Origin of the sequence: Microbacterium sp. BG28 (genome assembly GCF_034044005.1) — a bacterium.
Taxonomy (GTDB): domain Bacteria; phylum Actinomycetota; class Actinomycetes; order Actinomycetales; family Microbacteriaceae; genus Microbacterium.
In genome coordinates this window covers 555,427-613,097 of sequence record NZ_JAXCHA010000002.1, presented here as the reverse complement: position 1 = coordinate 613,097, position 57,671 = coordinate 555,427, and the positions used below count along the sequence as shown (strand labels likewise).

At 68.4% G+C, this 57,671-nt stretch carries 53 protein-coding genes (2 of these 53 only partly in view); 16 read left to right on the top strand and 37 right to left on the bottom strand.

Annotated elements, in window-relative coordinates; all coding sequences use genetic code 11:
• Positions 1-304, bottom strand: the beginning of a protein-coding gene (gene sufD / locus SK224_RS08825) for a Fe-S cluster assembly protein SufD (protein ID WP_320434346.1). 875 nt of this gene lie to the left of the window's left edge; the window shows 304 of its 1,179 coding nt (coding positions 1-304); its start codon is at positions 302-304; its stop codon lies off the left edge, out of view.
• Positions 301-1,719: a Fe-S cluster assembly protein SufB gene (sufB, locus tag SK224_RS08820; protein ID WP_320434345.1), complete on the bottom strand. Its 1,419-nt coding sequence runs from the start codon at positions 1,717-1,719 to the stop codon at positions 301-303. The genes sufD and sufB overlap by 4 nt, the downstream gene beginning before the upstream one ends.
• A 229-nt stretch (positions 1,720-1,948) precedes the next feature.
• Here sufB and SK224_RS08815 point away from each other — a divergent pair, with 229 nt between their 5' ends.
• On the top strand, positions 1,949-3,064 hold the full coding sequence (locus SK224_RS08815) for a COX15/CtaA family protein (protein WP_320434344.1): 1,116 nt from the start codon (positions 1,949-1,951) through the stop codon (positions 3,062-3,064).
• 84 nt (positions 3,065-3,148) lie between these two features.
• Entirely contained in the window at positions 3,149-3,565 is a 417-nt protein-coding gene (locus SK224_RS08810) for a dinucleotide-utilizing enzyme (protein ID WP_320434343.1), read from the top strand.
• 24 nt (positions 3,566-3,589) lie between these two features.
• On the opposite strand, the gene SK224_RS08805 is transcribed toward SK224_RS08810, so the two are convergent.
• Complete coding sequence (locus tag SK224_RS08805; protein ID WP_320434342.1) at positions 3,590-4,510, bottom strand: heme o synthase; 921 nt, start codon at positions 4,508-4,510, stop codon at positions 3,590-3,592.
• A gap of 146 nt (positions 4,511-4,656) precedes the next feature.
• Between SK224_RS08805 and tkt the strand changes: the two genes are divergently transcribed.
• The 6 genes from tkt to pgl are packed head-to-tail and all read left to right on the top strand — an operon-like array spanning position 4,657 to position 12,785.
• A complete protein-coding gene (gene tkt, locus SK224_RS08800) occupies positions 4,657-6,756 on the top strand; it encodes a transketolase (protein WP_320434341.1) in 2,100 nt (699 codons plus the stop codon).
• Positions 6,757-6,776: 20 nt separating this feature from the next.
• Positions 6,777-7,883, top strand: a complete 1,107-nt coding sequence (gene tal, locus SK224_RS08795; protein WP_320434340.1) for a transaldolase — start codon at positions 6,777-6,779, stop codon at positions 7,881-7,883.
• Positions 7,880-9,505, top strand: coding sequence for a glucose-6-phosphate isomerase (locus SK224_RS08790; protein WP_320434339.1), 1,626 nt, complete (start codon positions 7,880-7,882; stop codon positions 9,503-9,505). The genes tal and SK224_RS08790 overlap by 4 nt, the downstream gene beginning before the upstream one ends.
• Positions 9,506-9,518: 13 nt before the next feature.
• Positions 9,519-11,069, top strand: coding sequence for a glucose-6-phosphate dehydrogenase (gene zwf, locus SK224_RS08785; RefSeq protein WP_309731473.1), 1,551 nt, complete (start codon positions 9,519-9,521; stop codon positions 11,067-11,069).
• On the top strand, positions 11,066-11,992 hold the full coding sequence (locus tag SK224_RS08780; protein WP_320434338.1) for a glucose-6-phosphate dehydrogenase assembly protein OpcA: 927 nt from the start codon (positions 11,066-11,068) through the stop codon (positions 11,990-11,992). Before zwf ends, SK224_RS08780 begins: the two co-directional genes overlap by 4 nt.
• A gap of 10 nt (positions 11,993-12,002) precedes the next feature.
• The gene (gene pgl / locus SK224_RS08775; protein ID WP_413816772.1) at positions 12,003-12,785 is read left to right on the top strand and encodes a 6-phosphogluconolactonase; all 783 of its coding nucleotides are present in this window, start codon (positions 12,003-12,005) and stop codon (positions 12,783-12,785) included.
• Positions 12,786-12,840: 55 nt separating this feature from the next.
• Here the strand turns inward: pgl and SK224_RS08770 are convergent, their stop codons facing one another.
• From SK224_RS08770 to SK224_RS08720, 11 genes are all read right to left on the bottom strand, one after another.
• Positions 12,841-13,197, bottom strand: coding sequence for an RNA polymerase-binding protein RbpA (locus SK224_RS08770; protein ID WP_320434336.1), 357 nt, complete (start codon positions 13,195-13,197; stop codon positions 12,841-12,843).
• A gap of 2 nt (positions 13,198-13,199) precedes the next feature.
• Complete coding sequence (secG, locus tag SK224_RS08765) at positions 13,200-13,451, bottom strand: preprotein translocase subunit SecG (RefSeq protein ID WP_137419120.1); 252 nt, start codon at positions 13,449-13,451, stop codon at positions 13,200-13,202.
• A 108-nt stretch (positions 13,452-13,559) separates the two neighbouring features.
• A complete protein-coding gene (gene tpiA, locus SK224_RS08760) occupies positions 13,560-14,348 on the bottom strand; it encodes a triose-phosphate isomerase (RefSeq protein WP_320434335.1) in 789 nt (262 codons plus the stop codon).
• The gene (locus SK224_RS08755) at positions 14,339-15,553 is read right to left on the bottom strand and encodes a phosphoglycerate kinase (protein ID WP_320434334.1); all 1,215 of its coding nucleotides are present in this window, start codon (positions 15,551-15,553) and stop codon (positions 14,339-14,341) included. The genes tpiA and SK224_RS08755 overlap by 10 nt, the downstream gene beginning before the upstream one ends.
• Positions 15,554-15,561: 8 nt before the next feature.
• Positions 15,562-16,566 carry a type I glyceraldehyde-3-phosphate dehydrogenase gene (gene gap / locus SK224_RS08750; protein WP_137417061.1) on the bottom strand — a complete coding sequence of 335 codons (1,005 nt, stop codon included), beginning with the start codon at positions 16,564-16,566 and terminating at the stop codon, positions 15,562-15,564.
• Positions 16,567-16,713: 147 nt separating this feature from the next.
• Entirely contained in the window at positions 16,714-17,340 is a 627-nt protein-coding gene (locus SK224_RS08745; protein ID WP_137417062.1) for a superoxide dismutase, read from the bottom strand.
• Positions 17,341-17,469: 129 nt separating this feature from the next.
• The gene (gene whiA, locus SK224_RS08740; RefSeq protein ID WP_234075379.1) at positions 17,470-18,447 is read right to left on the bottom strand and encodes a DNA-binding protein WhiA; all 978 of its coding nucleotides are present in this window, start codon (positions 18,445-18,447) and stop codon (positions 17,470-17,472) included.
• A 41-nt stretch (positions 18,448-18,488) separates the two neighbouring features.
• Positions 18,489-19,370 (bottom strand): RNase adapter RapZ, encoded by an 882-nt coding sequence (rapZ, locus tag SK224_RS08735; protein ID WP_320434333.1) that lies wholly within the window; start codon positions 19,368-19,370, stop codon positions 18,489-18,491.
• Positions 19,371-19,397: 27 nt separating this feature from the next.
• Complete coding sequence (uvrC, locus tag SK224_RS08730; protein WP_320434332.1) at positions 19,398-21,311, bottom strand: excinuclease ABC subunit UvrC; 1,914 nt, start codon at positions 21,309-21,311, stop codon at positions 19,398-19,400.
• A 2-nt stretch (positions 21,312-21,313) separates the two neighbouring features.
• Positions 21,314-24,211, bottom strand: coding sequence for an excinuclease ABC subunit UvrA (uvrA, locus tag SK224_RS08725; RefSeq protein ID WP_413816771.1), 2,898 nt, complete (start codon positions 24,209-24,211; stop codon positions 21,314-21,316).
• A gap of 76 nt (positions 24,212-24,287) precedes the next feature.
• Positions 24,288-24,722, bottom strand: coding sequence for a MarR family transcriptional regulator (locus SK224_RS08720; protein WP_320434330.1), 435 nt, complete (start codon positions 24,720-24,722; stop codon positions 24,288-24,290).
• A 37-nt stretch (positions 24,723-24,759) separates the two neighbouring features.
• Between SK224_RS08720 and SK224_RS08715 the strand changes: the two genes are divergently transcribed.
• The gene (locus SK224_RS08715) at positions 24,760-24,993 is read left to right on the top strand and encodes a hypothetical protein (protein ID WP_320434329.1); all 234 of its coding nucleotides are present in this window, start codon (positions 24,760-24,762) and stop codon (positions 24,991-24,993) included.
• 72 nt (positions 24,994-25,065) lie between these two features.
• Here SK224_RS08715 and uvrB read toward each other — a convergent pair whose 3' ends face one another.
• From uvrB to SK224_RS08665, 10 genes are all read right to left on the bottom strand, one after another.
• Positions 25,066-27,132, bottom strand: a complete 2,067-nt coding sequence (gene uvrB / locus SK224_RS08710) for an excinuclease ABC subunit UvrB (protein ID WP_320434328.1) — start codon at positions 27,130-27,132, stop codon at positions 25,066-25,068.
• Positions 27,133-27,169: 37 nt separating this feature from the next.
• On the bottom strand, positions 27,170-27,766 hold the full coding sequence (gene coaE, locus SK224_RS08705; protein ID WP_320434327.1) for a dephospho-CoA kinase: 597 nt from the start codon (positions 27,764-27,766) through the stop codon (positions 27,170-27,172).
• 20 nt (positions 27,767-27,786) lie between these two features.
• Positions 27,787-28,974: a diguanylate cyclase gene (locus SK224_RS08700; RefSeq protein ID WP_320434326.1), complete on the bottom strand. Its 1,188-nt coding sequence runs from the start codon at positions 28,972-28,974 to the stop codon at positions 27,787-27,789.
• Positions 28,971-30,689, bottom strand: coding sequence for an ATP-binding protein (locus SK224_RS08695; RefSeq protein WP_320434325.1), 1,719 nt, complete (start codon positions 30,687-30,689; stop codon positions 28,971-28,973). The genes SK224_RS08700 and SK224_RS08695 overlap by 4 nt, the downstream gene beginning before the upstream one ends.
• Positions 30,690-30,699: 10 nt before the next feature.
• Positions 30,700-31,911, bottom strand: coding sequence for a hypothetical protein (locus SK224_RS08690; protein ID WP_320434324.1), 1,212 nt, complete (start codon positions 31,909-31,911; stop codon positions 30,700-30,702).
• Positions 31,908-33,686, bottom strand: a complete 1,779-nt coding sequence (locus SK224_RS08685; protein WP_320434323.1) for a sensor histidine kinase — start codon at positions 33,684-33,686, stop codon at positions 31,908-31,910. The genes SK224_RS08690 and SK224_RS08685 overlap by 4 nt, the downstream gene beginning before the upstream one ends.
• A gap of 86 nt (positions 33,687-33,772) precedes the next feature.
• Positions 33,773-35,392 (bottom strand): MFS transporter, encoded by a 1,620-nt coding sequence (locus SK224_RS08680; RefSeq protein WP_320434322.1) that lies wholly within the window; start codon positions 35,390-35,392, stop codon positions 33,773-33,775.
• An 84-nt stretch (positions 35,393-35,476) separates the two neighbouring features.
• Positions 35,477-36,934, bottom strand: a complete 1,458-nt coding sequence (gene rpsA / locus SK224_RS08675) for a 30S ribosomal protein S1 (protein WP_234075368.1) — start codon at positions 36,932-36,934, stop codon at positions 35,477-35,479.
• A 215-nt stretch (positions 36,935-37,149) separates the two neighbouring features.
• Positions 37,150-37,812 carry a deoxyribose-phosphate aldolase gene (gene deoC / locus SK224_RS08670; protein WP_320434321.1) on the bottom strand — a complete coding sequence of 221 codons (663 nt, stop codon included), beginning with the start codon at positions 37,810-37,812 and terminating at the stop codon, positions 37,150-37,152.
• The gene (locus tag SK224_RS08665; protein ID WP_320434320.1) at positions 37,809-38,219 is read right to left on the bottom strand and encodes a DUF3054 domain-containing protein; all 411 of its coding nucleotides are present in this window, start codon (positions 38,217-38,219) and stop codon (positions 37,809-37,811) included. Before SK224_RS08665 ends, deoC begins: the two co-directional genes overlap by 4 nt.
• Positions 38,220-38,430: 211 nt before the next feature.
• Between SK224_RS08665 and SK224_RS08660 the strand changes: the two genes are divergently transcribed.
• A complete protein-coding gene (locus SK224_RS08660) occupies positions 38,431-38,922 on the top strand; it encodes an FBP domain-containing protein (protein WP_320434319.1) in 492 nt (163 codons plus the stop codon).
• 6 nt (positions 38,923-38,928) lie between these two features.
• Here SK224_RS08660 and SK224_RS08655 read toward each other — a convergent pair whose 3' ends face one another.
• From SK224_RS08655 to SK224_RS08645, 3 genes are read right to left on the bottom strand one after another with little or no spacing between them, the layout of a single operon-like run.
• The gene (locus SK224_RS08655) at positions 38,929-39,432 is read right to left on the bottom strand and encodes a GNAT family N-acetyltransferase (RefSeq protein ID WP_320434318.1); all 504 of its coding nucleotides are present in this window, start codon (positions 39,430-39,432) and stop codon (positions 38,929-38,931) included.
• Between the two features lie 17 nt (positions 39,433-39,449).
• Positions 39,450-40,148: a CoA pyrophosphatase gene (locus tag SK224_RS08650; protein WP_320434317.1), complete on the bottom strand. Its 699-nt coding sequence runs from the start codon at positions 40,146-40,148 to the stop codon at positions 39,450-39,452.
• A 19-nt stretch (positions 40,149-40,167) separates the two neighbouring features.
• The gene (locus tag SK224_RS08645; protein ID WP_320434316.1) at positions 40,168-40,962 is read right to left on the bottom strand and encodes an isocitrate lyase/phosphoenolpyruvate mutase family protein; all 795 of its coding nucleotides are present in this window, start codon (positions 40,960-40,962) and stop codon (positions 40,168-40,170) included.
• Positions 40,963-41,132: 170 nt separating this feature from the next.
• On the opposite strand from SK224_RS08645, the gene SK224_RS08640 reads away from it, so the two are divergent.
• Positions 41,133-42,620, top strand: a complete 1,488-nt coding sequence (locus SK224_RS08640; RefSeq protein WP_320434315.1) for an MATE family efflux transporter — start codon at positions 41,133-41,135, stop codon at positions 42,618-42,620.
• A gap of 144 nt (positions 42,621-42,764) precedes the next feature.
• On the top strand, positions 42,765-43,316 hold the full coding sequence (gene msrA, locus SK224_RS08635) for a peptide-methionine (S)-S-oxide reductase MsrA (protein ID WP_320434314.1): 552 nt from the start codon (positions 42,765-42,767) through the stop codon (positions 43,314-43,316).
• A gap of 103 nt (positions 43,317-43,419) precedes the next feature.
• On the opposite strand, the gene SK224_RS08630 is transcribed toward msrA, so the two are convergent.
• Positions 43,420-44,307, bottom strand: a complete 888-nt coding sequence (locus tag SK224_RS08630; protein ID WP_320434313.1) for an aldo/keto reductase — start codon at positions 44,305-44,307, stop codon at positions 43,420-43,422.
• A gap of 203 nt (positions 44,308-44,510) precedes the next feature.
• Between SK224_RS08630 and SK224_RS08625 the strand changes: the two genes are divergently transcribed.
• Positions 44,511-45,002 (top strand): hypothetical protein, encoded by a 492-nt coding sequence (locus tag SK224_RS08625; protein ID WP_320434312.1) that lies wholly within the window; start codon positions 44,511-44,513, stop codon positions 45,000-45,002.
• A 6-nt stretch (positions 45,003-45,008) separates the two neighbouring features.
• Here the strand turns inward: SK224_RS08625 and SK224_RS08620 are convergent, their stop codons facing one another.
• Positions 45,009-45,521 (bottom strand): glycine cleavage system protein R, encoded by a 513-nt coding sequence (locus tag SK224_RS08620; protein ID WP_320434311.1) that lies wholly within the window; start codon positions 45,519-45,521, stop codon positions 45,009-45,011.
• A gap of 148 nt (positions 45,522-45,669) precedes the next feature.
• Here SK224_RS08620 and SK224_RS08615 point away from each other — a divergent pair, with 148 nt between their 5' ends.
• On the top strand, positions 45,670-46,701 hold the full coding sequence (locus SK224_RS08615; RefSeq protein WP_320434310.1) for an LLM class flavin-dependent oxidoreductase: 1,032 nt from the start codon (positions 45,670-45,672) through the stop codon (positions 46,699-46,701).
• Positions 46,702-46,749: 48 nt separating this feature from the next.
• Here the strand turns inward: SK224_RS08615 and SK224_RS08610 are convergent, their stop codons facing one another.
• Positions 46,750-48,468, bottom strand: a complete 1,719-nt coding sequence (locus SK224_RS08610; protein WP_320434309.1) for a hypothetical protein — start codon at positions 48,466-48,468, stop codon at positions 46,750-46,752.
• Positions 48,469-48,612: 144 nt separating this feature from the next.
• On the opposite strand from SK224_RS08610, the gene SK224_RS08605 reads away from it, so the two are divergent.
• Positions 48,613-49,269, top strand: a complete 657-nt coding sequence (locus SK224_RS08605) for a dihydrofolate reductase family protein (protein WP_320434308.1) — start codon at positions 48,613-48,615, stop codon at positions 49,267-49,269.
• Between the two features lie 139 nt (positions 49,270-49,408).
• Here SK224_RS08605 and SK224_RS08600 read toward each other — a convergent pair whose 3' ends face one another.
• Entirely contained in the window at positions 49,409-53,029 is a 3,621-nt protein-coding gene (locus SK224_RS08600) for a family 43 glycosylhydrolase (protein WP_320434739.1), read from the bottom strand.
• 252 nt (positions 53,030-53,281) lie between these two features.
• On the opposite strand from SK224_RS08600, the gene SK224_RS08595 reads away from it, so the two are divergent.
• A complete protein-coding gene (locus SK224_RS08595; protein WP_320434307.1) occupies positions 53,282-53,722 on the top strand; it encodes a GNAT family N-acetyltransferase in 441 nt (146 codons plus the stop codon).
• An 18-nt stretch (positions 53,723-53,740) separates the two neighbouring features.
• Here SK224_RS08595 and SK224_RS08590 read toward each other — a convergent pair whose 3' ends face one another.
• The 6 genes from SK224_RS08590 to SK224_RS08565 all read right to left on the bottom strand — a co-directional run.
• Positions 53,741-54,304 carry an NYN domain-containing protein gene (locus SK224_RS08590; protein ID WP_320434738.1) on the bottom strand — a complete coding sequence of 188 codons (564 nt, stop codon included), beginning with the start codon at positions 54,302-54,304 and terminating at the stop codon, positions 53,741-53,743.
• A 62-nt stretch (positions 54,305-54,366) separates the two neighbouring features.
• Complete coding sequence (locus SK224_RS08585; RefSeq protein ID WP_320434306.1) at positions 54,367-55,416, bottom strand: zinc-dependent alcohol dehydrogenase family protein; 1,050 nt, start codon at positions 55,414-55,416, stop codon at positions 54,367-54,369.
• A 9-nt stretch (positions 55,417-55,425) separates the two neighbouring features.
• Positions 55,426-56,031, bottom strand: a complete 606-nt coding sequence (locus tag SK224_RS08580; protein WP_320434305.1) for a YdeI/OmpD-associated family protein — start codon at positions 56,029-56,031, stop codon at positions 55,426-55,428.
• A gap of 42 nt (positions 56,032-56,073) precedes the next feature.
• Positions 56,074-56,631 (bottom strand): ribonuclease H, encoded by a 558-nt coding sequence (locus SK224_RS08575; protein WP_320434304.1) that lies wholly within the window; start codon positions 56,629-56,631, stop codon positions 56,074-56,076.
• A gap of 25 nt (positions 56,632-56,656) precedes the next feature.
• Positions 56,657-57,562, bottom strand: a complete 906-nt coding sequence (locus tag SK224_RS08570; RefSeq protein WP_320434303.1) for a rhodanese-related sulfurtransferase — start codon at positions 57,560-57,562, stop codon at positions 56,657-56,659.
• 17 nt (positions 57,563-57,579) lie between these two features.
• Positions 57,580-57,671: the 3' end of an SCO4848 family membrane protein gene (locus SK224_RS08565; RefSeq protein ID WP_320434302.1), read on the bottom strand. Its footprint extends 127 nt past the window's final position; 92 of the gene's 219 nt are visible here — the last part of the coding sequence; its start codon lies off the right edge, out of view — the gene reads right to left on this strand; the stop codon is at positions 57,580-57,582.

Genomic DNA, 57,671 nt, shown 5'->3' with positions numbered 1-57,671 from the left:
GGTCCTCCGCGGTGAAGACCTCGCCGCGCGGCGCCTGGTCGGCGACCAGACCCCCCGCAGCCAGCGGCCCGCTCACCGAGACCGCCACAGCACCGGCATCTCCCGGGACATCCTCGAGGAGACCCTGGATGCGGTCGATCGGGGTGTGCTTCCAGTTGACCTCGCGGCCGGTCGGCGCCTCGAAGAACGAGACCTCGTTCGCGCGCGGGCGCTCCGAGCGGGTCTGCACCGGCACGAACGCGGCGGCAGGGTCGATGTGCCCCTTCGTGGTCTCCACCACGGGGGCTTCGGCCTGGGGGCTCATCCGACGCTGCCTTCCATGCCCATCTCGATGAGCTTGTTCAACTCCAGTGCGTACTCCATCGGGAGCTCGCGCGCGATGGGCTCGATGAACCCGCGCACGATCATGGCCATCGCCTCGTCTTCTGCGAGCCCTCGGCTCATCAGGTAGAACAGCTGCTCCTCGCTGACCTTCGAGACCGTCGCCTCGTGCCCCAGCTGGACGTCGTCGACGCGGATGTCGATGGCCGGGTATGTGTCGGAGCGCGAGATGGTGTCCACCAGGAGCGCGTCGCAACGTACCGTGTTGGCGGAGTGGTGGGCGTTGGCATCGACGCGGACCTCGCCGCGGTAGCCGGCCCGCCCGCCGCCGCGCGCGATCGACTTCGAAACGATCGACGACTGCGTGTAGGGCGCCATGTGGATCATCTTGGCGCCGGCGTCCTGGTGCTGACCGGGCCCCGCGAAGGCCACCGAGAGGGTCTCGCCCTTCGCGTGCTCCCCCATGAGATAGATCGAGGGGTACTTCATCGTGACCTTCGAGCCGATGTTGCCGTCGACCCATTCCATGGTGGCACCCTCGTGTGCGACGGCGCGCTTGGTCACGAGGTTGTAGACGTTGTTCGACCAGTTCTGGATCGTCGTGTAGCGCACCCGGGCGTTCTTCTTCACGATGATCTCGACGACGGCCGAATGCAGCGAGTCGCTCTTATAGATCGGAGCCGTGCAACCCTCGATGTAGTGGACGTACGAACCCTCGTCGGCGATGATGAGCGTCCGCTCGAACTGGCCCATGTTCTCCGTGTTGATACGGAAGTAGGCCTGCAGCGGGATCTCCACGTGCACACCCTTGGGCACATAGACGAACGATCCGCCCGACCACACAGCGGTGTTCAGAGCGGCGAACTTGTTGTCACCGGCGGGGATGACGGTGCCGAAGTACTCCTCGAAGAACTCCGGGTGCTCCTTCAACGCCGTGTCGGTGTCCATGAAGATGACGCCCTGCGCCTCCAGATCCTCCTGAATCTGGTGGTACACGACCTCGGACTCGTACTGGGCCGCGACACCGGCGACGAGCCGCGAGCGCTCCGCCTCGGGGATGCCGAGCTTCTCGTAGGTGTTACGGATGTCCTCCGGGAGATCCTCCCAGGACTGCGCCTGCTTCTCCGTGGAACGCACGAAGTACTTGATGTTCTCGAAGTCGATGTCGCTGAGGTCCGCGCCCCAGGTCGGCATCGGCTTACGGCCGAACAACTGGAGGCCCTTCAGACGGGTCTTCAGCATCCATTCGGGCTCGACCTTGAGGGCGGAGATATCGCGCACCACGGCTTCGGTGAGGCCGCGCTTCGCGCTCGCACCCGCGGCGTCGGGGTCATGCCATCCGAACTCGTACACCCCCAGACCTTCGAGTTCCGGGCGGTCGATCAGCACATCCGACATCACACTCTCCTTATTGGACCGCAACGGTGTCATCCGCCCCGGCATCCGCCGCCCCGTCGAGTCTGCGGGGACGAACGCCGCTCTCGGGCCCTCATCATGGGCGCTCACGTGGCGCCTAAACTGTTGTCGATGCACCCTGCACGAAGTGCGGCATCACAACAACCACGATTCTACAGGTTCCCCCTGACTTCCGGGCCGCGTCCGGGGTCTGCACGGGACCGGAGGACACATGCCCGCTCGCACCACTCTGCCCGCATCCGACCGCATCCGGGAGGGGTCCGGACTCGTGGTGCGACGACCGCTGCGCGTCCTCGCGTGGATCTCTTTCCTGACCGAGGTCATCATCATCGGGACCGGCGGCGCGGTGCGGCTGACGGGGTCGGGACTGGGGTGCTCGGACTGGCCGCTGTGTACGCCCGAATCCCTCGTCCCGCTGCCTGAGCAGGGCATCCACGGCGTCATCGAGTTCGGCAACCGCACCATGACCGGTGTCGTGGGGATCGTCGCGGTGGCCGTCGTCCTGCTGACGCTGCATGCGATCGCGGGCCGACCCGCCGTGATGCGCGCACTCGTGTTCGCCGGCGGTGGCATCCTCCTCGCCATCCCCGTCTACGCGCTGGCGGCCGCCCTCCATCTGCCTGCTTTCGGTTTCGCCTCGGGCGCCCTGTTGGCGGCCGTCGTCGCTGCGGCGGTCGATGCCGGCCGGCGAGTGCCTCGACGTCGAGACCTCTCGACACTCGCGTGGATCGTCCTGGCGGGAGTCATGGCGCAGGCCGTCGTCGGCGGATTCGCGGTGCTCACCGATCTGAACCCCTTCCTCGTGGGGTTCCACTACACGTGCTCATTGCTGCTGGTGTGCGTCGCGGCGGCGTACCTGGTGCGACTCGATGCGACCGAGGGCCCGCGCGAGCGGGCGGTTCCCCTGTGGTTCCAGATCGGGGCGCACGCCACCGGGTTGGTGCTCGCCGTGACGATCCTCTTCGGCGTCCTCACCACGGGCTCGGGACCTCACTCCGGTGACGCGAACGTCATCCGCGACGGATTCGACGCGACGATCCTCGCCCACATCCACGCCTGGCCCGGCTATGTGCTCGCGGCGCTCGTACTCGCGCTCACGATCAGCGCCTGGGCCCTGCGACTCCCCCCGCGGCGCTGGCTGCTCGTGCTCGTCGTCGCGATCGCCGTGCAGGTGACCGTCGGAGTGTGGCAGGCGCGCGAGGGGTTGCCCGAGCTCCTCGTGGGGATCCACATGGTCCTCGCGTCGCTCTCCGCTGCCGCCTACACCGTCGTCGTCCTTCACCTGAAGCGACCCGTCCGACTCGAGCATTCCTCAGCAGACGCATAGACGAGTCATCGGGCGCACCTCGATTCACCCGCGAGGGTGGCCAGGTCGCGGCAACCGTTGCCGCGCGTTCGAGGAGTGATCCACATGACGACCCGTCCCCGCCTGTCCCGCAGCATCCCGTTCTGGGGGCTCATCGCAGGCTCCGCCGCCGCCGTCGGCTTCGGTGCCTGGCTCACGATCGACAAGATCTCGATCATGACCTCCACCCTCACCGACGGCAGTGCGACCGGCGTCGAGGTGTACGCCGGCCAGGCGTGGGCCCTGTTCGGCGCCGTCATCGCCGGCGCGGGCCTCGTCGGCCTCGTCGCCGCCCTCGCGCTCAGCGCAGCACGCAGTCTCGTCACCCCGAAGGTCGACGTCGTCGAGACCATCACGTGGCAGGACGAGGCAGAGCCCCTGGCGGCCGAGACCGCATCCGACATCGCCGCGGTGCCCGCCGACACGGCTTCCGCGCCGCAGAACGACGTCGAGGAAACCATCGAGAAGCCGATCACCCGCTGATCCGGCGACGCTCACGCGAAGCGATCAGAAAGGCAGCAGCGGATCGATCGCGATGGCGACGAAGAGCAGCGTCAGATAGGTGATCGACGCGTGGAAGACCCGCATCGGGCGGGGCTCGGTGCCGCGCACCGCGCGCGCATAGAGACGGTGCGACTCGTAGAGGAACCAGCCGCCGAGCACGAGCGCGGACACCGAGTAGACGGGGCCCATGGATGCGACCGGGATCAGCAGCAGCGAACATGCCACGGTCGCCCAGGCGTAGAGGATCACCTGCAGCCCGACCTGGGAGCCGGAGCGAGTCGCCCCGAGCATCGGTACGTCGACGTTCTCGTACTGGTCCTTGTACTTCATCGACAGCGGCCAGTAGTGCGGCGGGGTCCACAGGAAGATCAGGACGAAGAGGATCAGCGGAGCCCACGAGAGAGAGCCCGTCACCGCGGACCAGCCGATGACGACCGGGAAGCAGCCCGCGATGCCTCCCCATACGATGTTCTGTTCGGTGCGTCGCTTGAGCAGGATCGTGTAGATGACCACGTAGAAGAAGATGGCGCCTGCCGACAGCGCGGCGGCGAGCCAGTTCGTGGTCAGAAGCAGCCAGACGGTCGACACGATCGCCAGGGTCCATGCGAAAACCAGCGCTCCGCGCGGTGAGACTTCGCCGGTCACGAGAGGTCGATTGACCGTGCGCTGCATATGCGCGTCGATGTCGCGGTCGAGGTACATGTTGAACGTGGCCGCGGAACCGGCGCTCAGCGATCCCCCGATGACCGTCGCCAGCACCAGCCAGAGATTCGGCAGACCGTCCTGCGCCAGGATCATCACCGGCACGGTCGTCACGAGCAGCAGCTCCAGCACCCGCGGCTTCGTCAGAGTGATGTAGGCGCGCACCGTCCGACCCATCGAAGGACGGACGGCGGATGCGGGCTCGCCCTGGCTCGTCGTCATGATGTCCATCTGCTGCGTTGTCGCCCCTCGTCAAGCTCCAGACCAGTCTATGCTGAAACAACACGCGCGCCTGCCGTGGTCGTGGCCCTCCGGGGCCCGACTCATCGGCCCTCTGTGGCGCACTCCTCTTTGTGAAAGGCGGTCCCGTGGCCGATTTGCGTTGGGATGAGATTGATGCACGCGCCGTGGACACGGCCCGCATCCTCGCGGCGGATGCAGTGGAGAAGGTGGGCAACGGTCATCCCGGCACCGCGATGAGCCTCGCCCCCGCCGCCTACCTGCTCTACCAGCGGGTGCTGCGCCACGACCCCGCCGACCCGCACTGGATCGGGCGCGACCGCTTCATCCTCTCCGTGGGGCACTCCTCGCTCACGCAGTACGTCCAGCTGTACCTCGGCGGATTCGGTCTCGAGCTGAACGACCTCGAGTCGCTGCGCACGTGGGGATCGCTGACTCCGGGGCACCCGGAGTACGGACACACCAAGGGCGTCGAGATCACCACCGGTCCGCTGGGTCAGGGGCTCGCGTCCTCGGTCGGCTTCGCCTACGCCGCCCGTTACGAGCGCGGCCTGTTCGACCCCGAGGCAGCGGCCGGTACCTCGCCCTTCGACCACTTCGTCTACGTCATCGCCGGAGACGGCGACCTGCAGGAAGGCGTGACGAGCGAGGCATCCTCGCTCGCCGGCCACCAGCAGCTCGGCAACCTCGTCGTGATCTACGACTCCAACCAGATCTCCATCGAGGACGACACGAATGTCGCCTTCACCGAGGACGTCGCCGCGCGCTACGAGGCCTACGGCTGGCAGGTCCAGACCGTGGACTGGAAGAAGACGGGCCAGTACGTCGAGGACGTCGCCGAGCTCTACGCCGCCATCGAGCGCGCGAAGGGCGAGACCGACAAGCCGTCGCTCATCATCCTCAAGACGATCATCGGCTGGCCCTCGCCCGGCAAGCAGAACAGCGGCAAGATCCACGGCGCAGCTCTCGGTGCCGATGAGCTGGCCGCCACCAAGAAGGTCCTCGGGTTCGACCCGGAGAAGAACTTCGCCGTGGCCGACGACGTCATCGCTCACACGCGCGAGCTCGTCCAGCGCGGCGAGCAGGCGAGGGCCGAATGGCAGAAGTCGTTCGACGCCTGGGCCGCAGCCAACCCCGAGCGCAAGGCGCTTCTCGACCGACTCGAGGCACGGGAACTCCCCGCCGACATCGCCGACGCCCTCCCGGTCTTCGAAGCAGGCAAGGACGTCTCCACCCGCGCCGCCAGCGGCCAGGTCATCAATGCCCTCGCCGCGCAGCTGCCCGAACTCTGGGGCGGTTCGGCCGACCTGGCCGAGTCGAACCTGACCACCATCAAGGATGCGCGTTCGTTCATCCCGCAGGAGTGGTCGACGCACGAGTGGACCGGTTCGCCCTACGGCCGCGTGCTGCACTTCGGCATTCGCGAGCACGCGATGGGCGCGATCCTCAATGGCATCGTCCTGCACGGACCGACGCGTCCGTTCGGCGGCACGTTCCTGATCTTCAGCGACTACATGCGCCCGCCGGTGCGGCTGGCAGCGCTGATGAACATCCCTACGGTCTTCGTCTGGACGCACGACTCGGTCGCTCTCGGCGAGGACGGCCCGACCCACCAGCCGATCGAGCAGCTCGCGACGCTGCGCGCCATTCCGAACTTCTCGATGGTCCGCCCCGCGGACGCCAACGAGACCGCCGTTGTCTGGCTCGAGATGCTGCGTCGCACGGCAGGCCCCTCGGGAATCGCGCTCACCCGTCAGAACATCCCGGTGTTCGAGCGCGGTGACGGTGCCGCATCCGGCGATGTCTTCGCCTCGGCGGACAACGCCGTCAAGGGCGCCTACGTTCTGGCCGAGGCTCCCGGCGGCACCCCCGACGTGCTGCTGATCGCCACCGGTTCGGAAGTGCAGCTGGCCGTCGAGGCTCGCGCGGCCCTCGCTCAGGAGGGTGTGGCGGCGCGCGTCGTCTCCGTTCCTTCGCTCGAGTGGTTCGCCGAGCAGGACGCCGAATACCGCGAGTCCGTGCTGCCGTCCTCCGTCAAGGCGCGTGTATCGGTCGAAGCCGGCTCTGCGCTCACCTGGCAGGGCATCGTGGGCGACGCCGGTCGCTCGGTCGCCATCGAGCACTTCGGTGCCTCCGCCGACTACAAGACGCTGTTCCAGAAGTTCGGAATCACCACCGAAGCCGTCGTCACCGCCGCCCGCGAGTCCATCGCCGCGGCAGCCGAGTAAGTACGAGGAGAAGCAAGAAAATGAGCACCCCTACCGAACAGCTCGCCGCGGCGGGCGTCAGCATCTGGCTCGACGACCTCTCGCGTGAGCGCATCACCACGGGCAACCTCAGCGCGCTGATCTCGGACCGCACGGTCTCCGGCGTGACCACCAACCCGACGATCTTCGCCGGCGCCCTCTCCAAGGGCGAGGCGTACGCCGAGCAGGTCGCGACCCTCGCCGCCGCCGGTGCGGACGTCGACACGGCGATCTTCGAGATCACGACGGACGACGTGCAGGCAGCGTCGGACATCTTCCGCCCTGTGTACGACGCCACGAACGGCGTCGACGGGCGCGTGTCGATCGAGGTCTCCCCCGACCTCGCCCACGACACCGCCGCGACCGTGGCCCAGGCCAAGGAGCTGTGGGCCAAGGTCGACCGCCCCAACGCGCTGATCAAGATCCCCGCGACCAAGGCGGGGCTCCCGGCGATCACCGAGGTCATCGGGGCCGGCATCTCGGTCAACGTCACGCTCATCTTCAGCCTGGAGCGCTACGCCGCTGTCATCGACGCGTACCTGTCCGGTCTCGAGAAGGCGCGTGACGCGGGTATCGACATCTCGGGCCTGCAGTCGGTGGCGTCGTTCTTCGTCTCGCGTGTGGACACCGAGGTGGACAAGCGCCTGAAGGCCATCGGCACGGACGAGGCGACCGCGCTGCTGTCCCAGGCGGGCCTCGCCAACGCGCGCCTCGCATACGAGCTGTTCGAGCGGGAGTTCGGCTCCCCTCGCGCACAGGCTCTGCTCGAGGCCGGCGCGAACCTGCAGCGTCCCCTCTGGGCCTCGACCGGTGTCAAGGACCCCGCGCTGCCCGACACGCTCTACGTGACCGAACTCGTCGCAGCGGGCACGGTGAACACCATGCCCGAGAAGACCCTCGAGGCCACCTTCGACCACGGCGTCATCGCGGGCGACACCATCACGGGCAACATCGAGGGGGCTCACGCCTTCTTCGACCGGCTCGCCGCGGTGGGCGTCGATTTCGCCGACGTCACCCAGACGCTCGAGGACGAGGGCGTCGAGAAGTTCATCGTGTCCTGGCACGAGTTGCAGGAGACGGTGGAGACGGCGCTCAAGGCCGCGCGATGAGCTTCGACATCCACGTCAGCGGCGACGTCCGCGATGTGGTCGAAGCGGAGCTTCCCGCTCTCGTCGACTCTCTGATCGCTTCCGGCATCACGGCCGGCGACCCGGACCTCTGGGGTCCGGGCGCCGCCGCGGATGCCGCCGAACGACTCGGTTGGGTGCAGGCCGTCACGGTGTCCCGACCACTGGTCGAGGAGATCGTCACGCTTCGCGAGGTTCTGCGCGCCGATGGCGTCACCCGCATCGTGCTGGCGGGAATGGGCGGCTCGTCCCTCGCTCCGGAGGTGATCGCCGCCACGGCGGGCGTCCCCCTCGTCGTCCTGGACTCCACCGCCCCCGGTGAGGTCGCGGCCGCCATCGGCGGCGACGCGGAGGCCGGCGGTCTCGCGCAGACGGCGCTCGTCGTGTCGTCGAAGTCCGGATCCACGATCGAGACGGACTCCGCCAAGCGCGCGTTCGAGGCGGCTTACCGCGCTGCGGGAATCGACCCGGCCAGCCGGATCGTCGTCGTCACCGATCCCGGTTCGCCGCTCGCCGAATCCGCGGATGCCGACGGCTACCGTCTGTTCACCGCAGACCCCACGGTCGGCGGGCGCTACTCCGCGCTGACCGCGTTCGGGCTCGTGCCCGCAGGCCTGGCGGGTGTGGACATCGACGAGCTTCTGACCGAGGCAGAGGCGACGCTTCTCGAGGTCGCCATCGACGATCCTCGCAACCCTGCGCTCGTCCTCGCGGCGGCGATCGCCGGTGGCGGCGCCGCGCGCAAGGACAAGCTCGGACTGATCACCGACGGCACACACATCGTGGGACTGCCCGGATGGATCGAGCAGCTCGTCGCGGAATCGACCGGCAAGAACGGCACCGGCATCCTGCCCGTCGTCCTGCTGCCCGTCTCCCCCGAGGTCGAGAACACCCCCGCCGACCTGCAACTGCTGCGCCTCGTCGACAACGTGCGCCACGACCACCTGTTCGAGCACCACCGCGGTGAGATCCTCGTCGCCGGTTCCCTCGGCGCGCAGTTCGTCGTGTGGGAGTATGCGACGGCGATCGCGGGGCGGATGCTGAACATCAATCCCTTCGATCAGCCGGATGTCGAGGCCGCGAAAGTCGCGGCTCGTGCTCTCCTGGACAACCGTCCCGAGCCCACCCCCGCCGTCTTCGAGCAAGACGGCATCGAGGTCCGGGTGTCCGACCCGTCGCTTGCGGCGAGCGGCACATTGAGCGGGGTGCTCGATGCCCTCTGGGCCCGGGTCCCCGAGAACGGATATGTGGCGCTCCAGGCGTATGTGGACCGGGGAGAGCTCGCGCCGCTCGAGGGGCTGCGCGAACTCGTCGCCGCCGACTCGGCGCGCCCCACGACCTTCGGGTGGGGTCCCCGGTTCCTGCACTCGACCGGCCAGTATCACAAGGGCGGTCCCGCCAACGGCGTGTTCCTGCAGATCCTGCAGCACGCCCGCACCGACCTGGCCATCCCCGGCCGCCCCTTCACCTTCGGCGAACTGATCGCCGCGCAGGCCGCCGGCGACGCATCCGTGCTGGCCGACGAGCACGCGCGCCCGGTCGTCACGCTCACCCTCGTCGATGCGCAGGCCGATGTGCTCGCGCTCTTCGACGCCGCCCAGTAGGAGAACACTCTCGATGACTGCCGAGATCTCGCGGGGGCACAATCCCCTCCGCGACCCGGATGACCGACGCCTCAGTCGGATCGCTGGCCCCAGCGCCCTCGTGATCTTCGGCGTGACAGGTGACCTGTCACGCAAGAAGCTCATGCCGGCGGTGTACGACCTCGCCAATCGCGGTCTCCTGCCGCCGGGGTTCGGGCTGGTCGGATTCGCCCGCCGGGACTGGGAGGACGAGGACTTCGCCGAGGTCGTCCGGGACGCGGTGAAGCAGTACGCCCGCACCGAGTTCCGCGATGAGACGTGGGAGCAGCTGCTGCAGGGCATCCGCTTCGTGCAGGGACAGTTCGACGATCTGGACGCATTCCGTCGCCTCCGCGAGACCGTCGAGAAGCTCGACGTCGAACGCGGCACGATGGGCAACCACGCCTACTACCTCTCGATCCCGCCGCGCGACTTCCCGATCGTCGCCGAACAGCTCAAGGCATCCGGACTCGTGGACGACACCGCCGACGGCGCGGACCGCTGGCGCCGTGTGGTGATCGAGAAGCCCTTCGGCCACGACCTCGAGTCGGCGCGCGAACTGAACGACGTCGTGCGCTCCGCCTTCCCCGCCGACTCTATCTTCCGCATCGACCACTACCTGGGCAAGGAGACGGTCCAGAACATCCTGGCGCTGCGCTTCGCCAACGAGCTCTACGAGCCCATCTGGAACCGCAACTACGTCGACCACGTTCAGATCACCATGGCCGAGGACATCGGCGTGGGCGGGCGAGCCGGCTACTACGACGGGATCGGCGCCGCGCGCGACGTCATTCAGAACCATCTGCTCCAGCTCCTGGCGCTCACGGCCATGGAAGAGCCCATCACCTTCGACGCTGCGCAGCTGCGCGCCGAGAAGGAGAAGGTGCTCGCGGCGGTGACCCTGCCCGACGACCTGTCCACGGCGACCGCTCGCGGACAGTACGCCGGCGGCTGGCAGGGTGGCGAGAAGGTGCTCGGCTTCCTCGAGGAGGACGGCATGGCCGCCGACTCGACGACCGAGACCTACGCCGCCATCAAGCTCGACATCAACACCCGCCGATGGGCGGGCGTCCCCTTCTACCTGCGCGCCGGCAAGCGGCTGGGTCGTCGAGTGACCGAGATCGCGGTGGTGTTCAAGCGTGCGCCTGAGCATCTGTTCGGCCGCAGTCAGACCGACGGGCTCGGCCAGAACGCCCTGGTTATCCGCGTCCAGCCGGACGAGGGCGTCACCATCCGATTCGGATCCAAGGTTCCCGGTGCCGACATGCAGGTGCGCGACGTGACGATGGACTTCGGATACGGCCACGCATTCACCGAGGCCAGCCCCGAAGCCTACGAGCGGCTCATCCTCGACGTGCTCCTGGGCGATCCGCCGCTGTTCCCCCGCCATGAAGAGGTCGAGCTCAGCTGGAAGATCCTCGATCCGATCGAGAAGTTCTGGTCGGAACAGTCCGGCCCGCTCGAACAGTACTCCCCCGGTTCGTGGGGACCGCAGTCCGCGGACGAGCTCCTCGCCCGCGATGGTCGCACCTGGAGGCGCCCGTGATCATCGATCTGCCCGACACCACCGTCAGCAAGATCTCCCGCGCCCTGGTCAACGTCCGCGAGGAGGGCGGAGCGGTCGCCCTCGGTCGTGTCCTGACGCTCATCATCGCGACACGGCGCGGAATCGAGGAAGAGGCGATCGAAGCCGCGAACGATGCGTCCCGCGAGCACCCCATGCGGGTGATCGTGCTCATGCTCGACAACCCGAAGGCGGAGCCGCGCCTGGATGCGGAGATCCGCGTCGGCGGCGACGCCGGCGCGAGCGAAGTCATCCTGCTGCACGCTCACGGGCCCGCGGGCTCTAACGCCGAGAGCCTGGTCACGGGTCTGCTCCTTCCCGATGCGCCCGTCGTCGCCTGGTGGCCCGCGGACACCCCCGAGGTTCCCTCGCGCTCAGACATCGGCAAGATCGCTCAGCGCCGTATCACTGACGCCGCGATGCAGAGCGATCCGCACGAATGGGTGCTCAATCTGGGCGGGCACTACGCGCCCGGTGACACCGATCTCGCCTGGACGCGCCTCACGCGCTGGCGCGAGCAGCTTGCGGCGGTGCTGGATCAGCCGCCCTACGAGCCGATCACCGCCGTCGAGGTGCTGGGAGGCGGAGACTCCCCCTCGACTCCTCTGCTGGCGGCCTGGCTCCGCCTTCAGCTGAAGGTCGACGTGAGCTGGCGCTATCTGGACAGCGACGAGTGGGCGAGCGGCATCAAGTCCGTCCGGCTCACGCGTGCCAGCGGAGACATCGTGCTCGAGCGCCCCGACGCGCTGACGGCGGTACTGACGCAGCCCGGGCAGCCGAGTCATGAACTGGCTTTCCCGCGGCGATCGCTGCGCGAATGCCTGGCCGAAGAGCTGCGACGACTGGACGCCGACCTGCTGTACGGTCGCGTCGTGACCGAGGGCAGCGCCCTCATCGAGCACTGATACGAGGAGCATGATGCCCGAGGCCACCGAGAAGCAGGTCGTCGTCCGCTCGGACCCCGACCGGATCGCGCGCGCTGTGGCCCGTCGCCTCCTCAGCCGGATCGCGAAGCGCGTCGTGGAGGGGAAGCCGGCCCACATCTCGTTGACCGGCGGGTCGATGGGTGGGCGTGTGCTCGCGGCCGTCGCCGAGAACCCGCGTTGTCACGAGGTGGACTGGTCTCTCGTCCATTTCTGGTGGAGCGATGAGCGATTCGTGCCGCGAGGGTCAGAGGATCGCAACGACGCCGAGGCGTTCGCCGCGCTGCTGGATCGCATCCCGGTGCCGGCGGAGAACGTGCACACCATGGCGGCCAGCGACGACGGACTCACCATCGAGGATGCGGCCGCCGCCTACGAGGCCGAGCTCGCCCGCTTCGCAGATCCGAGCGTGGGCGCGTGGCCGTCTTTCGACGTCTGTTTCCTCGGGGTCGGCCCGGATGCGCACATCGCTTCGCTCTTCCCGGATCGTGGCGAGATCCAGGTGACCGATCGTGCGGCGTTGGCCGTGCGCGACGCGCCCAAGCCTCCTCCGGAGCGGATCACCGTCACGCGACCCGTGATCAACTCCGCCAAGCGCGTGTGGCTCGTTCTCGTCGGTCCCGACAAAGCATCCGTCCTCGGCCTCGCGCTCGCGGGCGCCAGCTATCAGAGCGTTCCCGCGGCCGGTGCGAAGGGACGCAAGCGCACCGTCTTCTTCGTCGACGAGGCCGCCGCAGCGAAAGTGCCCCTCGAGCTGATCGACAGCGACTACTGATGACACGAGAGGAGCCCCGGTCGATGACCGGGGCTCCTCTCGTGTGCGCAGCGGATCAGTCCTGACCGCGGCGCTCACGCAGCTTGTGCAGCGCCTCATCGAGGAGCTGTTCGGCTTCGTCGTCCGTGCGACGCTCCTTCACGTAGGCGAGGTGGGTCTTGTAGGGCTCGGGCTTGGCCAGCGCGGGCGGATTCGCCTGATCGCGGCCCGCCGGAAGACCCGAGTGCGGCGAGTCGATCGTGTCCGGAATCTCATCCTCGGCGATGCCGGCGGCGAAGTAACGCACCGTCTCGTTGCCCAGGGCGTCCCAGTAGGACACGGCCACGCGGTCGGCGTGGTAGCCGTGGTCCTGTTCGCCCATCGGCCCCGCTCCCACGCGGGTGCCCCGGATCGCGTTTCCCCCGGTGGCCACGATCAGACCAGCCCGGTGAACTTGGTGACCAGGCCGAGGGCCACGATCGAGATGAACCAGACGAGCGCGAGAACGATCGTGAAGCGGTTCAGGTTGCGCTCGGCCAGGCCCGAGGAGCCTAGGGACGAGCTCATACCTCCTCCGAACATGTCGGACAGGCCACCGCCGCGCCCCTTGTGGAGCAGGATCAGCAGCGTCAGCAGCAGGCTCGTGATGCCGAGGAGCACCTGAAGCACGAACTCGAGAATCTGCACTGTGTTCGTCACCCTTCTTGGCGATCCCGAGATCGCACAAGGTACAAGTATAGCCATCGGGCCGACCAGAGCCGTGGGACGGGGCCGCGCCCCGTCCCACGGCCGAGATCAGACGCCGACGTGCTTCTGGTAGCGGATGATCGCCGCGAACTCCTCGGCGACCAGGCTGGCGCCGCCCACGAGCGCGCCGTCCACGTCGGGCTGACGCATGAACGTGGCGATGTTGCCGGACTTCACAGAACCGCCGTACAGGACGCGGGTGCGCCCAGCGGCATCCTCGCCCAGTACCTCGGCCACGACACCGCGCAGGGTCGCACACACATCCTGCGCCTGCTCGGGCGTAGCCGCCTGGCCGGACCCGATGGCCCAGACGGGCTCGTACGCGACGACCACGTCGGCGTCAGCCGAGACGCCCTCGAGGGCGACCCGTAGCTGACCGACCGGCACGGCGCTCGCGCCGAACTTCTCCAGGTCCTCCGCCGTCTCGCCGACGCAGATGACCGGGCTCAGCCCGTGGCGGAGAGCCGCCTGCACCTTGGCTGCGACGACCTCATCCGTCTCGTTGTGGTACTCACGACGCTCGGAGTGGCCGATGATGACGTACTTCGCATCGAGCTTGGCCAGGAAGGCACCCGAGATCTCGCCCGTGTAGGCGCCGGAGTCGTGCGTCGACAGGTCCTGTGCGCCGAGGGCGAACGGGATCTTGTCGGCGTCGATCAACGTCTGAACCGTGCGCAGGTCCGTGAACGGCGGGAAGACGGCCACCTCAACGCTGTCCTGCTCGTGCTTCGCGTCCTTCAGCGTCCAGTAGAGCTTCTGGACGAGCGCGACCGCCTGCAGGTGGTCGAGGTTCATCTTCCAGTTTCCCGCGATGAGCGGGGTACGTGTCACTGCCATCCGAGGACCTCCAGTCCGGGAAGCTTCTTGCCCTCGAGGAACTCGAGGCTGGCGCCACCACCGGTGGAGATGTGGCCGAACTGATCGTCACGGAAGCCGAGCTGACGGACAGCCGCAGCGGAGTCTCCCCCGCCGACGACCGACAGGCCGTCGACCTCGGTGAGTGCCTTGGCGACCGCGCGGGTGCCGTCGGCGAATGCCGCCATCTCGAATACGCCCATCGGACCGTTCCAGAACACCGTCTTGCTCGCGGCGATCGCCGCCGCGAACGTCTTCGACGTCTCCGGGCCGATGTCCAGGCCCAGACCCGACGCACCGAACGGGGTGTCTTCCAGGGCATCGACTGCGGCGACCACGTGGTCCGCGTCGGCTGAGAAGGATGCGGCCACGACAGCATCCACCGGAAGCACGATCTTCACGCCGCGCTCCTCGGCAGCGGCCAGGTAGCCCTTGACCGTGTCGATCTGGTCCTTCTCGAGCAGGCTCGCACCCACCTTGTGGCCGAGAGCGGCGAGGAAGGTGAACATCATGCCGCCGCCGACGAGCAGGGTGTCCACACGGGGCAGGAGATGTTCGATGACGCCGAGCTTGTCGCTCACCTTGGAGCCGCCGAGCACGACCGCGTAGGGCCGCTCGGGGTTCTCCGTCAGGCGGTCGAGGACGTCGACCTCCTTCTCGATGAGCAGGCCCGCAGCCGAAGGCAGGAGTTCCGCGAGCTCGTAGACACTGGCCTGCTTACGGTGCACGACCCCGAACCCGTCGGAGACGAGGGCGTCGCCGAGCGCGGCGAGCTCCTGCGCGAACGCACGGCGCTCGTCCGCATCCTTCGAGGTCTCGCCGGGATTGAAGCGGAGGTTCTCGATGATGGCGACATCGCCGTCAGCCAGCGAGGACACCGCTTCCTGCGCCGAGACGCCGACGGTGTCGCGCGCGAAGGCAACGGGCTTACCGAGCAGCTCAGACAGCCGCTGTGCGACCGGCTCGAGACTGTACTTCGGGTTGGGTTCGCCGTCGGGACGCCCCAAGTGGGAGCAGACGACGACGCGGGCGCCCTGATTGATCAGGGCGTTGAGGGTCGGCAGCGTAGCCCGCACGCGACCGTCGTCCGTGATGACCCCGTCCTTGAGAGGAACGTTGAGGTCAGCACGGACGACGACGCGGCGGCCTGCGAGCGACCCCAGCGAATCGAGGGTGCGCAGTGCCATGATGTGGATCAGAGACGCTCGGCGACGTACTCGGTCAGGTCGACGAGACGGTTGGAGTAGCCCCACTCGTTGTCGTACCAGCTCGAGAGCTTCACCTGGTTGCCGATGACGCGCAGGAGGCCTGCATCGAAGATCGACGAGTGCGGGTCGGTGACGATGTCGCTGGAGACGATCTCGTCCTCGGTGTACTTCAGGATGCCCTTGAGGGGGCCCTCGGCCGCGGCCTTGTACGCGGCCTTGATCTCATCGACCGTGACCTCGCGCGACGCCTCGACCGTGAGGTCGGTGATGGAGCCGGTGGGCACCGGCACGCGCAGAGCGAAACCGTCGAGCTTGCCCTTGAGCTCCGGCAGCACCAGGCCGATGGCCTTCGCCGCACCGGTGGAGGTCGGGACGATGTTGATCGCGGCGGCACGCGCGCGACGCAGGTCGCTGTGGGGGCCGTCCTGCAGGTTCTGGTCGGCGGTGTACGCGTGGACGGTGGTCATGAGACCGCGCTCGATGCCGAAGTTGTCGTTGAACACCTTCGCCAGCGGGGCGAGGCAGTTCGTCGTGCACGACGCGTTCGAGATGATGACGTCGGTCTCGGGGTTGTAGTCGCCCTCGTTGACACCCATCACGATGGTGACGTCGTCACCGGTCGCGGGAGCCGAGATGAGGACCTTCTTCGCGCCGCCGGCGATGTGCTTCTTGGCGTCCTCGGCCTTGGTGAAGCGGCCGGTGGACTCGATGACGATGTCGACGCCCAGCTCGCCCCACGGAAGGTTGGCGGGGTCGCGCTCGGCGAGCACCTTGATCTTGTGACCACCGACGGTGATCGAGTCTTCGTCGTACGTGACCTCTGCGTCCAGTCGACCCGTGATGGAGTCGTACTTGAGCAGGTGAGCCAGAGTCTTGTTGTCGGTGAGGTCGTTCACCGCCACGATGTCCAGGTCCGCACCCTGCGCGAGCGCTGCGCGCAGGTAGTTGCGTCCGATGCGGCCGAAGCCGTTGATGCCGATCTTGACAGACACGGTGTCTCCCGTTTTCTCGTCGCGCCGCAGCGCCTTTTCCATCCCGGGTTGTCCTCCCGGGGTGAGCCGTGCGTGGGTGTGCATCGACTCGGAGAGGGGGATGCCGGAGCCCCCGTGTGGCGAGGGCTCCGAGGCATCCTCACCTGATCATGACCCTACCAGCAGGCCTGCCGTCTTCTCTCGCGCCGTAACAAAGCGGGACTGGACGTTGGACCAGTCGGCGATGTTCCAGAACGCCTTCACGTAGTCGGCGCGGACGTTCTTGTAGTCGAGGTAGTACGCGTGCTCCCAGACGTCCAACAGCAGGAGCGGAACACTACCCGCGGCGAACTGCGACTGCTGGTCGAAGAACTGCTGGATGATGAGGTTCTCGCCGATCGAGTCCCAGAACAGACCCGCCCAGCCCGAGCCCTGCACGCCCAGAGCCGCGGCGGTGAAGTGGGCCTGGAACTTGTCGAACGACCCGAAGTGGTCGTCGATGGCGGCCTCGAGCTCGCCCGTCGGCTTGTCGCCGCCGTTGGGCGAGAGGTTCGTCCAGAAGATCGAGTGGTTGGTGTGACCGCCGAGATTGAACGCGAGGTCCTTCTCGAGCTTGTTCACGTTTGCGAGGTTTCCGCTGTCGCGGGCCTCCGCCAGCTGTTCCAGCGCCGTGTTCGCGCCGGTGACGTAGGCCTGGTGATGCTTGCTGTGGTGCAGCTCCATGATCGTCGCGCTGATGCTCGGCTCGAGCGCGGCATAGTCGTAGGGGAGCTCGGGCAGCGTGTACTTCGCCATGTTCTCTTCCTCCTGTCGGGCGCAGCGCCGAACGCCTCGGCGATGCGGGGATGACGCCTTCATCCTACTGAGGGAGAACCGAGCGAGGCAGGGGTTGATTCCTCGGATGACGTCTCCGCGTGGGAGTGATCAGTCCTTCGCGGCGGCCGGCACGGCGGACTCCGTGTCCGGCAGGCCTTCGGTCTCGGCCTTCTTGTCCGCCATCGCGAGCAGGCGGCGGATGCGGCCGGCGACGGCGTCTTTGGTCAACGGCGGGTCTGCGTGGTGGCCGAGCTCGTCCAGGCTCGCATCGCGATGCGCGAGTCGGAGCTCGCCGGCGGCGCGGAGGTGCTCCGGGACCGTGTCCCCGAGGATCTCGAGCGCGCGCTCGACCCGCGCGCACGCGGCGACGGCGGCTTGCGCTGAGCGTCGCAGATTGGCGTCGTCGAAGTTCACGAGGCGATTGACCCCCGCACGGACCTCGCGACGCTGGCGCAGCTGCTCCCACTCCTGAGCGGCGCGACGCGCGCCCATCTCGTGCAGCACGGCGCGGATCGCGTCGCCTTCGCGAACGACGACCCGCGGGAGCCCGCGCACCTCGCGCGCCTTGGCGGCGATCCCGATACGGTGTGCGGCGCCCACCAGGGCCATGGCGGCCTCACCGGACGGACACGCGATCTCCAGAGCAGCCGAGCGGCCCGGGTCGCTGAGGCTCCCGGCGGCGAGGAAGGCTCCGCGCCAGATGGCGGCGAGATCGTGACGAGCGCCCGTCGTGAGGCGGTTCGGCAGTCCCCGCACCTGACGGCGACGCTGGTCGAGCAGGCCCGTCTGGCGAGCGAGAGTCTCGCCCCCGTCGATCACACGCACCGCGTACGTCGTCCCCGGTCGTCCCGAGGTGCCCTGCACGTGTGCGAGCTCGGGCCGCACGCCGTACAGGTCGACCAGTTCGCGGGCCACGCGTCGTGCGAGAGCCTCAGAATCGACCTCCGCCTCCACGGCGACGCGCCCCGCGATCGCGTGAAGCCCACCGGCGAAGCGCAGGATGGCGGTCAGCTCGGCCACTCGGGCACTCGGGCGCGGATCGCGACCGGCGATCAGTTCGGCCTTCACATCGGCGGTCAGCGGCACGGTACTCCTCGTGGGAATGGGGAACGGGACGACGTTCCAGCCTACTCTCGACCCAGGTCCCGATGTGTGACGCCGACGGCCACATCCGGCATCTCGGACAATCGTGCAGCGATCTCCCGCGCCATCACGACGGACCGGTGCTTGCCGCCCGTGCAGCCGATCGCGATGATCGAGTGCCTCTTGTTCTCACGCTGATACCCGGAGATGACGGGGACCAATGCCGCCGTATACGCGTCAAGGAACTCGCGCGCTCCAGGCTGCGAGAGGACGAAGTCACGCACGGCCTCGTCCTCGCCGGTGAGCGAGCGCAGCTCATCCGTCCAGTACGGATTGGGAAGGAAGCGCATATCGGCGACGAGGTCCGCATCCACGGGGAGCCCGTACTTGAACCCGAAACTCATCACCGAAACGGTGTGCAACGGGCTTCCCTCGGCGGAGAACAGCTCGGCCGTTCGCGTGGTGAGCTGGTGGATGTTGTACGACGAGGTATCGATGATCAGGTCGGCGCTCTCGCGCAGCGGAGCCAGGCGCTGACGTTCCCGGTGGATCCCGTCGACGATCGTCCCCGTGCTCTGCAGCGGATGCGGCCGCCGCACGGCCTCGAACCGCCGCACCAGCACCTCGTCACTGGCGTCGAGGAAGACGATGCGCACCCGCCGGTGCGCGCGAAGGGCGTCGGCGATCTCGGGCACCCGCCCGAACAGCTCCCGGCCGCGTACATCGACGACCACAGCGACACGAGGAACCGCGCCCCCGGCCATCTCCGAGAGTTCGAGCAGCGGGCGCAGCATCTGGGGCGGGAGGTTGTCGACCACGTACCAGTCGAGGTCCTCGAGGGCGTTCGCGACGGTCGAGCGCCCCGCACCCGACATACCGGTGACGATCAGCACCTCGCCGGTGTTCGCCATCTCCGGGTCCGTCATCGCTCTCCCCTGTCCGCTTCGCCCAGACTATCGACTCGTCAGGTGCTCATGCACGGCCGTTGCCAGCTTCGGCCCGATGCCGGGGAGCTCGGCGATCTGTTCCACGGTCGCGCCGCGCAGCGCGGTCACCGAACCGAAGTGACGCAGCAGGGCGCGGATGCGCGCGGCGCCGAGACCGGGAACCTCCTCCAGCACGCTGGAGATGTCCCGGCGACGGCGTTTGCGTTGGTGGGTGATCGCGAACCGGTGCGCCTCGTCGCGCAGACGCTGAACGAGATAGAGCGCCTCCGAGGTGCGGGGCAGGATCACGGGGTACTCCTCCCCCGGCAGCCAGATCTCCTCCAGCCGCTTGGCGATGCCGCACAGCGCGACCTCGGTGTGGCCCGACTCCTCCAGCGCCCGCGCAGCGGCTGCGACCTGGGGCTGGCCGCCGTCCACGATCAGCAGCTGGGGCGGGTAGGCGAATCTCGGGCGCTTGCGCACGGTCGCCACTTCGCCGTCGGCGGACGCTTGTTCGGCATCGATCGCCGCGGCGGCGATCTCGACGTCGTCGGCGTCCTCCGGACGATCCAGGTGAGCGAGACGACGGGTCAGGACCTGATACAGCGAGTCGGTGTCGTCCGTGGTCTCCGCGACCGAGAACGACCGGTACTGGTCCTTGCGCGGCAGACCGTCCTCGAACACGACCATCGAGGCCACCACGTTGGTGCCGGCCAGATGCGAGACATCGAAGCACTCGATGCGCAACGGCGCCGTCGCAAGCCCCAGCGCCTCCTGGAGGTCGGTCAGCGCCTGCGTCCGGGCGACGTAATCGCTCGTGCGCCGGGTCTTGTGGAGCATGAGCGCCTGCTGCGCGTTGAGGGTGGCCGTGCGCATGAGATCGGCTTTGCCGCCGCGCTGGGCGATCTGGATCGTGACGTTCTTGCCGCGCTTGTCCCGCAACCACTGCTCGAGATCCGTCACGTCGTCAGGAAGTGCCGGCACGAGCACCTGCTTCGGGATGTCCGCAGCTGCCGCATCCCCGTACGTCCGCTGGAGGACCTGGTCCACGAGCTCGGCGCCGGAGATGTCGATCTCCTTCTCGATCGTGGTCGCGCGCACGCCGCGCACGCGACCGCCCCGCACCACGAAGTGCTGCACTGCGGCCGCCAACTCGTCCTCCGCGATGCCGAAGAGATCCGCGTCCGTGTCATCGGAGAGCACGAGGGCGCTCTTGCCCAGCACGGCCTCGATCGCCTGCAGCTTGTCGCGGTACCCGGCTGCGGCCTCGTAGTCCATCGCTGCAGCGGCCTCCCGCATCCGGGCCGTGAGAGCCCGCGTGAAGCGCTGGTCGCCGCCTGCCATGAAGGAGATGAAGTCGTCGACGATCGCGCGGTGCTCCTCGATCGTGACCTTCATCGAGCATGGTCCACCGCAGCGGCCGATCTGCCCGGGGAAGCAGGGGCGTCCGGTCGACATCGCCTTCTTGTAGGACGCATCCGAACAGGTGCGGATCGGGAAGACCTTGATCATGAGGTCGATCACGTCGTGCACGGCCCAGACCTTCGGGTACGGGCCGAAGTACTTCGCACCCTTGATCCGCCGATTGCGCGTGACGATCACCCGCGGCGCCTCGTCAGCCAGGGTGATCGCCATGTACGGGTAGGACTTGTCGTCCTTGTAGCGCACATTGAAGGTCGGCGAGAACTCCTGGATCCACATGTACTCCAGTTGCAACGCCTCGACGTCGCTGCCGACCACGGTCCACTCCACCGAAGTCGCGGTCGTGACCATGCGGCGCGTGCGTTCGTGCAGGGTGTGCAGCGGAGCGAAGTAGTTCGACAGCCGCGCGCGCAAATTCTTCGCCTTGCCGACGTAGAGGATGCGGCCCTCCGCGTCACGGAAGCGATAGACACCCGGACTCGTGGGGATCTCGCCCTGCTTGGGTCGATACGGCAGCACGCTCAGCCGGCCTTGCGCTGTTCGGCGACGCCCAGCACCTCCGCGAGGAACGCGCCGGTGTGGCTCTCAGGCACCTGGGCGACCTGCTCCGGCGTACCGGTCGCGACGATCGTCCCACCGCCCGAACCGCCCTCGGGACCGAGGTCGATCACCCAGTCGGCCGACTTTATGACGTCGAGATTGTGCTCGATCACGATCACGGTGTTGCCCTTGTCGACGAGGCTGTTGAGCACCTCGAGAAGCCGACTCACGTCCTCGAAGTGCAGACCCGTCGTCGGCTCGTCGAGCACGTAGATGCTGCGGCCGTTCGAGCGTCGCTGCAGCTCGGTCGCGAGCTTCACGCGCTGCGCCTCGCCGCCCGAGAGGGTCGTCGCCGACTGTCCGAGACGGACGTAGCCGAGGCCGACGTCGACGAGCGTCTTGAGGTAGCGGTGGATCGCCTGGATCGGCTCGAAGAACTCCGCCGCCTCGGCGATCGGCATCTGCAGCACCTCGGCGATGTTCTTGCCCTTGTAGTGCACCGTGAGCGTGTCGCGGTTGTAGCGCTGACCGTGGCACACCTCGCAGTCGACGTACACGTCGGGGAGGAAATTCATCTCGATCTTGATCGTGCCGTCGCCCGAGCACGCCTCGCAGCGCCCGCCCTTGACGTTGAAGCTGAACCGTCCGGCCTGATAGCCGCGCGCCTTGGCCTCGAGGGTCTCCGCGAACAGCGTGCGGATGCGGTCGAAGACGCCGGTGTAGGTGGCGGGGTTCGAACGGGGCGTACGTCCGATCGGGGCCTGATCGACGTGCACGACCTTGTCGAGGTTCTCCAGGCCTGTCACCCGGGTGTGCTTGCCGGGAACGCGGCGCGCGCCGTTCAGCCGTGACGCGAGCACCTCGTAGAGGATCCCGTTGACCAGCGACGACTTGCCGGAGCCGCTGACGCCGGTGACGGCGGTCAGCACGCCCAACGGGAAGGTCGCGGTGACGTTCTTGAGGTTGTTCTCGCGCGCGCCCACCACCGAGATCTGTCGCTTCTTGTCGATCTTGCGGCGCTTGGCCGGTACCGCGATGGAGCGACGCCCGGAAAGATATGCCGCGGTGAGCGACTCGGGCTCCTCGAGGAGTTGCGGATAGGTACCCGAGTGCACGACGCGCCCGCCCTCGACACCCGCTCGCGGGCCGATGTCGACGATCCAGTCCGCAGCCTGGATGGTCTCCTCGTCGTGCTCGACGACGATGAGCGTGTTGCCGAGGTTCTTGAGTGCCAGCAGCGTCTCGATGAGTCGCCGGTTGTCGCGCTGGTGAAGGCCGATGGAGGGCTCGTCGAGCACGTAGAGCACACCCGTGAGGCCGGAACCGATCTGCGTCGCAAGCCGGATGCGCTGCGCTTCACCGCCGGACAGGGAGCCCGCCGCGCGGGACAGACTCAGGTAGGTGAGTCCGACCTGGATGAGGAAGTTCAGACGGGCTCGGATCTCGCGCAGCACGGCGGCGGCGATCTTCGCCTCGCGGTCGGTCAGCTCGAGGCCGTCGAAGAAGCCCTGCGCGTCGATGAGGCTGAGGCTCGAGGCGTCGGCGATCGAGTGACCGTGCACCTTGACAGCGAGCACCTCCGGCTTCAGACGCGTGCCGTCGCACACCGGGCAGGGCACCTCGCGGAGGTACTCGCCCCACCGCTGCCGGGCGCTGTCGGACTCGGCCTGCTGGTACTGGCGCTCGATGTAGGGGACGACGCCCTCGAAGCCCGAGGTGTAGCGCATCTCGCGGCCGTAACGGTTCTTCCACTTGACCGAGACCTTGAAGTTGTCGCCGTGCAGAACCGCATCCTTGACGTCCTGCGGGAGCTTGCGCCAGGGCGTGTCGAGCGAGAAGCCGAGGTCGGAGGAGAGTCCTTCGAGCAGGCGCTCGTAGTACTGGAACAGTCCCTTGCCCTGCGTCGTCCAGGGCACCAGGACACCCTCGCGGATCGAGAGATCTTCGTCGCCGAGCATGAGCTCGACATCGACCGACATGCGCGTGCCGAGCCCGGAGCAGGTCGGGCAGGCACCGAACGGAGCGTTGAACGAGAACGTGCGCGGCTCGATCTCGGTGAGCTGCAGAGGATGACCGTTCGGACACGCGAGCTTCTCGCTGAAGTTCTGCCAGGCGTCGTCACCCTCCTCGTCGACGAAGTTCACCTGCATGACGCCGCCCGCGAGACCGAGCGCCGTCTCGACCGAGTCGGTGACCCGCGAGAGGATGTCGGAACTGGCGACGAGTCGGTCGACGACGACGGCGATGTCGTGCTTGTAACTCTTCTTCAGCGCCGGCGGCTCGGACAACTGGATGAGCTCACCGTCGACGACGGCGCGCGCATAGCCCTTCGCGCTGAGCTCCTTGAAGAGGTCGACGAACTCCCCCTTCTTCTGCGTGACCACGGGCGCCACGATCTGGTACCGCGTGCGCTCGGGCAGCGTCATGAGCTGGTCGGCGATCTGCTGCACCGTCTGGCGCTGGATGACCTCGCCGCACTCCGGACAGTGCGGCACACCGATGCGGGCCCAGAGCAGGCGCATGTAGTCGTGGATCTCGGTGATCGTGCCGACCGTGGAGCGCGGATTGCGGTTGGTGGACTTCTGGTCGATCGACACCGCCGGGCTCAGCCCCTCGATGAAGTCGACGTCGGGGCGATCCACCTGCCCGAGGAACTGTCGCGCGTAGGAGCTCAGCGACTCGACGTAGCGACGCTGCCCCTCGGCGAAGATCGTATCGAAGGCGAGACTCGACTTGCCGGACCCGGACAGACCCGTGAAGACGACGAGACAGTCGCGGGGGATGTCGAGATCGACGCCGCGCAGGTTGTGGACCCGGGCGCCACGGACACTGAGAGTTCCGGCGTCATGGGCGAGTTCGGAGACAGGCGAGATGGGCACCACGCAAGTCTAGGCAGGGCCACGGACACGGGCTCCGAGCTTCGCCGAGAGCGCACCATCGTGTACGGCCGCGGGCTCAGAGGTCGGGGCGCCGACCGGCGAAGGGCGCCAGCGCGTCGCGCAGCGCCGCGATCTGGGCGGCATCCATCCCCACGCGCGCCATGATCTGCTGCGGGACACGGACGGCGCTCTCGCGGAGCTCGCGACCGGCATCCGTGAGGCCGATCTCCAGCACGCGCTCGTCGTCGGCGCGACGAGCGCGGGTGACCCTCCCCTGCGCTTCGAGACGCTTCAACAGCGGCGACAGGGTTGCCGGCTCCATCGCCAGCTCGTCGGCGAGCTCCCCCAGGGTGCGCGGCGACCGCTCCCACAGAGCGAGCAGCACGAGGTACTGCGGATGCGTGAGGCCGAGCGGCTCCAGCACGGGCCGATAGATGGCGACGACGTTGCGCGCAGCGGTCACCAGGGCGAAACAGAGCTGGTTCTCGAGCCGGAGCAGATCGTCGGTCATCGCTCCATCCTACAGATTAGTTAGTACACTAATGGTTATGGCACACAAGAAACCCCGACTGCCGTTGCGAGAGCGCGTGCGCGAAGCAGGCGGTTGGTACGCCTGGATCAACCGCACCCTGATCCGCGCGGCGGGTCCGGCATCCGTGGGTCCTTACGAGACGGCCCCGGAGCCGGTGCGCACCGAGCGGCCGTGCCCGCTGTGCGGCGCCCCGATGTCGACGCACACGTTCGACCGATCCGGGCCGAAGCCCATCATGCACTGCCCCTGAACGATGAGCGCGCCCGGCCCTGCGTGATCGGTCCGCATCCCGACGACGCACGCTACCCGCGACATTGCCCGATCAGGCGTGACCGGCGCGCTCCATCGCGCGCAGCTCCTTCTTCAGGTCCTGGACCTCGTCACGCAGTCGCGCGGCGAGTTCGAACTTCAGCTCCGAAGCCGCCGCGAGCATCTGATCGGACAGGTCGGAGATCGTCGCCTCGAGCTGCGCAGCGCCCTCGGCCGCGATGCCCTCGCGGCGAAGGTTCGGGGTCGGCGACTTGCCCTTGCCCTTCGGGTCGCGCGAGAGCATCGCCTTCGTGTCGGCGCCTTCCCGGATGAGCGCGTCGGTGATGTCGGCGATCTTCTTGCGCAGCGGCTGCGGGTCGATGCCGTTGGCCGTGTTGTACGCGATCTGCTTCTCGCGGCGCCGCTCGGTCTCATCGATCGCGTTGCGCATCGAATCAGTCATCTTGTCGGCGTACATGTGCACCTGGCCGGAGACGTTGCGTGCGGCGCGGCCGATCGTCTGGATCAGGGAGGTTCCGCTGCGCAGGAACCCTTCCTTGTCGGCGTCGAGGATCGACACGAGGGAGACCTCCGGCAGGTCGAGACCCTCGCGCAGCAGGTTGATGCCCACGAGCACGTCGTAGACGCCCGCGCGCAACTCGCTCAGCAACTCGACACGGCGCAGCGTGTCGACGTCGGAGTGCAGATACCTGACGCGCACGCCGTGCTCGCCGAGGAAGTCGGTGAGCTCCTCAGCCATCTTCTTGGTCAACGTGGTCACCAGCACGCGTTCGTCACGCTCTACCCGGAGCCGGATCTCTTCCAACAGGTCGTCGATCTGGCCTTTGGAGGGCTTGACCACGATCTCGGGGTCGACGAGGCCGGTGGGGCGGATGATCTGCTCCACCACGCCGTCGGCGATGCCCATCTCGTACCGGCCGGGCGTCGCCGAGAGGTAGACCGTCTGGCCGATGCGGTTCTTGAACTCGTCCCACCGCAGCGGACGGTTGTCCATCGCCGAGGGCAGTCGGAAGCCGTGCTCGACGAGTGTGCGCTTGCGCGATGCATCGCCTTCGTACATCGCTCCGATCTGCGGCACCGTCACGTGCGACTCGTCGATCACAAGGAGGAAATCGTCAGGGAAGAAGTCGAGCAGCGTGTGCGGGGGCTCCCCCGGTGCACGCCCGTCCATGTGCCGCGAGTAGTTCTCGATGCCGGAGCAGAATCCGAGCTGCTGCAGCATCTCGAGGTCGAAGGTCGTGCGCATGCGCAGCCGCTGCGCCTCCAGGAGCTTGCCCTGCGACTCGAACTCCTTCAGCCGCTCGGCCAGCTCGGTCTCGATCGTGCCGATCGCGCGCTGCACCACATCGGTTCCTGCGACGTAGTGCGAGGCGGGGAAGATCGGTACCGAGTCCATCCGCTCGACGATCTCACCCGTCAACGGGTGCAGCGTGTAGAGCGCTTCGATCTCGTCGCCGAAGAGCTCGATGCGGATGGCGTACTCCTCGTAGACCGGAATGATCTCGATCGTGTCACCGCGGACGCGGAAGTTGCCGCGCGAGAAGTCGACGTCGTTGCGGTTGTACTGCATGGCGATGAACTGCCGGATGAGAGCATCGCGGTCGTAGCGCTCCCCCACCTGCAACGCCACCATGGCGCGCAGATACTCCTCGGGCGCCCCGAGACCGTAGATGCAGGACACCGTGGACACCACCACGACGTCACGTCTGCTCAGCAGGGAGTTCGTCGTCGAGTGACGCAGGCGCTCCACCTCGGCGTTGATCGACGAGTCCTTCTCGATGAACGTATCGGTCTGCGGGACGTACGCCTCGGGCTGGTAGTAGTCGTAGTACGACACGAAGTACTCAACGGCATTGTGTGGCATGAGCTCGCGGAACTCGTTGGCGAGCTGGGCGGCGAGCGTCTTGTTATGGGCGAGCACAAGAGTAGGACGCTGCACCTGCTCGATCAGCCAAGCGGTCGTGGCGGACTTGCCGGTGCCGGTGGCGCCCAACAGCACCACGTCGGTCTCGCCGGCGTTGATTCGGGCGGCGAGGTCGGCGATCGCGCCCGGCTGGTCGCCGGACGGAACGTACTCGCTGACGACCTCGAAGGGGCGAACGGATCGTGTGGTCTGCACCGTTCCAGCGTAGGCGCGACCACGGACACCGGGGCGGTCAGCCCCGCAGCCGCTCCCACAGCTCGTCCGTCTGGGCGAGCGTATCCGCGAGCGAACCGGACGTGTCGATCACCACATCGGCGATGGCCAGACGTTCCTCGTCGGAGACCTGGGCGGCGATCCGCGCCCGCGCGTCACGCTCGCTCGCGCCGCGCAGCTGGACGAGTCGGCGCTCGCGCACCGCGGCCGGGGCGTGGGCGACCACGATCGACTCCCACGGATCGTCGCCACGCGCCTCCACCAGCAGCGGCACGTCGTAGACGACCACCGCATCGGGATCCTCCGCGAAGGCGCGCGCGAACCGTTCGGACGATGCTCGCCGCACCGCCGGATGCACGATCGCGTTCAGGCGTTCCCGCGCGACATCGTCGGAGAAGACGATCGCGCCCAGCGCGGCACGATCCAGCGATCCGTCGTCCTGGATGACCGCGGGCCCGAACTCGGCTGCGATCCGCTCGAGTACGGGAGAGCCCGCAGTCTGCACCTCCCTCACGATGGCGTCTGCATCGACGATGACGGCGCCGCGCTCGGCGAGACGACGCGCGATGGTCGATTTGCCGGACGCGATCCCGCCGGTGAGTGCGATGAGAGGCATGCCTCGAGCATGCCACGACGTCATGCCGGATCCTGCTCCGCCTCCGACAGACCGCCGAACAGCACGGAGGACTCGACGCTCGTCGCGGACTGGGCCGCCGCCAGGCGCGCAGCCTGAACGAGGACCTCCGTCCGGTAGCCGACTGTCTCCGTCAGCGCGACTCCGACGCCGACGGAGGGGATGACCGCGCGACTCACGGCGCCCAGCGCCTCCAGCACCCCGCGATAGATCACGGCGGCCTGTCGCCGAGCCTCCGCAGCGGTCGCCGCGCGTGTGACGACGATCAGCGCGTCCGCTCCGTCCTCACCCACGAGGGCGAACGACGGCGCGTACCGACGCACACTCTGACGCCAGTGCTGCAGCACATCGCCCGCCACGTCTGCACCGAACGCCGTGCGGATCTCTGAGAGGTCCGCCACGCGCACGGCGACGGTCGAGACCAGCTCACCACGCCATTGGGCGCGCTGGATGACATCGGCCATCGCTGTCCGAAGCGTCGCCGCCAGCAGGATGCCATCCGAGTTGACCCCCCTGCTGCTCATCCACGCGAAGGAGCGCAGCTCGACCTGCGCCGCCCTGAGCACCGAAAGGACGACGACCGAGACGACGGTCAGCACGACAGTGAAGAAGTTGGCCACGATCGAACCGAACGCGTCGAGGAAGAGCGCGCTGCCCGGACCTGCGACGACGAAGACCACGCAACGGGCGAGGTAGAAGGCGGCCGTCACCAGGAAGACAGTGGCGAGCACCGCGGCGGTTCCGAAGCGTCGCATCGGTGCACGGAGGGTTTCGATCGCGGCGAGGGTGGAGAAGACGACCAGGCCACCGCCCATCGTCAACCATCCGGCCCAGTCTCCCCCGTCGGGGCCTTCGATGACGACGGCACCCGCCACGATCAGCGCTCCCAGCAACGTCACCGCCGTCGCCGAACCGATCCGGCGCTGGTTGAAGCTGCGAGAGCCGAGCCACATCACCGCCGTGGTCGTCACGAAGAGCGCGTTGCCCACCGCGATCGTGAGCATCTCGCTCACGCCCGCCGCCCACATGCTGTACGCGATGGTCGTGGTCATTCCGCACAGGAAGGCGATCGCCCAGATGCGACCCGGACCGTGGTCACGGCGCAGGATCGTGTCGATGATGAAAACGGCCCCGGCGACGTTGCCCACGAGTGCGGTGAACAACGATGCGGTGAACAGATCGACATTCATCCCCGAACACCCGTCTCCTCGCCGGGCACCGCGGCCGCAGGCGCCGGGCGCTCGTCGGCCGGAAGCTGCACCATGAAGGTCGACCCCAGACCGCGACTCGTCTGAACCGTGATGTCGCCCCCGTGGGCGCGCGCGATGTCGCGGCTGATAGAGAGCCCGAGGCCGGTTCCCTCGACGTCCGTACGCGCACGGAAGTAGCGTTCGAACAGCCGGCCGAGGTCGGGCTCCGCGATGCCCGTTCCGGTGTCTCGGACGAGGATCCACGTCGAGTCCCCGTCGGTGGTGCAGCCGAGGAAGATCGCGCCGCCGTCGCGGTTGTACTTCACCGCATTGCTGACGAGGTTGTCCATGACCTGCCGGAGCCGCAGCGGGTCCGCGAACGCGCGAGCCGGCTCTATGCCCGTCGTGTCGATCGTCAAGGCGCGCTCGGCCGCCCGCGGGCGCCAGGCCTCGGCCGTCGCGGCTACCAGCTCCGCGACATCGATCGGTTCGGGCGAGATGGTCATGTCGATGGACAAGCGCGACGCGCTGGACGCTGCGAGGATGTCGGCGACGATCTCCAAGAGCCGCTCGCCGTTCCGCGCCGCGATCTCCAGCGAACGGCGCGCCTGTTCCGGATCGTCGAGCGTGTCGAGCGCGAGATCGAGATAACCGAGCACGGATGTCAGGGGTGTTCGCAGCTCGTGCGAGACGGAGGCGACGAGGCGGTCGCGGGCGCGCATCGCCGTCATCTCGGGGGTGACATCGCGTGCGATCAGCACAGCCCCGGCATCCGCGCCCTCGGCGTCGTGCATGCGGCGCACGGTGATGCTCATGGCGTGACGGCGCTCGTCGGGGTGGCCGAACCAGACCACCTGATTCTCGAACACCTCTCCCGCCAGCGCCCGCAGGAGCGGGCGCTCCGCGCGCGGCAACGGTGTCACGCCGTCGGCGCGGTACGCGTTCTCGATCTCACGGCTGCGGGACCCGAATCCAGGGATCGTGTTCTGAAACCGTCCCAGCGCCTCATTCACCACGGACACCGTTCCATCGGGGGCGATGCGCAGCACACCGAAGTCCACCGCGTCGAGGACATCGATGACGAGCTCCTCCTGGCGTTGGGCACGCTGCAGCGCGCCGCTGAGCAGCGCCGCCTGTTTCTCCAGCAGGTGCGCCTGAGCTCGCTGACGTCGCGACGAGATGAATGTGGTCGTCGCGACGGCCAGGACGGCGGCGGGCAGCAGGAACGTCGTGTATCCCCAGACGGTCGTTCCCCCCGAGACGACGATCACCGTGTATGCAGCAGTGATGATCGCGAACTGGATGAGGAATCCGACGACACCCAGAGTGGCGAGCCACATCGCGGGGAAGACCCACATCAGCCCGAGCCCGCTCATGGGCTCGGCGACGCGGATGACGGCGATGCCTGCGACGTCGGCGAGGGGCAGGAGATAGAGCGCCACGCGCGGGATACGCGTCCACGGAACGGCCAGGGTCGCCATCCCGACCGCGAAGATGATCACGACCCCGACGAGGAACAGGCTCTGGTTGCGCAGCGTGGATGAGAGGATCCCGATCGTGGCCACGATCAGCACCAGTGCACACAGCACGAGCTGGTTCAGGACGGCGGAGCGCCCCCGCGCCGCGAACGCACGAGAGGGCCGTGGTCCGGCGAGGCTCGCGTGCAAGAACGCGCGTACGCCTCTCCCTCGGGCGGGAGCAGCATCGCTGTGCATATCGTGGACACTATCGCTCCGTCGGCTCCCCCGGGAACGCAGGAGCGCCGACGCCTCGCGCCTGGGCGAAGACCACCGAGGTCTCGTCGCTCTCGGACGCTTCGACCGCGGCGATCGTCGCCGCCTCCACGAGAACCTCGGGTCCGTAACCCAGGGTCTGGCTGAGGGCTACGCCGACCCCCACCCCCGGAACCACGATGCCCCGCGCATCCACGAAGCGTTCGATCACGCCGCGGTAGATGAGCCCCGCTTGACGCCGCGCATCGGAGGGGCTCGACGCCGTCGTTGCGACGAGGATGATGGTCCGATCGTCTGTGGCCCCCACGGCCGCCACGGGCGACGCGAACTCGCGCACCGCCGACCGCAGCACTCGAGTGGTGGCCTCGGCGACCTCCTGTCCGAACGACGCGGTGATCGCTCCGACGTCTTCGACGATCACCGCGATGACCACGACGAGCTCGGTGCGATGCGCGGCGCGGCGCAGGATCCGCCGCAGCATCGCGAGGAACGCGGAGGCCGCAAGCACCTCGTCCACGGCGGCGAAACCGGCCGCCTGCTGGTCGGTGACCAGCACGGCGCGGAGCATGAAGAGCGTCAACGATGACACGGTACCCAGCACCAGCACGACGAGAGTGAGCGAGATCGGGCCGAACCAGGCCGTGAAGACGACGCTGTCCTCCCCCGCGGTCAATGCGACCACCGCCCGCATCACGTGATAGGCGCCGAAGAGCGTGGTCGATCCCGCGAAGACCCAGGTTGCGACATGAGGTCTCGTCCTCGGGCCGACGGCATGGATGATCGCGCCGACGCAGAGTCCGGCGACCGCGAGGCTGTACCAGAGCACGCTCGTGTACCCGCCCACGACCGGTCTCTCGACCACTGTGACCGCCGCGACGAGGAACGCGAGGGACACGACCATGAGCGAGGGACCGGCGACCTCCTCGCCGTTGTATGCGCGGAACCCCATCAGGACGCAGCCGGCCGCACCGACTGCGGCGGCGTTTCCCAGAGCGAGCGCCCACACGCTCGTCCACTCCGAGGCATCGAACAGGCCGATCACGACGGTGCACACGACGGCGATGATCTGCAGCAGGAAGCCGATCCCCCACAGCTGTGCCCCGCCGCCATAACGACGCGAGAGTGTGGTGGCGATGTAGGTCACCGCGATGGTGACCACCGTGATCGAGGTGAAGATGCCCGCGGTGATGGGATCGAGCGTCATGTGGCCTTGCCCCCCTCGCGCCGCGACGCACCCGTTCCGGTGATCGTGACGATCGCGTCCGGGTCGTCCAACGACTCAGCGCTCGCGGGGAGCTGCACGCTGAAGGTGGAGCCGACACCGGCGGTACTAGTGACGATGATGTCGCCTCCGTGCGCGCGCACGAGTTCGCGGCTGATCGAGAGGCCCAGTCCGGTTCCCGTCGACGTGTCGGCGACCCGGAAGAAGCGCTCGAAGAGTCTGCCCACGTCACTCTCGGAGACCCCGACACCCGTATCGGTGACCGTGATCATCGTCGTGATCCCGTCTGAGGTCGTGCTGAGCGTGACGCGCCCGCCGTCGCGGTTGTACTTGACCGCATTGCTGACGAGGTTGTCGATGACCTGACGCATCCGCAGCGGATCGGCGTACGCAGGCGCGGGTCGCACCCCCGCCATGTCGATCGCGATCGCGCGTTCCGCTGCTGCGGGTGCCCAGGACTCGCCGCTCGCCCGTACCACGTCGGCGATGTCCACATCCTGCTGTGAGATCGTCAGGTCCGCCGACATCTCCGACGTGCTCGACGCGGTCAGGATGTCGGACACGATCTCCAACAAGCGCGACACGTTTCGCTCCGCCACGTCGAGGTAGCCGCGCGCACGTGCAGGCACTTCCGGGTCGTCGACGGCGAGTTCGAGATAGCCGATGATCGACGTGAGCGGCGTGCGAAGCTCGTGCGAGACCGAGGAGACCAGGGAGTCCCGTGCGCGCAGCGCCGTGAGCTCGGCCGTGACGTCACGCGAAACGATCACCGCGCCGTTGTCGGAGCCGTCGACGGCGCGCGTACGACGCGCCGTCACGCTGAGGGCGCGACGACGCGGTCCGTCGCCTCCGAACCACACGATCTGGTTGTCGAAGACCTCTCCGCGTGCCGCTCTCGCGAATGGGGTGTCGTGTCGATCCACCGGCGTGATGCCGTCGGCCGCGAAGGCGGCGTGACCGCCGCCGGAGCCGGCCTCCGCCGAGCGAGCCGCGCGCTGCAGCCGCGCATGCGCCTCGTTCGCGACCGTCGTGGAACCGTCGGCGGCGAGTCGGATGACACCGAAGTCGATCGTGTCCAGCACCTCGGCCAACAGTTCTTCCTGCTTCTGCGCGCGGCGCAGGGTGCGCGCCATCGTGCGGGTCTGCCGGGTGAAGAGCAACCGCTGCGCTGTCATCTGCCGTCCGAGGGCGAGGCTGATGGTCGCGACGACCACGATCATCAGCGGGAGGCTGAAGGTGACGTATCCGACTTCCTGGCGAGGGTCGACGATCGCGGTGGCGACCAGGACGGTGGGCGCGACGATGATGCCGACGAGATAGCCGCCGATGCCGAAGTAGATCGCGAGCCAGATGGCGGGGATGAAGAAGAGCACACCGAACCCGCCGGAGGGCAGCGACTGGCGGAGCAGGGCGATACCGAGGAGATCGATGATCGGGACGGCCATGATCCACCAGGCGGAAACTCTCGCCCAGGGAACCAGCAACGCCACCCCGCCCGCGCCGAGCACGACGATGGCCCCCAACCAGAAGAGGCCGAGATCGCCCGCGTATCCCCAGGGCACCGCGATGACGACGTAGACGAGGACGACCGCGGCGAGACTGAGCTGAAGCGTCGCCGTCGTCCGCGCACGACCGGTGTCGAGGAACGGCGGCAGCGCGAAATGACGACCGAACCCGCGAACCCATCGCAGGATGCGCCGCGAATCGACGACATGCTCGGCGACGGGATACGCGTCACCGGCGTCGCTGTTGCTCATGAGTCCGACGTTATCGCGACCCGGGGCCCGGCGCGGACTTGCCCCCACCGCCTGCGCGTCCCATCGACGACCGGAGAGACGGAGCGTCACCGACCGGCGGACTCTGACCGCGGCGCATCATCGACCGCGTCGGCCGCCACGTATTCCGCGATGAGTATGTGCTCGCCCTGGTGCGACGGCAACAGCGCACGCACGAGGATCGCGCCGGAGACGATGGCGACCCCGCCGACCGCGTACGCCCACAGAGCACCGTCGACCAAGCTCTGCGTGGCGGCGGCGACGATCTCGGCGCGGTACTGCGGAAACTGATCTGCGACATGCAGCGCAGACGCGAACGACGCCTGCAATGCCGCCTGCACCTCTGCGGACACCTGCGACGCGGACGGCGAGGCGGCGATCGCCCGAGCGAATGCGCCGGCGAAACCGGTAGCCAGAATGGCGCCGAGCACGGCCTGCATGATCGAACCGCCGAGGTCGCGCTGGAGGTCCGAGGTCGCGGATGCCATTCCGACGCGCCGCACCGGCGTCGCGTCGGTGAGCGCACGGGATGCGGGGGTCATGGCGAAGCCCGCCCCGACCCCGATCGTGAAGAAGCCGACGCCGATCAGCCAGTAGGGCGTGTGCTCCCGCCAGAACAGGGTCGTGAGGAAACCTGCGAACACGAAGGCGTAACCGGCCAGCAGGGTCGTCCTCGACCCGCGTGTCGTGACCATCCGCGCAGACACCGGCGCCGCGATCAACAGCCCGGCCGCGGCCGGCACGACCGCCAGTCCCGCCGCGAGAGTGTCATAGCCGAGGATGTTCTGCAGGAACTGCTGGCCCACGAACATCGCCCCCATCAGCGAGCCGAAGACGACCATCCCCGCGACCGCGGGCACCCAGAACATCCGGCGTCGGGCGATGGCGAGGTCGTACAGGGGTGACGCGGCCGCGCGTTGTCGCCATACGAAACAGGCGAGCAGCGCGACCGCGAATGCAAGGCTGACCCCGCCCGCGAGGCGTTGCTCGGGTGCGGCGATGATCCCCACCCCGACGACGAGAGCCGCGACGCCCAACACCGACAAGACTCCGCCGACATGATCGACCGGTTCCGTCGACTCGCGGATGTGGGAGGGGACGACGGCGAGGACCAGGATGAAACCGACGGCGGCGATGGGGGCGGCCAGCAGGAACGCCGCCTGCCAGTGGAAGACCTCGAGCACGAGGCCGGCTGCAACAGCGCCGAGCACTCCCGACATCGCGCTGACGCTGGACCACAGGGCGATCGCGCCGGTACGGGCCGGCCCGCGCGACCACAGCGCCGTGATCAACGACAGCGTGGTCGGGTAGGCCATGCCCGCCGCCACGCCGGTGAAGACGCGAGCCGCGATGAGCCAGTCGAGCGAGGGGGCCGCGGCCGCCGCGAAGCTGGCGACGACGGTGAGCGCGAGCCCGAGGAGGAGCATCTGCTTGCGGCCGTATCGGTCCGCGAGGGCCCCGAGGTACAGGACGGACATCGCGAGACCGAGGGAGCAGCCGAGCGCGACGAGGTTCAGACCGGTCTGACCGGCAGCGAAGTCGTCACCGATCTCCGGCAGGGCGATGTTAGCGGCCGCGAGGTTGAGGTTGCACACAAGTGCCGCGAGGACGAGAGCAGCGAGCACGAGACCGGGGCGCGGCGGCACGCCACTGCTCTCGTCGACATCCGTCGTTCGCCCCGCTGTCATGGGCCCACCCTATCGACGCCGCCGGCACGAGGAGAGGGCCGGGATCCGAAGATCCCGGCCCTCTCACATGAGGATGTCAGTCGATCAACGACCCGACAGCTTCTCGCGCAGAGCCGCGAGAGCCTCGTCGTCGGCGAGGGTGCCCGCGGGGCCCGACTCGCTCGAGTAGGAGGACGAGCCGCTGGCCTCGACGGTGCCGACGTTGTTGGCCTCCGCCTCCTGAGCCTTGATGACGGCAGCCTTGTGGGCCTCCCAGCGACCCTGAGCAGCGGCGTACTCCTGCTCCCAGGCCTCGCGCTGAGCGTCGAAGCCTTCCTTCCAGGCGTTGGTCTCGGGGTCGAAGCCCTCGGGGTACTTGTACTCGCCGTTCTCGTCGTACTCCGTGACCATGCCGTAGAGGGCCGGGTCGAACTCGGTGCCGTACGGGTCGACCGACTCGTTCGCCTGCTTGAGCGAGAGCGAGATACGACGACGCTCGAGGTCGATGTCGATGACCTTGACGAAGACCTCTTCGCCCACCGACACGACCTGCTCGGCCAGCTCGACGTGCTTGCCCGACAGCTCGGAGATGTGCACAAGACCCTCGATGCCGTCTGCGACGCGGACGAACGCACCGAACGGAACGAGCTTGGTGACCTTACCGGGCGTGACCTGGCCGATGGCGTGGGTACGCGCGAAGACCTGCCACGGGTCCTCCTGGGTCGCCTTCAGCGACAGCGAGACGCGCTCGCGGTCGAGGTCGACCTCGAGGATCTCGACGGTGACCTCCTGGCCGACCTCGACGACCTCGGAGGCGTGCTCGATGTGCTTCCAGGAGAGCTCGGAGACGTGCACGAGGCCGTCCACGCCGCCCAGGTCGACGAACGCACCGAAGTTGACGATCGACGAGACCGTGCCCTTGCGGACCTGACCCTTGTGCAGGTTGTTGAGGAAGTTGGAGCGCGACTCCGACTGCGTCTGCTCGAGCAGAGCGCGGCGCGACAGGACCACGTTGTTGCGGTTCTTGTCGAGTTCGAGGATCTTCGCCTCGAGCTCCTGACCGAGGTACGGGGTGAGATCGCGGACGCGGCGCAGCTCGATGAGCGATGCGGGCAGGAAGCCACGCAGGCCGATGTCGACGATGAGGCCACCCTTGACGACCTCGATCACCTGACCGGTGACGACGCCGTCGTTCTCCTTGATCTTCTCCACGTCGCCCCACGCGCGCTCGTACTGCGCACGCTTCTTGGACAGGATGAGGCGACCTTCCTTGTCCTCCTTCTGGAGAACCAGGGCCTCGACGTGGTCGCCGACGTTGACGACCTCGTTGGGGTCCACGTCGTGCTTGATGGAGAGCTCGCGCGAGGGGATCACGCCCTCGGTCTTGTACCCGACGTCGAGGAGGACCTCGTCGCGGTCGATCTTCACCACGGTGCCCTCGATGAGGTCGCCGTCGTTGAAGAACTTCAGGGTCTTCTCGACCGCGGCCAGGAAGTCCTCGGCAGATCCGATGTCGTTGATCGCGACCTGCTTGGTGGCCGGGGCGGTCGTTGCGGTAGTCATGTAGTGGGTAGTCCTTGTTGGATTGGGGTCTCAGGCTCCGAGCGCACGCGCATGCGGCGGACGAAGCGGATTGTCTGGTTTCTCGTCACCCTGCGCGCACCATCGGGCGCGCCACACGAGTGACGATCAAGGCTATCAGAGCCAGGCACCGCGATCCAGCGCCCCGAAGAGCGCCGTCATCTCGCGTCATCGTGTTGCGTCGTCCGCCGCGCGCGTCAGTACGAGCCCGACGCGGCCGTCCCCTCGACGACGGCGCGCGTGCTCGAGAGGCCGAGGCGCGTGGCACCGGCGGCGATCATCGCCTCTGCGTCCTCGCGCGTGCGGATCCCCCCCGAGGCCTTGACCTCCAGGCGGTCCCCCACGGTCTGCTTCATCAGCTCGACCGCGTGAACGGAGGCACCGCCCGAGGGGTGGAAGCCCGTCGACGTCTTCACGAAGTCGGCCCCCGCCCGCTCGGCAGCCTGCGAGACGGCAACGATGGCTGCGTCGCTCAGCGCGGCCGACTCGATGATGACCTTCAACACGACCGGAGCCGGGGCGGCCTCGCGAACCGCACGGATGTCCGACTCGACCGCGTCGTAGCGTGCCTCGATCGCCGCACCCACGTCGATGACCATGTCGATCTCGTCCGCGCCCTCGGATGCCGCCAGCGCCGCCTCCGCCGCCTTGATCTGCGAGTGGTGCTTGCCGCTCGGGAACCCGACGACTACCGCCAGCTTCAGCCCGTCCGGGACGTTGACGGGAAGCACCGAGGGAGACAGGCACACGCTGTAGGCGCCGAGCGCCGCAGCTTCCGCGATCGTCGCCGCGACATCGGCCGTGGTGGCCTCCGGCTTGAGCAGCGTGTGGTCGACGTATCGGGCGATGTTCTTGATCATGCCTTCATGTTCTCATCCGCGGCGGCCGTCACGGATCGACCCGACCGGCGTCGCACCATGCTCACCACCGCGCGCCAGCCGACCAGCAGCACGCCGAGGGCGACCGACGCGACCACGATGAATGCGGGCGCCGTGCCCTGGCCCGCCAGAATCCGCAGCAGCATGCCCCCGGCCACGGTCGCGACCCAGACGGGCACTCCCGTGCGCAGCACGGCGAACGGCCGGCGCCACGCGAGCGAGATTCCCCAGCCGGCGGCGAGTGCGGCGAGGAACGGCCACGCGGTGAGGAACAGCCCCCGCAGCGGCGACTCTTCGTGACTCGCGCGACCGATGGCGCAGAAGACGATCACCAGGACAACGTCCGCCACGACGGCGAGGAGGATGCGTCCACGCATACGGCTGAGCACGTCACCAGAGTACGGCGCCTGCACACCGGCGACGGCGTACAGTGGTCGGCGTGATTCGTGATCTGCAGCCCGCAGGGCGTCAGGAGGTCTCCGGCGCGCATCGCGCCGGCGACAGATGAGGGTCGAGCCTCCCGGGCTCCTCTGCATCTGCGTCGGCGATCGACCGACGTCCCACCCGCCGCTTCGGCGGCACGCACACGAAAGCACCGTCATGACCCCTGTGGACGACGCCCGCATCCGGGCAAGTTTCGTCAACGCATCTTTGCGCGAGCGCAAAGCCGTTCTCCTCCCGCCGACCCTCGAGACGGTGTCATGGGACGACCTGGACTATCTCGGCTGGCGCGACCCCAAACAGCCGAAGATGGGCTACGCCGTCGCCGAGGTCGAGGGCCGGCCGATCGGCGTGATCCTGCGCGAAGCCGACAGCCGGCCCCGCACGCGCGCGCAATGCGCGTGGTGCAACGACGTCGAGCTGCCGAACGACGTTTCGCTGTTCGTCGCCCGCCGCGCTGGCGACGCCGGTCGCCGCGGCGACACGGTGGGAACCCTCATCTGCGCCGGCTTCGAGTGCTCGCGCAACGTCCGTCGCCTGCCGCCCTCCGCCTACCTCGGTTTCGACCGGGAGGCGGCGCGGGATCGACGCATCGAAGCTCTCCGCGAGAACGTCACGGCTTTCCTGCGCGATGTGCGAGGCGCCGCCTGACGCGGATCAGCTCTCGCTCACACGACGCAGCGCTTCTCCCGTGAGGCGCTGCGTCGTCCACTCCGCCATCGGCGCTGCATCCAGCGAGCGATAGAACGCGATCGCGGGTTCGTTCCAGTCCAGCACCGTCCACTCCAGACGCGTGTACCCGCGGTCGACGCAGAGCGCCGCCAACGATCCGATCAACGCTCGACCGAAGCCGCGCCCACGCTCCGACTCGGCGACGAAGAGGTCTTCCAGCCAGATCCCGTGCCGGCCCGTCCACGTGGAGTAGGTGAGGAACCAGATCGCGATGCCGACGACCGCGCCGGCGCGCTCCACGACGTGCGCCCAGACGCGCGGCTCGGGTCCGAAAAGCGCCTCCGTGAGCGCCTCCTCGGTGTTCGCCACCGCGTCCGGTTCGTCCTCGTACCGCGCGAGATCGTGGATGCGAGCGAGAATCCCCGGTTCGTCACCCGGGCGTGCGGCGCGCAGTTGCGCGCCGTCGGGCAGATCCAGAGGCAACGACATGCCTCGAGTCTGGCGCATCACGTCGGCAGAGCGAACTCACGCGACCGGTCCCAGGGCTCCGTCCATGCGAGGCGATCGAAGACGGCGTCCAGCAGCAGAGCGGTGAAGCCCCAGACGAGGAACTCGCCTGCGGCGTCGTCCACGAGGAACGCAGGTCCACGCCACTCTCGACCGTCGCGTCGCAGAACCGTGACGCCCCGGCGAGCGGGGTCGAGCAGATCCGCGACCGGGGCGCGGAAGACCGCCGCCGACTCGGCGACATCCACCACGCCGACGGGTGAGGGCCTCTGCCACCAGGCGAGCACCGGAGTGACGACGTGTTGTGAGAACGCGAGCGGCACGGCGGGGAGAACACCCAGGACCTCGACGCCTGCAGGGTCCAGACCGGTCTCCTCGCGTGCCTCGCGCAGTGCCGCGGCCACCGGGCCGTCGTCGCCGGGTTCGAGCCGGCCGCCCGGGAACGCGACCTGACCGGGATGGGCGCGCAGCGTCGCCGCCCGTGACAGCAGCAGCACATCGAGGTCGGCCGACACGGCTTCGTCGGCCGCGGAGCGCGCCGCAGGGTGCGCATCGAGCACACCGAACAGCATGAGGACGGCCGCCGCCCGATCCGACGGTGCCGGCGCGGGCAGCTCCGCGACCCGGAGACCGTCCGTGCCGCGCGCGAGGGCGGCGAGTTCGGCTCGGGCGCCTCCCGCCCCGTTCGCACCGCTCATGACGCTGATCGCCGCCCGCTCAGTTCAGCGCGCGGGTCGTGCCAGCGATGGCTCCGTCGGCGTACAGGTCTTGGGCGAGGTCCTGGAGCGCCGTCAGCGCCACGCGCTGTGTGGTGGGTCCGTAGGAGATGCGTGCGACGCCGAGGGCCTCGTACTCGGCGGCGGTCAGCGCACCGGGAAGTCCGATGACGCTCACCTTCCGCTCCCCGATCCCTTCGACGAGCCGGCCGGCCACCGCGGCGTCGAGGATGCCGGGGACGAACACCACATCGGCGCCCGCCTCGAGGTAGGCGCGGCCGCGCTCGATCGCATCCGCGATGGACTCCTCGACGGGGCGCCCGCCCGCCCGGACGAACGCATCGGTGCGAGCGTTCAGGGCGAAGGGTATCCCTTCTGCATCCGCCGCGGCCGTGATCGCAGCGACACGCGCGACGGCCTCGTCGAGCGGCCGCAGCCGGTCTTCGACGTTGGCCCCCACCACGCCCACGCCGATGGCGCGACGGACGGTTTCTCCGGGATCCGCGTAGCCGTCGTCGAGGTCCGCGGTCACGGGGACGTCTCCCGCCGCCCGGACGATCCGCGAGACCATGTCGAGCGTCGTCTCCAGCGGGATGGCGCCGTCGTCGTAGCCGAAGCTCGCCGCGATCGAATGGCCGGCCGTGGCGATCGCGCGCGTCTCGGGCAGGGCGAGCACTGCCCGCGCCGAAACGACGTCCCACACGTTCACGACACGAAGGATGTCGGATGCCGCGTGCAGCTCGCGCAGTCGCGACGCGCGCTCGGCAAGGGTCAAGGACGGGGTATCGGTGGTCATCCCCTCACGCTAGAGCACACACCGTGCGCCGGACCGATCGCGCCGGCGACGCAGCTCTCCCCATCCGCGGCGCCCAGACCACTGGCGTGTTCTCGAATCGATTCGATATCCTGATCGACGCGGTCGATCGAACCGCCGTCATCACCGCACGATCTCGAGAGCTCTTTCGCATGTCCACCTCACTGACCACGGGCAGCCCCTGGCGCGTCATCCTCCTCTTCTCCGTCCCCCTGCTCATCGGCAACGTGGTGCAGCAGCTTTACCAGGTGGTCGATGCGATCGTGGTCGGGCGGGAGTTGGGCGTGGACGCGCTCGCCGCCGTCGGCGCGACCGGCAGTCTGCTGTTTCTGCTCATCGGATTCGCGTGGGGTCTGACCTCGGGCTTCGCCATCCCCACGGCACAGGCGTTCGGAGCCGGAGATGCAGCCGCGGTGCGGCGCTCGGTCGCCACCGGCGCGATGCTGACAGCCGCGACCAGCGCCATCCTCACGGTCGGTGCGCCACTCGTGTCGCGTCCTCTGCTCCAGATGCTGCAGACTCCCCCGGAACTCCTCGACAACGCGACCGTCTTCGCGCAGGTGAGCTTCCTGGGCGCAGCGGCGACGATGTTCTTCAACTACCTCGCGGCCACCATCCGCGCCATCGGCGACGCGCGCACCCCGCTCGTGTTCCTCACGGTCGCGTGCCTCTTGAACGCCGGACTCGTCGTGCTCATGGTGGGACCTCTCGCATGGGGCGTCGCGGGAGCCGCCGTCGCGACCGTCGTCTCGCAGGCAGTGTCCGTGCTGCTGTGCCTCGCGTACGTGCGCCGGCGCGTACCGATCCTGCATCTGAGCCGGGCCGACTGGCGGATCACCCGGGCCGACATCTCGCTGCACCTGCGGCTCGGACTGCCCATGGGATTCCAGGCCTCGATCATCGCCATCGGCACGCTGGCGGTGCAGGTGCGTTTGAACGAGCTGGGCGCGGATGCGGTCGCCGCGTACACCGCCGCGGCGCGAGTGGATGGACTCGCCGTCGCGCTGCTTCAGTCCCTCGGGCTGGCCGTGTCCATGTTCGTCGCGCAGAACTTCGGGGGCGGCCGTCCCGACCGCATCCGCGCCGGGGTGCGCCAGGCATCCTGGCTCGCCATCGCCGGAGCCGTCGCGCTCGGCGGCCTGCTCATCACGTTCGGCGCCCCCATCGTGCGCCTCTTCGTCGGAGACACCGCACCGCAGGTCGTCGATCTCGCCGCGCTCAACCTCGTGATCAATGGCGCGAGCTACACGTTCCTCGGGATCCTGTTCGTCCTCCGCGGCGCACTCCAGGGCCTGAGCCACACCGTGATCCCCACCCTCACGGGAGTGATCGAACTCGTGATGCGGGTGGGCGCCGCCATCGCGCTCGGAGCCGCATTCGGGTTCGCCGGCGTCGCCTTCAGCAACCCGCTCGCGTGGCTCGGGGCCGTGGTCGTCCTCATCCCGGCGTACGTGCGCGCTCACCGCCGCCTCGCCCACGATCCCATCTCTCGCGTGGACCACGTCTCCCCCGAGACGACGCCCATCCCGGTCGTGGGCCCGACCAGCGGCTCCATGGTCGTGGATGCGATCGTCACGCGTCCGATCCCCATCACTCCCACCCGCATGAGGGGGCGGCTGCTGCGCTCACGCCGCCGCTGACGAGATTGTCGGGTGCGGGACCAAAACCGTGGGGAGCGTTGTTGTATCCGACGATGCCGCCGACCGGCCGCATCGCAGACCGGCGGATCTACACTCGTGAAAGCCATCACGCAGCGACGATCCGTCCGACAAGGAGTAGTCAGCATGACCACCGACAACGGAACCATCACGCAGATCCCCGGCACAGAGACCGCCGTGCTCGCGGGCGGGTGCTTCTGGGGCATGGAGGACCTCATCCGTCGTCAGCCCGGCGTTCTCGACACACGCGTGGGATACACCGGCGGGCAGAACGATCACGCGACCTACCGCAACCACCCCGGCCATGCGGAGGCCGTCGAGATCGTGTTCGACCCGACCAAGACGACGTATCGCGACATCCTCGCGTTCTTCTTCCAGATCCACGACCCGTCGACCCTGAACCGCCAGGGCAACGACATCGGCACGAGCTACCGCTCGGCGATCTTCCCGCTCAGCGAGCAGCAGGAGCAGATCGCCCGCGACACCATCGCGGATGTGGACGCCTCGGGCCTGTGGCCGGGAAAGGCCGTGACGACGATCGAGTCGGCGGGCCCGTTCTGGGAGGCGGAGCCCGAGCACCAGGACTACCTCCAGCGCATCCCGAACGGCTACACCTGCCACTTCCCGCGCCGGGGCTGGGTGCTGCCCCGCCGAGAGAGCGCCGCGACGCCGGTCTGATGCAGTCGGATGCGGCGAGTACACGCCCGCCGCATCCGCTGCTGCCATCAGCGCCGAGAGGGGGTGGACATCATCGATGCCCACCCCCTCTCGTTCGGATGCGTCAGTTCAGGTCGTTCGGGTGCGTCCCGACACGGCCAGATCCGTCACCCGGGTCGAGTGCCGTGATCGCGGCGACCTCATCGTCGGAGAGCTCGAAGTCGAACAGATCGAGGTTTTCCGCCATCCGGTCGCGATTCACCGTCTTCGGGAACACGATGTTGCCGACCTGGAGGTGCCAGCGCAGGACGACCTGGGCGGGCGTCTTGGCGTGCGATGCCGCGGCGTCGTGGATCGCCGGGGTGCCGAACAGGTCGTACTTGCCCTGCCCCAGCGGCCCCCATGCCTCGATATGCACGTCGTTGTCCTTCGCCCAGGCGACGACCTCGCGCTGCTGATATGCGGGGTGCAACTCGATCTGATTGACGGCGGGCACCTTGCCGGTCGCTGCGACGAGTCGTTCGAGGTGCTCGACGAGGTGGTTGGAGACGCCGATGGAGCGGGCGAGTCCGGCTTCGTTGAACGAGACGAGCTGCTCCCACGCGTGCACGTAGTTGTCGTTCGCCGGCGCGGGCCAGTGCACGAGGTAGAGGTCGACGTGGTCGAGGCCGAGCTTGGTCAGACTCTCCTCGAGAGCCTGCTTCGGCTGCGAGCCGGCCTGGCGGTCGTTCCAGAGCTTCGTCGTGATGAACAGCTCGTCGCGCCGGATGCCGCTGGCCGCGATGGCGCGGCCCACGCCTTCCTCATTGCCGTAGATCGCGGCAGTGTCGATGTGCCGGTATCCGAGTTCGAGGGCTTCGGAGACGAATCGCTCCGTCTGAGCGGGGTCCACTTTGAAGACGCCGTATCCGAGCTGCGGGATGTCGTGCCCCGAGTTGAGGGCGATCGAGGGGATACGCCCCGCGTTCTCCCGCTTCGCTTCGGCGCGGTGATCTGCGTGATGTTCTGCCATGTCTCCAGCGTACGAAGCGGACGCGACATAGGGGCCGGGCTTGCGCGATCGCGCGATATACCGCAGCAGTTTTTCGGTGGATGACCGGGCGATCCGACATTCGCCGCACCCGCTGTCGCGCCGGCTCGCGTTGACGTCACGGGACGTCCGGAGAATGATGGAAGGACCCCGAACGCCGGTATATCTACCGAAGGAAGACCTCTATGCCCGCGCCCCGACCGCTCGTGACCGCGATGGTCGCGTCGGCAGGTGCGCTCGTGCTCTCCTGCCTGAGCGCGTTCGCGCTCACCGGTGCCGACGCCGAGACCTCGCCTCGCGCGGCGAGCACCGACCGCGCGCTGCCCCCCATCGCATTGAGCGCTCCCGCGTCCCTGGAGGCCGCGATCGGCACGGAGCCGACCCCGATCTACGAGCCTCCCGCACAGGACGACACCACCCCGGCGCTGCCCCGCCGCGAGCGCGGCACCCCGCCCACAGTCGGACGCGTTCCGCAGCCTGCGCCTGCTCCCGCGCCGGCACCGCCCGTCGCCCCCGCGCCGACCCCGGAGCCCACCCCGTCTCCGACGATCGAGCCCACGCCGTCGCCCGAGCCGACGACGACGCCGACGCCCGGTCCGCCCGCCGAAGGGCCGGAGCAACCGGCCTCCGGCGTGCTCGCCCCTGACGAGTCGTCCGAGGCGTTTCGGGACGACTGAGGGCCGTCATCCGGTGGGGACGACGGTCGCCTCCACCTGAATGTCCACCGCGATCGATTCGATCGCCGCCACGACCTCCGTCACGGAAGTGTCGCCGGGCACTGCCGCCAAGATCTCCGCCTGGAACAGTCGACCGCCCGACATCGCCGCATCCTGGGTCAGTGTCGTCATCCGGATGACGCTGACGCCACGCTCGCCCAGCGCGCTGGTCACCTCACGCACGATTCCGACGCGGTCGTTGCCCATCACGCGGATGGTGAGTTCGCTCCGCGCGACGAGGGACCCGCCGGGCGTGACGACCACGATGCTCGCCAACCCGTCCAGTGCCTTCAGCGCGTCCCGCAACTCCTCGGCGCGGGACGGAGCGACCTCCACCTGGATTACGCCGGCGAAGGTGCCCGCCAGCTCCGCGAGCTCGCTGTTCTCCCAGTTGCCGCCGTGCGCGCCGATCACCTCGGCGACCGCGGACACGATGCCCGCACGGTCGACGCCGACGACGGTGAGCACAAGCGTTGTCATGGCGCCAGCGTAGCCACGGCGCCCCGTCCTCGGAATCCATCCAGCGGATGTCGAACTCCCGGCTTCGCACGACGCCGGCGGATGAGGGCCGCCGAGAAGGAGATCGATTCACCGGAATGCTTTCTCGCTCCGTATCGTTGACCACGATATGGAACGCTTCGGAACACTGTCCTTCGGGCACTATGGCCCTCTCGGCGGCGGACGCATCCTCACCGCGCGCGATTCGATGCTCCAGGCGATCGACCTCGCGGTGGGCATGGATGAGCTCGGTGTGGACGGCGTCTACTTCCGGGTTCACCACTTCGCGCGTCAGCAAGGCTCGCCCATGCCGCTGCTCGCAGCGATCGCCGCACGAACCTCGCGCATCGAGGTGGGAACCGGCGTGATCGACATGCGCTACGAGAACCCGCTCTACCTGGCCGAAGAGGCGGCGGCCGTCGACCTGATGAGCGACGGCCGACTCGCGCTCGGCGTCAGCCGCGGGTCACCCGAGTCTGTGGTGCGCGGCTACGAGACCTTCGGATACACGGGCTCCGAGGATCCGCGCGGCGCCGATATCGCGCGTCGACACTTCGAGCTGTTCCTCCGCGCGATCGATGGCGAGCCACTCGCGGAGCGCGACGCGAACAGTCCCTTCGGCGGCGGGACCGGAATGCAGGCGATCGAACCGCAATCTCCAGGGCTCCGCTCCCGGGTGTGGTGGGGCGCCGGCAACCGCGACACGGCCGAATGGGCGGGACGCGTGGGCGTCAATCTCATGTCGTCGACGCTGCTCACTGAGGCCGACGGCACGCCCTTCGATCTCCTCCAGGCACAGCAGATCGACGCGTTCCGGGCCGCGTGGCGCGAGGCCGGCCATGCGGGCGCACCGCGCGTCTCGGTCAGCCGCAGTATTTTCCCGATCACGACGGCCGAGGATGCCATGTACTTCGGCGGGTCGCAGGGCGGCGATCAGATCGGCGTCATCGACGGCATGCGCTCGACGTTCGGCAAGACCTACGCCGCCGAGCCAGATGTGCTCGTGGAACAGCTGCTCCAGGATGCGGCGATCCAGTCCGCCGACACACTGATGCTCACCATCCCCAGCCAGCTGGGTGTGGAGTTCAACCTGCGCGTCGTGGAGTCGTTCGCAAAGTACGTCGCGCCCGCGCTGGGCTGGAAGATCCCGCTCTCGGCCTGAGTCCGCTCCCGCGCACCCGCGACCGTCGAACGAGCACAGGGCGCACCGTCAGCCTGCGGCGGGCAGAACCGAATCGAGCACGACGTCGTCGCCCTGCTGGCTGATGGCGATCCCCGGGGCTCTCGTCCCGAGCCCGGCGGAACGTCCGGCGGATGCAGCGAGAGCGCCGCGCGACGAAACCCGAACACGCACCCGACCGTCCGTCGTCCCCGAGATCGCGACGGCGGCGACCCGCGCCGCGGAATGCTTGACCGCGTTCACGAGGGCTTCGTTGACCGCGTAGATCGCGCGATCGGCCGTCGCCGGATCAGTCAGAGCGAGCGTCGCCGCCGTGTCGAGCTCGAGCGTCGTCGCGACGACACCGCTCCAGGCGGACAGCAGTCCGTCGAGAGATCCGGCGAGGCCCGACGCGGGCGCTCCCTCCGGGCCCGACCGGCGGTCGAGGATGGCGTCGAAGGCATCGTCCGTTTGCGCACGGAACACCTCGATCTCCTCGGCGGAGGGCGATCCGTCGTCCGCTTGAGCCGCCAGGATGACGCATCTGCCCTGCACCCGACCATGGAGCAGACTCGATGCGCGGGCGAGTCGGTCGCCCGCCTGAGCCTGTCGCGCCGCCACATGCTGTGCGACGCGCGCCAACACACGGGCCGAGCGGTACTCGGCGGAGCGCACCCGCCGCATCGCGTCCACGCACAGCGAGAGCGCCATCGCAGCGGCCGGAATGGCCACGACGCCGACCACACTGAGCATCCTGACATCGGGGAAGAGGGAGAACGTGAGAAGCGCGACGCCGATCCCGGCCAGCAGCCATGTCCCGATGAATGCGGCGGGCCTCACGGAGCCGGGCGTCGCCCCGCGCAGGCGAGGAAGACGGGTCACCGCTCCCGCGGTGACATCGATCAGGCACACGCCGAGGTAGCCGATGCCGACGATGGCGGGCGGTCCGGCGGTGAGCGCGAACGGCAGCGAGGCGATGTTGTATACGAGCGCGACGACGAGCCAGGGAGTCGGGATCAGAATCCACGGTGGCCGACCGGCCGGTGCCGCATATCTGCTCTCGGCGAGTGCCTTCGGGAGAGCTCCCGCATCCTCCGCCTGCCCGGCCAACCGGTGGCTCGTCTCCCGCACCTGCCCGGCGTACGCCCGCACGGTGTCGAAGTCGACGCGACCCTCCAGCATCGCGTCCCGGCCCGCTCGCAGCTCGATCACCGTATCGGCCAGGACGGCGTCCGTCTGGGTCACACGTTCCTGCGCACGCGCCAGGCGCTCGCGCATCAATACCAGGGCATCAGACAGGCGCTGTGCGACGAGACGGCGACGCGCGAACTGCGTCGTCGCGACCCCGACGACCCCGAACACCACCAGCGTCGTGACGACGTTCGTGAGCGTCCGTGGACCCCACCCGCCCGTCGTCGGAGTGTCCCACAGCAGCACGCTCACGGCGTTGTTGACGGGCGCGCGCACGAGTGCCGCAACAACCAATGCGGCCAGAACCACGACCGCCCGCGCACGAGGCGCCTTCAGCCGACGCTCGGCGGCGGCCGCCGGCAACACGATCAGCGAGAGCACGATCCAGCCGAGAGCACCGACCAGCACGGCAGCGGCGTACCCCTGCAACGTCGCATCGGCGATCGTCGGGACGCTGACCGTGCTGGCGACGATGAAGGACAGAAGGGCGCTCCACCGTGTCAGGAACGCTCCGCCGGAGACCGCGTCAGCGAACGTCAGGAAGGCACGGCGGATCGCCTCGCGCACCCGACGCACCATGCTGCACCCCCTCTGGCGTACGCGTGCCACCGGAATCATCGTGCCCCGCATCCGCTCCCCCCGGCAAGCAGGTGATCACCGCGGCTGACAACCCGTCGCCGTGTCGGATGTTGACAGACGCTGCCCTCGGCCGGATCCTCAAGTGTGACCCGCGTACGCCTCGACCTCAACATCTCCCTGGACGGATTCGCCACAACGACGGACCAGACGCCGGAGAATCCGTTCGGTGACGACTGGGGACGACTCACCTCCGCCTACGTCGCGACCCGGACCTTCCGACGCCGCGTGCTCCACGACGAGAGCGGCTCAGGGACGGCAGGCGTCGACGACGCGTACGCGGCACGCTACTTCGAAGGCATCGGCGCCGAGATCATGGGCGCGGGGATGTTCGGCCTTCATCTGTACGGCGACGACCCGGAGTGGCGCGGATGGTGGGGGGACGAACCTCCCTTCGAGGTCCCTGTCTTCGTCCTCACGCATCGCCAGCGCCCCACGATCGAGATGGCGAACGGCACCGTCTTCCATTTCGTCCAGGACACGCCGGCAGCCGTCCTCGCTCGGGCGATCGAGGCCGCGGGCGGTGCGGACGTGCGGATCGGCGGCGGTGCCAGCACGGCGCGGGAGTTCCTCCGTGCAGGACTCGTCGATGACCTACATGTCGGCATCTCACCCCTCATCCTCGGCGACGGAATCCGACTCTGGGACGACCTCCGCGGGTGGGAGGCGGACTACGAAGCCACCAGCGAGTCGGCGCCCGACGGTGTCACGCACCTGACCTTCCGCCGCAGTCCGCGCCCCTGAGCCGATCGGCACCCGTCGCGCCACACAGCCTGAGTGCGACCCGCGACACCGCACGTGCAGGGGGACGCCGCCCTTGAGGACGACGTCCCCCTGCCTCACCCCGAGGACGCCTCGGGCGCGAGCCGCGGAAGCTCGGCCGCTACGACGACGGGGTGGTGCGCCTGGTGCGTCGACGGCGCCACACCACAAGAGCTCCGAGCGCCAGCAGGACGGCGGCGCCGAGCAGGATCACCGCGACTCCGGCCGCATCCCGCCCGGTCACGGCGAGGGAACCGTCCGCTGCCGTCACGGTGACCGGTGCCCATCCGATGACGGAACCGTCGGCGCCGGCGACGGCAACGCGATGCGCTCCCAGACTCGTCGTCCCGGGCACGCTGACGGTGACGGTCCTCGCCGCACCGACCGTGGCCTTCCCGAGGTAGGTCGGTGTCGAGAACAGCCAGACATGAACTTCGGTGCCCGGCTGAACACCCCCGAGCGTCAACGTCAGCGCCTCGCCCCGCCGCACTGTCGCCGGCGCGGTGACCGCGCCCCGCAGCTGCGCGGTCAGGTCATCGACAGAGGGAGCCACGACACCCGTCGGCGCGGTGGGCTGCGTCGAGGTCGACGACGGGCTGGGTGACGGCCCGTGCACGCCGGGCACGATCACCGTTTGCGCGGCCTCGATGTTCCCGACGACATCGACCGCTCGATAACCGACGAGGCTCGCACCGTCGCCGACCGAGACCACTCCGTCCGAACGCGACCAGGACCCGGTGTCGCCGATCCGATACTCGATCCGGTCGATTCCCGCGTGCGCGTCGACCGCGGTCAGGCGCACGGTGCGCGCCACGGCGTCCACCGTCGCCGTGGTGACAGGAGCGTCGACGTCGATGGAGAAGGATGCGGTGCCTCCCGATTCCGCGACCGGCTCACCCGCAACGCTGGCGCGGTAGTCGACGGTGTGCGCTCCGGAGTCGGTGACCACGATCTCGTCCTGGTACTCCGACCAGCTTCCGCCGTCGATCCGGCACTCGATGTCGGCCTTCGCCCGCTCGTTGAGTGCCAGCGCGACCGACACCGTGGCGGGATACCAGCCTGAGACCTGAGCCGCATCCGATGTCAGGTCGGCCGAGACGACCGGGGTCGGCACGGGCAGCTCCTCGAGATCGGCGATCGCGCGATTCAGGGCCTGGGCCGGAGCATCGACCTCGTTCTGCGTCGTCGGCCCCGAGACGGACGTCGCCCACGCCAGCGCTGCCTCCACGCGCGCCCACGATGCATCGGTGAAGTCGCGCCGGTCCAGACCCGACGCCTCCCGGATGAGCCAGTCGAGGTCGCTCGTGTCCACGGCGACTCCGTCGGCGCTCAGCACATCGGAGAGGTAGAAGTAGTCGAAGTCGGCGTGCCCGCCGGTCGTCTGTTTCGCGTAGCTGAACAGGCCGAACCGCTGCCCCTTGAAGTGCTTCGACTCCCACGAGGCGCGCTTCGGCTGGGCTCCTCCGAGCGCGTTCCAGGTGACGCCGTCCCAGCTGTAGAGGAATCGCACGGTGTTGCGATCGGCGCCGGACTTCCGCATGTTCAGGTCTGCCTTCAACAGCACCGTGGTCGTTCCGGCCGGAACGGCCACGCTCGCCACGAAGTCCTCCGCTGTCGCGATCGACTCCTGGTCGGTGTAATCGCGCACCGGACGGTTGACGACGCCGAGTGTGAACTGCCCGTTCTGCTTGGCCACGCCGATGTAGCTCACCTGCCGGTTGTAGACGGCGAGCCCTGAGACGTCGCCATCGTTGAGCGCACCGAAGTCGAGCCTGGTCTGGGCGGACGAGGCCGGGGCGAACGTGCGCTGCGAGAGGGTGTTGCGCGCCTCCTCGAAGTACGTCAGTTGATACTGCTTGTTCGCCTTACCGGTCACGACGCGTCCGTTCGTGAGACGCAGCCAGCCATCGCGATCGGTCAGCGACCAGTATCTGTTGTCCGCGTTGTGCCCCCACTGCCACGGCAGTGCCAGGTGGGAGCCGTTGTCGGCGCCCTCTTCGGCCGTGTAGTGGTCTGGGACGGCCCGCGCTCCGACCATCGACACGTCGTCGATGAAGAAGATGTCGGGCACGATGGCCGAGTCGACGGTCACGATCGAGACCTTCGCGTCGGCGACATCCAGCTCCGCAGGGACCGTGAACTCACCGGCGACCTGGACGAACGTCGTCGCTGCAGAGGCCGAGCCCTTCGGCACGCCCGCCTGCGCCATCACGTAGGAGTGACCGCTCGCGTCGCTGAGGGTGAGCGCGAAGGTCGCGGGATCCGCACCGGCGTCGCGATAGTGCACCCACGCGGAAACCGCGTACGTGGCGCCGCGCTGGAGTGTCGTCACAGTCTGGGATGCGCCGGCACCATCGGTCGTGCGACCGTTGACCTTCAGCGACATGGAACCCTGGTGGCGCGTGGAGTAGCCGAGTCCGAGCGTCGTTCCGCCCAGCGGCTGCCACCCCGTCGTACCGCCCTCGATCGTGCCGTTGGCGATGTGCTCGCCTCGGGACTCCGGCACCACGACCTCGGGTGCGGGCACGTTGGGGTTGTGGAAGTCCCGTTGCTCGGCGTCGTTGTCGAACCGGTCGGAGGTCACGACGCTCGCCGACTCTGCCTTGCGCCTGTCTGCCGCGTCCAGGGTGACGGGCATCGGCTGCGCGCCGGGCAGAGGCACCTGGGAGCTCCCGTAGACGCCGGTTCCGAACACGGGCCAGACGTCCTTGTCCGCAGCGTCCCACGAGACGGGCACGAGAACGGGGACCCGGCCGGTCGGGTAGTCGTCGCCGAACAAGAGCGCCCACTGCGGCGTCGCGGAGTCGCCCGTGCCGATGAAGCCGCCCTGCGCGACGAGATTTGAGCCCACGGCGACCCGAACTTCATAGGGGTCGGATGCGGCGGCGCCGAGCAGACTCTTGGAACGCAGCACGATGGCCTGGCGCCCGTACTTTCCCCAGGCGATGCCGAGGACGTAGTAGTACCCGTTGATGTACTCGACCTGGTTCCCCTCCCAGCCGCCACCCATGACCTCGGACGTGCTCAGGCCGGTGTTGTTGATCGCGGTGGTGGTGGTCGCCGCCACGCGGTCGCTGATCACGCTGTGCAGGTCGGGGCTCATCTGGGCGATCTGCATCGAAGAGCTGCCGTAGACGATGTACGGAGTGTCACCGTCGAAGAAGATGTTCGGATCGTGGAAGCTGCGGTTGTAGCTGTGCTTCTCCCACTGTCCCTTCTCGATGTCGGTCGTCGTGAAGAGGTACGCGTGACCGTTGTTGTTGCTGTTCATCAGCGCGTAGAACGTACCGTCGTGGTAGCGCAAGGTGCTGGCCCACTGTCCCTGTCCGTACGCGCTGTAGCCGTTGCGCAGCGCGTTGGTGTCGGTGACCTCCATGACGTCGTAGACGTAGTTGACGATCTCCCAGTCCACGAGGTCGTAGGAACGCAGGATCGGGGCGCCGGGGGTGAGCTCCATCGTCGTGGAGATCATGTAGTAGGTGTCCCTGTCAGCACCGGCCGTGCCCGCCGGCACGCGGATCGTCGCGACGTCGGGGACGTCCGATCCGATGATGGCGTTCGTGAACGTGCCCGCGGCGGTCTGGGTAGAGGTGAAGCTCTTCCCCTGGCCCGACCAGGGGTCGTCATCCGCTGCTCGCGCAGCCGCCGTGCTCACGACCGCACCGGAGACGGTGGTCGCGACCGCGGCCGTCAGAGCTGCCGCTCGGGTCAGGAGGCGCCCTGCGCGCTTCCTCGGGTTCATGATCGTCACTGATGTCTCCCCTTCCGCGCACCATCGCGCCGCATCGTGCCGCCCTCCCGGCGCCACGAACAGCCGCCGCACTCGGGCCTCGCCTCTTCAGGACGCGGGGCCGAACGATCTTCGTCCGGTGGGCGACGCCTGCATGTTAGCGAGAACAATCACTAATGGGCAACACTTTCTCTGACACCTGTCGCCCAGCGAAGACGACACTGCCCGACGACCGCGTCGAGGCGGCGGCTCTAGGCTGGTCGGATGCTGGAGACCCTCGCCGTCCGCACCGAAGACCACGCCGTCTGGCTCGAGCTCTGGCAGGGCTACCTGCAGTTCTACGAGACGGAACTCACCGACGATGTCACGCGCTACACCTTCGACCGCATCGTCGATCCCGCATCCGGGCTCGAGGGCGCGATCGCCTGGCAGGAGGGGCGCGCAATCGGGCTCGTGCACTGGCTGACACACCAGGCGACGTGGTCCAGGGGCGATTACTGCTACCTCGAGGACCTCTTCGTCTCCCCCGACGCACGCCGGTCCGGCGCGGGCCGCTCGCTCATCGGCCACGTACGCGACTGGGCGAAGGATGCGGGCTGCAGCAAGGTCTACTGGCTGACGTCGGAGACGAACGCCCGTGCTCGGTCACTGTACGACCAGGTCGCGACGCGCAGCGGATTCATCCACTACCAACTGTCCCTCTGACCCGGCGACGGCTCTCGCTCAGCGCAGGAACTGCGTGGGGTCGAACTCGTCGATCGGGATCACGCGGATGCGCGGCAGGGGCGCATCGAACGCCTGCGCGTCGTACTCGATGTCGAAGAAGGTGATCCCGCCGAGTGCGGCATAACCGGTGTTTCGGAACTCGTTGAACGCGAGCACTCCGACTCGCCGCTCGCCGTCGGCGAGAGGTGCGAGATCCTCCACGAAGTCGCCGTCGTGGCTGACGAGCACCACGTCGTCGTCGCGCTCGTGGAGGGCCCGCAGGGTGCGCTGGATGGCGATGTCGACGACCTTCGCGTCCGCCGGGCCCGACAGCGGGACCGGCTCGAAGCCGAGAGCCGTCAGCGCTTGGACGAAGGTCATCGGCAGGTTCGTCGAGGCGTTCAGGAAGAAGAGGCCGCGCGCGTGCCCTCCCCAGGTGCGCTCGACGAAGGCGAGCAGGCGATCCCAGCGCGGGCGCTCGTCCGGCTGCGGGCGGCGGCCGAGGATGGAGCCGCCCAGTGTCGCGTCGATGTTCTCCCCGTCGACGAGAAGCCAGGTCGTCCCCTGCGCCTGCGCCACCATGTCGTCTCCTGTCGCCACCGACTCGCTCACTCCCTCGCCCGCTGGGCGCACCACGCGCCGACTCACGGACGCAGCAGGACCTTCGTCGCCCGGCGCTCGTCCATGGCTGCGTACGCCTCGGCGGCATCGCGCAGCGGAAGTTCGAGATCGAACACGAGGCCGGGTCGGATCGCGCCCGAGCGCACGTCGGGCAAGAGCTCCTCGATGTAACCGCGCACCGGCGCCACACCGCCGTTGACGCCCACATTCGACCCGAACATCGTGCGCACGGGCAGCTCGGGACCGCCGTTCGGGACGCCGACGTAGCCGACCATGCCGCCCGGGCGGGTCGAGCGCAGCGCCTGGTCCATCGACTCCTTCGTGCCGACGCACTCGAGCACGCGATCGGCGCCGATGCCGCCGGTCAGCTCCCGCACCTTCTCGATCCCCTCTTCGCCGCGCTCGGCGACGATGTGCGTGGCGCCGAACTCGCGCGCCAACGCCTGTCGCTCGGGGTGGCGTGACATCGCGATGATCGTCGTCGCACCCCGTCGCTTCGCGGCGATGATCGCGCACAGACCGACGGCGCCATCGCCGACGACGGCCACGCTGTCACCGGGGCTCACCCCAGCGGAGACCGCGGCGTGGTGTCCCGTACCCATGACATCGCTCAGCGTCAGCAGCCCCGGGATCTCGTCGGGCTCCACCGGGCCCGGGACGACGGCGAGGGTGCCGTCGGCGAGGGGAACGCGCACGAACTCGCCCTGACCACCGTCGGCGAAGCCGTCCTCACGCACGTCGCTGCCCCACCATCCGCCGTTGAGGCAAGAGGTACTGACGCCGTTGCGGCAGTTGACGCACGTGCCGTCGCACACGTAGAAGGGCGCGATGACGAAGTCGCCGGCGCGGACGTTCTCGACGGCGTCGCCGACCTCCTCGACGACACCGACGAACTCATGACCGATGCGGTGCGGGCGCTCCGTCGGTGTCACTCCGCGGTAAGGCCACAGATCCGAGCCGCACACGCACGCGGCGACGACGCGGACGATCGCGTCGCGCCCCGTGGACAACTGCGGTCGCGGGACCTCTTCGACGCGGATGTCACGGGCGGCGTGGATGACGGTTGCGAGCATGATCCGAGCCTACGTGAGCCGGGGGCCGCGCGGCTCACCGATCGGATGCGGCGTCTTCCCCGCGGCCAGCATCCCGACGAGCCGCGCGACGCGCCCCGCCCGCGCAGACGGCGTGGCCGTCGCGACCCGGTGCAGGACCGCATAGCGGTTCGTCGCATCCAGGCGTGCGAAGAGCTCCGCTGCGGCGGGCTCGGCGGCGAGTGCGGCCAGGAGGTCATCGGGCACCTCTATCGTGGCCGACCCGGCGTAGGCGCGCTCCCATCGCCCGTCCTCTTTGGCGCGGTCGATCTCTGCCTGCCCGCGCGGGCGCATGCGTCCCGCATCGATCAACGCGGCCACGAGCGTGAGGTTGCGCTGCGACCAGAGCGATGCACGACGGCGAGGGGTGTAGCGCTGCAGGAACGTCGCCTCGTCGCGCCCGCGCTTCTGACCATCGATCCAGCCGCTGCACAGCGCCTCGTCGAGCGCTCCGTCGTACGTCAGAGTGGTGGGCTCAGTGGTGCCCTTCTTGGCGAGGACGAGCCACACACCCTCCTCGTCGTGCTCGTGCTCGTCGAGCCATGCGCGCCAGGCGGTGGCATCGGCGACGATCAGGGGGTTGTCGAGGGTGTGCACGCCCCCATCCTGTCGCGCGAGAGCCGACCGCGCGAGAGCAGATCAGCGGGCGCGATCGCCCGCGCTGCGCGGCGGGTCCACGCTGACATCCAGCGGCTCCAGGCCACGAAGCGACGTCCACACGAGCTCCTCGCCCTTCGCCGCGTGCTGAGACGCGCGGACCGCACGCTCGTCCGCCCAGCTGTTGAGGCGATGCCCGCGGTGTCCGCGGACGTGTTCGAGAACGACGTCGGGAAGCCCCGCCGCACGCCGCGCGTCACGCACCTCGATGAGCTGTTCGAGGATGTCGCGGTTGGCGGTCGGTTTCTTGGCCGAGGTCACCCATCCGCGACGAGCATGACCATCCATCCACTTCGTGTAGGTGTCGATCGCGTACGTCGAGTCCGCCTGCACGATGAGCTCGGGCACCTCGAAGTGATCCCTGATGGCGTACAGCAGTCCCAGCAACTCCCCGATGTTGTTCGTACCGCTGGGGAGCGAGCCTGCGGCCCACTGGCCGTCCTCGCCCACCCACGCCCACCCTGCGGGCCCCGGGTTCCCCTTGCACGCCCCGTCGGTCGCGACGGTGTAACGAGAGAGAGCGGCGTCAGTGGAGGACATCCGTCCATCTTCTCAGGGGTTCTGTTCAGCCCGCCACGAGCTCCGGATGGTGGCTGCACGCCGTGCTCCCCTCGCACGCTTCGCAGCGCACCACGCGATCGGGGCACCCGACGATCGCGCAGTCGATCATCCGAGAGGTGGATGTGCCGCATCCGGTGCAGCGGCCGATGTGCTCGGCGTCGGCTCCGAACGTCATCGCCTGCCTTCGGTCGAAGACGTAGAGCGACCCTTCCCAGAGCCCGGCGTTGCCGAAGGTCTCGCCGTATCGGACGATGCCGCCCTCGAGTTGATAGACCTCCTGGAAGCCGCGCGCCGTCATCAGACTCGAGAGCACTTCGCACCGGATGCCGCCGGTACAGTACGTGACGATCGGCTTCTCCTTCAGATGGTCGTATCGTCCGGAGTCGAGTTCCTCGATGAACTCCCGGGTCGTGGAGACATCGGGCACGACGGCACCGCGGAAACGTCCGATCTCGGCTTCGAACCCGTTGCGGCCGTCGAAGAAGACCACATCGTCGCCGCGCTCCTCGACGAGCTTGTGCACGGCTCCGGGTGTCAGGTGCGTGCCGGTGCCGACCACGCCGTCTGCGTCCACGCGCAGTTCGTCGGGAGCACCGAAGGTGACGATCTCGTCACGCACCTTCACCGACAGTTTCGGGAAGTCGAGGCTGCGCCCCTCGTCGTCGAGCCCAGTGCCCTCCGACCACTTCAGATCGAGACCGCGGAACGGCTCGTACTGTCGCGTCTTGCGCGCGTAGGTCTTGACCGCGCCCAGCTCGCCGCCGACGGTGCCGTTGATGCCGTGTCTCGAGATGAGGATGCGACCGCGCAGTCCGAGTAGCTCGCACAGGTCGCGCTGCCACAGGCGCACGGCCTCGGGGTCGGCGATCGGGGTGAACCGGTAGTACAGCAGGATCTTCGAGATGGCCACCGAGACAGCGTAGGCGCTCAGCCCGCCACGAGAGCCCACACCGCCGCACCCGCCGACACGACGGCCAGGACGAGGGCCGTACCGATCAGCACCGCATGGACGATGAGAA

What these genes read in the sequence shown, in the direction of transcription:
- sufB (WP_320434345.1), bottom strand. Translation starts at nt 1,719, where the DNA reads ATGTCGGATGTGCTGATCGACCGCCCGGAACTCGAAGGTCTGGGGGTG.
- SK224_RS08815 (WP_320434344.1), top strand. Translation starts at nt 1,949, where the DNA reads ATGCCCGCTCGCACCACTCTGCCCGCATCCGACCGCATCCGGGAGGGG.
- SK224_RS08810 (WP_320434343.1), top strand. Translation starts at nt 3,149, where the DNA reads ATGACGACCCGTCCCCGCCTGTCCCGCAGCATCCCGTTCTGGGGGCTC.
- SK224_RS08805 (WP_320434342.1), bottom strand. Translation starts at nt 4,510, where the DNA reads ATGACGACGAGCCAGGGCGAGCCCGCATCCGCCGTCCGTCCTTCGATG.
- tal (WP_320434340.1), top strand. Translation starts at nt 6,777, where the DNA reads ATGAGCACCCCTACCGAACAGCTCGCCGCGGCGGGCGTCAGCATCTGG.
- SK224_RS08790 (WP_320434339.1), top strand. Translation starts at nt 7,880, where the DNA reads ATGAGCTTCGACATCCACGTCAGCGGCGACGTCCGCGATGTGGTCGAA.
- zwf (WP_309731473.1), top strand. Translation starts at nt 9,519, where the DNA reads ATGACTGCCGAGATCTCGCGGGGGCACAATCCCCTCCGCGACCCGGAT.
- pgl (WP_413816772.1), top strand. Translation starts at nt 12,003, where the DNA reads ATGATGCCCGAGGCCACCGAGAAGCAGGTCGTCGTCCGCTCGGACCCC.
- tpiA (WP_320434335.1), bottom strand. Translation starts at nt 14,348, where the DNA reads ATGGCAGTGACACGTACCCCGCTCATCGCGGGAAACTGGAAGATGAAC.
- SK224_RS08755 (WP_320434334.1), bottom strand. Translation starts at nt 15,553, where the DNA reads ATGGCACTGCGCACCCTCGATTCGCTGGGGTCGCTCGCAGGCCGCCGC.
- SK224_RS08745 (WP_137417062.1), bottom strand. Translation starts at nt 17,340, where the DNA reads ATGGCGAAGTACACGCTGCCCGAGCTCCCCTACGACTATGCCGCGCTC.
- rapZ (WP_320434333.1), bottom strand. Translation starts at nt 19,370, where the DNA reads ATGACGGACCCGGAGATGGCGAACACCGGCGAGGTGCTGATCGTCACC.
- SK224_RS08720 (WP_320434330.1), bottom strand. Translation starts at nt 24,722, where the DNA reads ATGACCGACGATCTGCTCCGGCTCGAGAACCAGCTCTGTTTCGCCCTG.
- SK224_RS08715 (WP_320434329.1), top strand. Translation starts at nt 24,760, where the DNA reads ATGGCACACAAGAAACCCCGACTGCCGTTGCGAGAGCGCGTGCGCGAA.
- coaE (WP_320434327.1), bottom strand. Translation starts at nt 27,766, where the DNA reads ATGCCTCTCATCGCACTCACCGGCGGGATCGCGTCCGGCAAATCGACC.
- SK224_RS08700 (WP_320434326.1), bottom strand. Translation starts at nt 28,974, where the DNA reads ATGAATGTCGATCTGTTCACCGCATCGTTGTTCACCGCACTCGTGGGC.
- SK224_RS08695 (WP_320434325.1), bottom strand. Translation starts at nt 30,689, where the DNA reads ATGCACAGCGATGCTGCTCCCGCCCGAGGGAGAGGCGTACGCGCGTTC.
- SK224_RS08690 (WP_320434324.1), bottom strand. Translation starts at nt 31,911, where the DNA reads ATGACGCTCGATCCCATCACCGCGGGCATCTTCACCTCGATCACGGTG.
- SK224_RS08685 (WP_320434323.1), bottom strand. Translation starts at nt 33,686, where the DNA reads ATGAGCAACAGCGACGCCGGTGACGCGTATCCCGTCGCCGAGCATGTC.
- SK224_RS08680 (WP_320434322.1), bottom strand. Translation starts at nt 35,392, where the DNA reads ATGACAGCGGGGCGAACGACGGATGTCGACGAGAGCAGTGGCGTGCCG.
- rpsA (WP_234075368.1), bottom strand. Translation starts at nt 36,934, where the DNA reads ATGACTACCGCAACGACCGCCCCGGCCACCAAGCAGGTCGCGATCAAC.
- deoC (WP_320434321.1), bottom strand. Translation starts at nt 37,812, where the DNA reads ATGATCAAGAACATCGCCCGATACGTCGACCACACGCTGCTCAAGCCG.
- SK224_RS08660 (WP_320434319.1), top strand. Translation starts at nt 38,431, where the DNA reads ATGACCCCTGTGGACGACGCCCGCATCCGGGCAAGTTTCGTCAACGCA.
- SK224_RS08655 (WP_320434318.1), bottom strand. Translation starts at nt 39,432, where the DNA reads ATGTCGTTGCCTCTGGATCTGCCCGACGGCGCGCAACTGCGCGCCGCA.
- SK224_RS08650 (WP_320434317.1), bottom strand. Translation starts at nt 40,148, where the DNA reads ATGAGCGGTGCGAACGGGGCGGGAGGCGCCCGAGCCGAACTCGCCGCC.
- SK224_RS08645 (WP_320434316.1), bottom strand. Translation starts at nt 40,962, where the DNA reads ATGACCACCGATACCCCGTCCTTGACCCTTGCCGAGCGCGCGTCGCGA.
- SK224_RS08640 (WP_320434315.1), top strand. Translation starts at nt 41,133, where the DNA reads ATGTCCACCTCACTGACCACGGGCAGCCCCTGGCGCGTCATCCTCCTC.
- msrA (WP_320434314.1), top strand. Translation starts at nt 42,765, where the DNA reads ATGACCACCGACAACGGAACCATCACGCAGATCCCCGGCACAGAGACC.
- SK224_RS08630 (WP_320434313.1), bottom strand. Translation starts at nt 44,307, where the DNA reads ATGGCAGAACATCACGCAGATCACCGCGCCGAAGCGAAGCGGGAGAAC.
- SK224_RS08625 (WP_320434312.1), top strand. Translation starts at nt 44,511, where the DNA reads ATGCCCGCGCCCCGACCGCTCGTGACCGCGATGGTCGCGTCGGCAGGT.
- SK224_RS08620 (WP_320434311.1), bottom strand. Translation starts at nt 45,521, where the DNA reads ATGACAACGCTTGTGCTCACCGTCGTCGGCGTCGACCGTGCGGGCATC.
- SK224_RS08615 (WP_320434310.1), top strand. Translation starts at nt 45,670, where the DNA reads ATGGAACGCTTCGGAACACTGTCCTTCGGGCACTATGGCCCTCTCGGC.
- SK224_RS08610 (WP_320434309.1), bottom strand. Translation starts at nt 48,468, where the DNA reads ATGGTGCGTCGGGTGCGCGAGGCGATCCGCCGTGCCTTCCTGACGTTC.
- SK224_RS08600 (WP_320434739.1), bottom strand. Translation starts at nt 53,029, where the DNA reads ATGAACCCGAGGAAGCGCGCAGGGCGCCTCCTGACCCGAGCGGCAGCT.
- SK224_RS08595 (WP_320434307.1), top strand. Translation starts at nt 53,282, where the DNA reads ATGCTGGAGACCCTCGCCGTCCGCACCGAAGACCACGCCGTCTGGCTC.
- SK224_RS08590 (WP_320434738.1), bottom strand. Translation starts at nt 54,304, where the DNA reads ATGGTGGCGCAGGCGCAGGGGACGACCTGGCTTCTCGTCGACGGGGAG.
- SK224_RS08585 (WP_320434306.1), bottom strand. Translation starts at nt 55,416, where the DNA reads ATGCTCGCAACCGTCATCCACGCCGCCCGTGACATCCGCGTCGAAGAG.
- SK224_RS08575 (WP_320434304.1), bottom strand. Translation starts at nt 56,631, where the DNA reads ATGTCCTCCACTGACGCCGCTCTCTCTCGTTACACCGTCGCGACCGAC.